This is a genomic window from Micromonospora sp. DT41, assembly GCF_049841715.1.
Taxonomy (GTDB): domain Bacteria; phylum Actinomycetota; class Actinomycetes; order Mycobacteriales; family Micromonosporaceae; genus Micromonospora; species Micromonospora profundi.
The window spans coordinates 1-57671 of sequence record NZ_JBNCKU010000004.1; the positions used below are offsets into that span (position 1 = coordinate 1).

Annotated in this window: 48 protein-coding genes (1 of these 48 running past the window's edge); 33 read left to right on the forward strand and 15 right to left on the reverse strand. The window is 71.0% G+C overall.

Translation table 11 applies throughout. The annotated features are described in order from the left end of the window. The 4 genes from ACLQ23_RS08580 to ACLQ23_RS08595 form a co-directional block, all read left to right on the forward strand. Positions 1 to 353: FG-GAP-like repeat-containing protein (locus ACLQ23_RS08580; protein ID WP_425880505.1), on the forward strand; the 353-nt coding region annotated here is incomplete at its 5' end. 90 nt (positions 354 to 443) lie between these two features. After that, positions 444 to 1628 carry a zinc-dependent alcohol dehydrogenase gene (locus ACLQ23_RS08585; protein ID WP_355595320.1) on the forward strand — a complete coding sequence of 395 codons (1185 nt, stop codon included), beginning with the start codon at positions 444 to 446 and terminating at the stop codon, positions 1626 to 1628. 177 nt (positions 1629 to 1805) lie between these two features. Next, entirely contained in the window at positions 1806 to 2807 is a 1002-nt protein-coding gene (locus ACLQ23_RS08590) for a serine hydrolase (protein ID WP_355595322.1), read from the forward strand. 98 nt (positions 2808 to 2905) lie between these two features. Then, complete coding sequence (locus ACLQ23_RS08595; RefSeq protein WP_355633166.1) at positions 2906 to 4039, forward strand: MBL fold metallo-hydrolase; 1134 nt, start codon at positions 2906 to 2908, stop codon at positions 4037 to 4039. Positions 4040 to 4096: 57 nt separating this feature from the next. Here the strand turns inward: ACLQ23_RS08595 and ACLQ23_RS08600 are convergent, their stop codons facing one another. Next, the gene (locus ACLQ23_RS08600; RefSeq protein ID WP_355595326.1) at positions 4097 to 5608 is read right to left on the reverse strand and encodes a deoxyguanosinetriphosphate triphosphohydrolase family protein; all 1512 of its coding nucleotides are present in this window, start codon (positions 5606 to 5608) and stop codon (positions 4097 to 4099) included. Positions 5609 to 5751: 143 nt separating this feature from the next. Here ACLQ23_RS08600 and ACLQ23_RS08605 point away from each other — a divergent pair, with 143 nt between their 5' ends. The 7 genes from ACLQ23_RS08605 to ACLQ23_RS08635 all read left to right on the forward strand — a co-directional run bounded on the left by ACLQ23_RS08605 (position 5752) and on the right by ACLQ23_RS08635 (position 15171). After that, positions 5752 to 8256 (forward strand): Tex family protein, encoded by a 2505-nt coding sequence (locus ACLQ23_RS08605; RefSeq protein ID WP_355595328.1) that lies wholly within the window; start codon positions 5752 to 5754, stop codon positions 8254 to 8256. Between the two features lie 352 nt (positions 8257 to 8608). After that, positions 8609 to 9493, forward strand: a complete 885-nt coding sequence (locus ACLQ23_RS08610; protein ID WP_355632558.1) for an aminoglycoside phosphotransferase family protein — start codon at positions 8609 to 8611, stop codon at positions 9491 to 9493. Between the two features lie 22 nt (positions 9494 to 9515). Further along, the gene (locus tag ACLQ23_RS08615) at positions 9516 to 9986 is read left to right on the forward strand and encodes a hypothetical protein (protein WP_355595330.1); all 471 of its coding nucleotides are present in this window, start codon (positions 9516 to 9518) and stop codon (positions 9984 to 9986) included. A gap of 285 nt (positions 9987 to 10271) precedes the next feature. Beyond that, positions 10272 to 11306, forward strand: a complete 1035-nt coding sequence (locus ACLQ23_RS08620; protein ID WP_355632538.1) for an MraY family glycosyltransferase — start codon at positions 10272 to 10274, stop codon at positions 11304 to 11306. Beyond that, complete coding sequence (locus tag ACLQ23_RS08625) at positions 11275 to 12393, forward strand: NAD-dependent epimerase/dehydratase family protein (RefSeq protein WP_355632541.1); 1119 nt, start codon at positions 11275 to 11277, stop codon at positions 12391 to 12393. Before ACLQ23_RS08620 ends, ACLQ23_RS08625 begins: the two co-directional genes overlap by 32 nt. A 191-nt stretch (positions 12394 to 12584) precedes the next feature. Continuing rightward, positions 12585 to 14456, forward strand: coding sequence for a polysaccharide biosynthesis protein (locus ACLQ23_RS08630; RefSeq protein ID WP_425880506.1), 1872 nt, complete (start codon positions 12585 to 12587; stop codon positions 14454 to 14456). A gap of 67 nt (positions 14457 to 14523) precedes the next feature. Next, positions 14524 to 15171 carry a NeuD/PglB/VioB family sugar acetyltransferase gene (locus ACLQ23_RS08635; protein ID WP_355632546.1) on the forward strand — a complete coding sequence of 216 codons (648 nt, stop codon included), beginning with the start codon at positions 14524 to 14526 and terminating at the stop codon, positions 15169 to 15171. A gap of 28 nt (positions 15172 to 15199) precedes the next feature. On the opposite strand, the gene wecB is transcribed toward ACLQ23_RS08635, so the two are convergent. Beyond that, positions 15200 to 16324, reverse strand: coding sequence for a non-hydrolyzing UDP-N-acetylglucosamine 2-epimerase (gene wecB, locus ACLQ23_RS08640; RefSeq protein ID WP_425880507.1), 1125 nt, complete (start codon positions 16322 to 16324; stop codon positions 15200 to 15202). Between the two features lie 287 nt (positions 16325 to 16611). Here wecB and ACLQ23_RS08645 point away from each other — a divergent pair, with 287 nt between their 5' ends. Genes ACLQ23_RS08645 through ACLQ23_RS08655 form a run of 3 tightly spaced genes read left to right on the forward strand, consistent with a single transcriptional unit; the run spans position 16612 to position 19873 of the window. After that, positions 16612 to 17646: a polysaccharide biosynthesis protein gene (locus ACLQ23_RS08645; protein WP_355632561.1), complete on the forward strand. Its 1035-nt coding sequence runs from the start codon at positions 16612 to 16614 to the stop codon at positions 17644 to 17646. Further along, positions 17643 to 18962, forward strand: coding sequence for a glycosyltransferase family 4 protein (locus tag ACLQ23_RS08650; protein ID WP_355632552.1), 1320 nt, complete (start codon positions 17643 to 17645; stop codon positions 18960 to 18962). The genes ACLQ23_RS08645 and ACLQ23_RS08650 overlap by 4 nt, the downstream gene beginning before the upstream one ends. Continuing rightward, positions 18959 to 19873 (forward strand): dTDP-4-dehydrorhamnose reductase family protein, encoded by a 915-nt coding sequence (locus tag ACLQ23_RS08655; RefSeq protein ID WP_355632555.1) that lies wholly within the window; start codon positions 18959 to 18961, stop codon positions 19871 to 19873. The genes ACLQ23_RS08650 and ACLQ23_RS08655 overlap by 4 nt, the downstream gene beginning before the upstream one ends. Positions 19874 to 19914: 41 nt before the next feature. On the opposite strand, the gene ACLQ23_RS08660 is transcribed toward ACLQ23_RS08655, so the two are convergent. Beyond that, positions 19915 to 21060: a glycosyltransferase gene (locus ACLQ23_RS08660; protein WP_425736051.1), complete on the reverse strand. Its 1146-nt coding sequence runs from the start codon at positions 21058 to 21060 to the stop codon at positions 19915 to 19917. Between the two features lie 290 nt (positions 21061 to 21350). Between ACLQ23_RS08660 and gmd the strand changes: the two genes are divergently transcribed. From gmd to ACLQ23_RS08675, 3 genes are read left to right on the forward strand one after another with little or no spacing between them, the layout of a single operon-like run. Further along, positions 21351 to 22364 (forward strand): GDP-mannose 4,6-dehydratase, encoded by a 1014-nt coding sequence (gene gmd, locus ACLQ23_RS08665; protein ID WP_167945084.1) that lies wholly within the window; start codon positions 21351 to 21353, stop codon positions 22362 to 22364. Continuing rightward, positions 22361 to 23563 carry a glycosyltransferase gene (locus ACLQ23_RS08670; RefSeq protein ID WP_355627930.1) on the forward strand — a complete coding sequence of 401 codons (1203 nt, stop codon included), beginning with the start codon at positions 22361 to 22363 and terminating at the stop codon, positions 23561 to 23563. The genes gmd and ACLQ23_RS08670 overlap by 4 nt, the downstream gene beginning before the upstream one ends. Continuing rightward, on the forward strand, positions 23485 to 24684 hold the full coding sequence (locus ACLQ23_RS08675) for a DegT/DnrJ/EryC1/StrS family aminotransferase (protein ID WP_355627933.1): 1200 nt from the start codon (positions 23485 to 23487) through the stop codon (positions 24682 to 24684). Before ACLQ23_RS08670 ends, ACLQ23_RS08675 begins: the two co-directional genes overlap by 79 nt. Positions 24685 to 24751: 67 nt before the next feature. Here ACLQ23_RS08675 and ACLQ23_RS08680 read toward each other — a convergent pair whose 3' ends face one another. Both ACLQ23_RS08680 and ACLQ23_RS08685 read right to left on the reverse strand, forming a co-directional pair. Beyond that, positions 24752 to 25855 (reverse strand): hypothetical protein, encoded by a 1104-nt coding sequence (locus ACLQ23_RS08680; RefSeq protein WP_355627935.1) that lies wholly within the window; start codon positions 25853 to 25855, stop codon positions 24752 to 24754. A 161-nt stretch (positions 25856 to 26016) separates the two neighbouring features. After that, entirely contained in the window at positions 26017 to 27360 is a 1344-nt protein-coding gene (locus ACLQ23_RS08685) for a hypothetical protein (RefSeq protein WP_355627938.1), read from the reverse strand. A 211-nt stretch (positions 27361 to 27571) separates the two neighbouring features. On the opposite strand from ACLQ23_RS08685, the gene ACLQ23_RS08690 reads away from it, so the two are divergent. Both ACLQ23_RS08690 and ACLQ23_RS08695 read left to right on the forward strand, forming a co-directional pair. Beyond that, a complete protein-coding gene (locus tag ACLQ23_RS08690) occupies positions 27572 to 30679 on the forward strand; it encodes a M14 family metallopeptidase (protein ID WP_167945089.1) in 3108 nt (1035 codons plus the stop codon). A gap of 92 nt (positions 30680 to 30771) precedes the next feature. Further along, positions 30772 to 31692 (forward strand): NAD(+)/NADH kinase, encoded by a 921-nt coding sequence (locus ACLQ23_RS08695; protein WP_053652697.1) that lies wholly within the window; start codon positions 30772 to 30774, stop codon positions 31690 to 31692. Between the two features lie 137 nt (positions 31693 to 31829). On the opposite strand, the gene pgm is transcribed toward ACLQ23_RS08695, so the two are convergent. Together pgm and glgC are read right to left on the reverse strand one after the other, a co-directional pair. After that, positions 31830 to 33473: a phosphoglucomutase (alpha-D-glucose-1,6-bisphosphate-dependent) gene (pgm, locus tag ACLQ23_RS08700; protein ID WP_053652698.1), complete on the reverse strand. Its 1644-nt coding sequence runs from the start codon at positions 33471 to 33473 to the stop codon at positions 31830 to 31832. A gap of 37 nt (positions 33474 to 33510) precedes the next feature. Continuing rightward, positions 33511 to 34743: a glucose-1-phosphate adenylyltransferase gene (gene glgC, locus ACLQ23_RS08705; protein WP_053652699.1), complete on the reverse strand. Its 1233-nt coding sequence runs from the start codon at positions 34741 to 34743 to the stop codon at positions 33511 to 33513. A 72-nt stretch (positions 34744 to 34815) separates the two neighbouring features. Between glgC and glgA the strand changes: the two genes are divergently transcribed. Next, entirely contained in the window at positions 34816 to 36024 is a 1209-nt protein-coding gene (gene glgA, locus ACLQ23_RS08710) for a glycogen synthase (RefSeq protein WP_053652700.1), read from the forward strand. A 13-nt stretch (positions 36025 to 36037) separates the two neighbouring features. Here glgA and ACLQ23_RS08715 read toward each other — a convergent pair whose 3' ends face one another. Next, positions 36038 to 36484, reverse strand: a complete 447-nt coding sequence (locus ACLQ23_RS08715) for a winged helix-turn-helix transcriptional regulator (protein WP_053652701.1) — start codon at positions 36482 to 36484, stop codon at positions 36038 to 36040. A gap of 140 nt (positions 36485 to 36624) precedes the next feature. Between ACLQ23_RS08715 and ACLQ23_RS08720 the strand changes: the two genes are divergently transcribed. The 6 genes from ACLQ23_RS08720 to ACLQ23_RS08745 all read left to right on the forward strand — a co-directional run bounded on the left by ACLQ23_RS08720 (position 36625) and on the right by ACLQ23_RS08745 (position 43674). After that, positions 36625 to 37533 carry an aldo/keto reductase family oxidoreductase gene (locus tag ACLQ23_RS08720; RefSeq protein WP_425880508.1) on the forward strand — a complete coding sequence of 303 codons (909 nt, stop codon included), beginning with the start codon at positions 36625 to 36627 and terminating at the stop codon, positions 37531 to 37533. 196 nt (positions 37534 to 37729) lie between these two features. Further along, positions 37730 to 38350: a TetR/AcrR family transcriptional regulator gene (locus tag ACLQ23_RS08725; RefSeq protein ID WP_355595380.1), complete on the forward strand. Its 621-nt coding sequence runs from the start codon at positions 37730 to 37732 to the stop codon at positions 38348 to 38350. Continuing rightward, on the forward strand, positions 38347 to 39594 hold the full coding sequence (locus tag ACLQ23_RS08730; RefSeq protein ID WP_355595382.1) for an NADH:flavin oxidoreductase: 1248 nt from the start codon (positions 38347 to 38349) through the stop codon (positions 39592 to 39594). Before ACLQ23_RS08725 ends, ACLQ23_RS08730 begins: the two co-directional genes overlap by 4 nt. After that, positions 39594 to 41297, forward strand: a complete 1704-nt coding sequence (locus tag ACLQ23_RS08735; protein WP_355595384.1) for a 3-ketosteroid-delta-1-dehydrogenase — start codon at positions 39594 to 39596, stop codon at positions 41295 to 41297. The genes ACLQ23_RS08730 and ACLQ23_RS08735 overlap by 1 nt, the downstream gene beginning before the upstream one ends. 103 nt (positions 41298 to 41400) lie before the next feature. Further along, a complete protein-coding gene (locus tag ACLQ23_RS08740) occupies positions 41401 to 42246 on the forward strand; it encodes an SDR family oxidoreductase (RefSeq protein WP_355595386.1) in 846 nt (281 codons plus the stop codon). A 177-nt stretch (positions 42247 to 42423) separates the two neighbouring features. Next, the gene (locus ACLQ23_RS08745; protein WP_355595388.1) at positions 42424 to 43674 is read left to right on the forward strand and encodes an HNH endonuclease signature motif containing protein; all 1251 of its coding nucleotides are present in this window, start codon (positions 42424 to 42426) and stop codon (positions 43672 to 43674) included. Positions 43675 to 43751: 77 nt separating this feature from the next. On the opposite strand, the gene ACLQ23_RS08750 is transcribed toward ACLQ23_RS08745, so the two are convergent. Further along, positions 43752 to 44087 (reverse strand): type II toxin-antitoxin system VapC family toxin, encoded by a 336-nt coding sequence (locus ACLQ23_RS08750; RefSeq protein ID WP_355595390.1) that lies wholly within the window; start codon positions 44085 to 44087, stop codon positions 43752 to 43754. Positions 44088 to 44134: 47 nt separating this feature from the next. Next, the gene (locus ACLQ23_RS08755) at positions 44135 to 44287 is read right to left on the reverse strand and encodes a hypothetical protein (protein ID WP_355595392.1); all 153 of its coding nucleotides are present in this window, start codon (positions 44285 to 44287) and stop codon (positions 44135 to 44137) included. A gap of 232 nt (positions 44288 to 44519) precedes the next feature. On the opposite strand from ACLQ23_RS08755, the gene ACLQ23_RS08760 reads away from it, so the two are divergent. Both ACLQ23_RS08760 and glgB read left to right on the forward strand, forming a co-directional pair. Further along, on the forward strand, positions 44520 to 46619 hold the full coding sequence (locus tag ACLQ23_RS08760; RefSeq protein WP_334550559.1) for an alpha-1,4-glucan--maltose-1-phosphate maltosyltransferase: 2100 nt from the start codon (positions 44520 to 44522) through the stop codon (positions 46617 to 46619). Beyond that, positions 46607 to 48709: a 1,4-alpha-glucan branching protein GlgB gene (gene glgB, locus ACLQ23_RS08765; RefSeq protein WP_425880509.1), complete on the forward strand. Its 2103-nt coding sequence runs from the start codon at positions 46607 to 46609 to the stop codon at positions 48707 to 48709. Before ACLQ23_RS08760 ends, glgB begins: the two co-directional genes overlap by 13 nt. Before the next feature lie 7 nt (positions 48710 to 48716). Here glgB and ACLQ23_RS08770 read toward each other — a convergent pair whose 3' ends face one another. Continuing rightward, positions 48717 to 49757, reverse strand: a complete 1041-nt coding sequence (locus ACLQ23_RS08770; RefSeq protein ID WP_167945096.1) for an App1 family protein — start codon at positions 49755 to 49757, stop codon at positions 48717 to 48719. A gap of 115 nt (positions 49758 to 49872) precedes the next feature. Between ACLQ23_RS08770 and ACLQ23_RS08775 the strand changes: the two genes are divergently transcribed. The 4 genes from ACLQ23_RS08775 to ACLQ23_RS08790 all read left to right on the forward strand — a co-directional run bounded on the left by ACLQ23_RS08775 (position 49873) and on the right by ACLQ23_RS08790 (position 54195). Then, positions 49873 to 51498 (forward strand): ArnT family glycosyltransferase, encoded by a 1626-nt coding sequence (locus tag ACLQ23_RS08775; RefSeq protein ID WP_425880510.1) that lies wholly within the window; start codon positions 49873 to 49875, stop codon positions 51496 to 51498. 64 nt (positions 51499 to 51562) lie between these two features. Further along, positions 51563 to 52360 (forward strand): peroxide stress protein YaaA, encoded by a 798-nt coding sequence (yaaA, locus tag ACLQ23_RS08780; protein WP_425880511.1) that lies wholly within the window; start codon positions 51563 to 51565, stop codon positions 52358 to 52360. Between the two features lie 103 nt (positions 52361 to 52463). Beyond that, entirely contained in the window at positions 52464 to 53156 is a 693-nt protein-coding gene (locus tag ACLQ23_RS08785) for a hypothetical protein (RefSeq protein ID WP_167945099.1), read from the forward strand. A gap of 82 nt (positions 53157 to 53238) precedes the next feature. Next, positions 53239 to 54195: a TAXI family TRAP transporter solute-binding subunit gene (locus ACLQ23_RS08790; RefSeq protein WP_053652711.1), complete on the forward strand. Its 957-nt coding sequence runs from the start codon at positions 53239 to 53241 to the stop codon at positions 54193 to 54195. Between the two features lie 4 nt (positions 54196 to 54199). Here the strand turns inward: ACLQ23_RS08790 and ACLQ23_RS08795 are convergent, their stop codons facing one another. The 3 genes from ACLQ23_RS08795 to ACLQ23_RS08805 all read right to left on the reverse strand — a co-directional run bounded on the left by ACLQ23_RS08795 (position 54200) and on the right by ACLQ23_RS08805 (position 56702). Next, positions 54200 to 55636, reverse strand: coding sequence for a sensor histidine kinase (locus ACLQ23_RS08795; RefSeq protein WP_306272162.1), 1437 nt, complete (start codon positions 55634 to 55636; stop codon positions 54200 to 54202). A gap of 9 nt (positions 55637 to 55645) precedes the next feature. Next, on the reverse strand, positions 55646 to 56302 hold the full coding sequence (locus tag ACLQ23_RS08800) for a response regulator transcription factor (protein WP_053652713.1): 657 nt from the start codon (positions 56300 to 56302) through the stop codon (positions 55646 to 55648). Between the two features lie 88 nt (positions 56303 to 56390). Further along, on the reverse strand, positions 56391 to 56702 hold the full coding sequence (locus ACLQ23_RS08805) for a hypothetical protein (RefSeq protein WP_167945101.1): 312 nt from the start codon (positions 56700 to 56702) through the stop codon (positions 56391 to 56393). A gap of 101 nt (positions 56703 to 56803) precedes the next feature. On the opposite strand from ACLQ23_RS08805, the gene ACLQ23_RS08810 reads away from it, so the two are divergent. After that, the gene (locus ACLQ23_RS08810; protein ID WP_425880512.1) at positions 56804 to 57142 is read left to right on the forward strand and encodes a DUF952 domain-containing protein; all 339 of its coding nucleotides are present in this window, start codon (positions 56804 to 56806) and stop codon (positions 57140 to 57142) included. Between the two features lie 53 nt (positions 57143 to 57195). On the opposite strand, the gene ACLQ23_RS08815 is transcribed toward ACLQ23_RS08810, so the two are convergent. Continuing rightward, positions 57196 to 57671: the 3' portion of a CDP-glycerol glycerophosphotransferase family protein gene (locus ACLQ23_RS08815; RefSeq protein WP_425880513.1), read on the reverse strand. The gene runs 1288 nt beyond the window's last position; only the last 476 of its 1764 coding nucleotides appear in the window; the start codon falls outside the window, past its right edge — the gene reads right to left on this strand; the stop codon is at positions 57196 to 57198.

Genomic DNA, 57671 nt, shown 5'->3' on the forward strand with positions numbered 1-57671 from the left:
AATGGCACGACCTCTTCGCCGTCGGCGGCGAACAACCCCGCGTCGGCGACATCAACGGCGACGGCAAAGACGACATCATCACCTTCACCTGCAACACCGACGCCGACGTCTACGCCGCCGTCTCCACCGGCACCACCTTCACCGGCACCACCATCAAATGGCACGACCACTTCTGCCTACCCGGCGAATTCCCCTACCTCGCCGACACCAACGGCGACGGCAAAGACGACCTCATCGTCTTCACCAAAGGAACCACCAACGACATCCACGTCGCCCTCTCCACCGGCACCACCTTCGCCCCCAGCACCAAATGGCACGACTACTTCGGCCTCAACGGCGAAACCACCCTCTGAACCGCGGCGGCCACCCGGCGACGTGCGGCCGGTTCAAACCTCCGAGCCCGGGTAGCAGAAAGGGCAGGGACCGAAGGAGGAAAGTTAGACATGAAGGCGTTGACCTGGCAGGGCAAGCGGGACGTACGAGTCGAAGAGGTGCCGGACCCCCGGATCGAGGAACCCACCGATGCGATCGTGAAGATCACGTCGACCGCGATCTGCGGCTCCGACCTGCACCTGTACGAGGTGCTGGGGCCGTACCTGAAGCCCGGTGACATCCTCGGCCACGAGCCGATGGGCATCGTCGAGGAGGTCGGGTCCGGAGTGACAGGGCTCAAGCCCGGCGACCGGGTGGTGATCCCGTTCAACATCTCCTGCGGCAGCTGCTGGATGTGTCAGCGTCAGCTCTACGCCCAGTGCGAGACCACCCAGGTCACAAGCGAGGGCAAGGGCGCCTCGCTGTTCGGGTACACCTCGCTCTACGGCTCGGTGCCCGGCGGCCAGGCCGAGTACCTGCGTGTCCCGCAGGCCCACTTCGGACCGATCAAGATCCCGCAGAGCGGGGCCGACGAGCGCTACCTCTACCTGTCCGACATCCTGCCCACCGCCTGGCAGGCCGTGAAGTACGCCGACACCCCGCCCGGCGGCACCCTTGCCGTCTTCGGGCTCGGGCCGGTCGGCCAGTTCTGCGCCCGGATCGGCCGTCACCTCGGCGCCGGCCGGGTCATCGGGCTGGACCTGGTGCCCGAGCGGCTGGAACTGGCCCGCCGGCACGGCATCGAGGTGCTCGACGTCAGCGAGATGTCCGACGTGCCCAGCGCGCTGATCGACCTTGTCGACGGGCGCGGGCCGGACGCCGTCATCGACGCCGTCGGCATGGAGGCACACGGTTCGCCCGCCGGCAAGCTGGCCCAGACCGCCGCCGGTCTCCTGCCGGACAAGCTGGCCCAGACCATGACCGACCGGGTCGGTGTGGACCGGCTCTCCGTCCTGCACGCCGCGCTCAAGGGGGTGCGCCGTGGCGGCACCGTCTCCCTCTCCGGCGTCTACGGTGGCGAGGCCGACCCGATGCCGCTGATGGAGATGTTCGACAGGGGCATCCAGCTGCGGATGGGGCAGTGCCACGTACGCCGGTGGACCGACGAGATCCTGCCGCTGCTCTCCGGGGACGACGATCCCCTGGGCGTGGAGGACCTGCGTACCCACCGTCTGCCGCTAAGCGACGCACCGCGGGCGTACGAGATGTTCCAGAAGAAGGAGGACGGTTGCATCAAGGTCGTTCTCGCTCCGTGAGCCATCAGCCTGACCTGCGGCGGCTCGCCCGGCACGTGTCCGGGCGGGTCTGGACGGTCGGTGCCGCGCCGCGCCGAGGGCTCGGCTGAGCGGGAATCCGGGGACACCGTGTATCGATCAACTCGCATAGTGTGGTGGGCCGGCAAGCATTCCGGCGCCGCACGACGGGAGAGAAGATTGACTATCCGGCTGAACCGCAGGACAGCGCTCGGGCTCGGCACCGTGGCCACCGCCGGCACAGTGCTCGGCACTGTGACACCTGCGAGCGCCGCCGAGGTCGCCCCGACCACCCCCGCGCGGGCCGCACGCCGGGTCGCCGCCAGCTACACCAAGTTCAGCACGCAGGCCGGCGGCAACTGGCAGGCGTACGTCAGCGTGGCCCGCCCGGACGGCCCGCCGGTGGTCGCCGTGACGGCCCAGGCCGACCAGCGGATCGAGGCGTACAGCGTCAACAAGATCGCGGTGGCCACTGCCGTGCTGGACAAGGTCGACCGGGGGCTGCTCGCCCTGGACCAGCGCGTGGAGGTGACCGCCGCCATCGTCGTACCCGGTGGTGACGGCATCTTCAGCCTGGACGGCGCGTACCCCAGCAGCGTGACCCTCGGCCACGTCCTGGCGAATCTGCTCACCGTCTCCGATGACACGGCGGTGCGGCTGTGCGGGTCGGTCTGCCCGGCCGCCGAACTCAACGCCATCCTTGTCGCCAAGGGCTTCCCGAACACACAGGTGGAGCCGGTCGCCAACCCGAACCGTTTCTTCCTGGGCACCAGCACCCCGCGCGAAACGCACGACCTGCTGCGCGCCCTGGTCGGGGGCAGCCTGCTCTCGCCGGCGTCGACGACGTTCCTGCTCGGGCTGCTGCGCTCGCCTGTGGCGTTCACCGACGGCATCCGGCGCACCATGTCCTCCGACGACCGGGCGCGCATCGCCACCAAGGCGGGCTGGTTCGCCGACGCGCGGCACGAGGCAGGGGTGATCTTCGACCGGTCCGGAGCAGCGGTGCTCACCTACGCGCTCTTCGCCGACGGGCAGGCCAACCCGGACGACTTCGGCGCCACCCACCCGGCCGTGCAGGCCCGCGCCTCGATGGGTCCCCGCTTCCTGGCCGCTGTGGACCGGCTCAGCGGCACTGGCACGGCGTACCGGACGACCGCCCGACGCCCCAGCAACGGCGGCTGACCTGGTGGCGGGCCGAACGTCGCACGGCGATCGGCCCGCCCCGGCGCGACCGGTCCCGGGTGACTACCGTGTAGTGCGGACACGGCGGAGGGACGGCGATGGCGCCAGCGGATCGTACGGACGGTGAACGGTCGCTCGGGCGACTGCTGCGAGGCACGGCAGGGCTGGCCGCGCTGGCAGGCCTGGCCTGGGTGGCCCGGGACGTGCCGGCGGCCCTCGGCGGCCGGCTCAGCGGCGCTCGCGCCGAACGGGCGGCCCGCTCGCCGCAGTTCCGCGACGGCACCTTCCACAACCGGGCCGGCACCCGCACGATGGTCGCCGACCCGGGCCGCAACCTGCTCCGCGAGCTGATCTTCGGCAAGCAGAAGCGGCGGCCCACAGCGCCAGTGCCGCTGCTGCGCCCGAGCGCGCAGCAGGCCACCGACGAACTCGCCGTCATCTGGTACGGCCACGCCTCAGCCCTCATCGAGATCGAGGGCCGACGGGTGCTGCTCGACCCCATGTGGAGCGACCGCTGCTCGCCGTCCGGGCTGGTCGGTCCACGGCGACTGCACGAACCCCCGGTACGCATGGACGAGCTCCCCCCGCTGGACGCCATCCTGATCTCCCACGACCACTACGACCACCTGGACATGGCCACCGTGCAGGCGCTGACGGCCGGGCAGTCGGCGCCGTTCCTGGTGCCGCTGGGCGTGGGCGCGCACCTTGACCGCTGGGGCGTACCCGCCGAGCGGATCATCGAGCTGGACTGGGCCGAGTCGCACCGGGTAGCTGGCCTGGAGATCACCGCCACCCCCGCGCAGCACTTCTCCGGGCGGGGCCTGCGCCGCGACGGCACGCTCTGGAGTTCCTGGGTGGTCGCCGGCTCCCGGCGCAAGGTCTTCTACACCGGTGACTCCGGCTACTTCGACGGGTACGCGGCGATCGGCGCGGAGTACGGGCCGTTCGACGCGACACTGATCCAGATCGGCGCGTACGACCAGGCGTGGCCGACGATCCACATGTTCCCGGAGGAGGCTGTCGACGCCCACCAGGATCTCCGGGGCGGGCTGCTCATTCCGGTGCACTGGGCGACGTTCAACCTGGCCCTGCACGACTGGTCCGAACCGGTGAACAGGCTGTGGGCGGAGGCGAAGGCACGCGACGTCCGGCTGGCGGTGCCCCGCCCGGGCGAGCGTGTGGTCGTCGCCGACCCGCCCGCCGTTGACGGCTGGTGGCAGGCGATCGCCTAGTGAAAGGAAGGGCCCCTTGTTAACGCCAGGCGTTAACAAGGGGCCCTTCCTTTCACTTCAGAGCACGAACGCGTCGGTCCAGAGGGCGCCGGACCGGCCGGACAGGGCGTCCAGCATGGCCACCGCCTGACCGTCGGTGAGCTGGGCCACGAAGTCCACGATCGCCCGGCCCCGGGCTCTGCCGATCCGGTCCGGGGTACGCGGGTGCAGCTCCGCCTCGGCAAGCTCGACGAGGTCGTGCAGCCGGCGGGGCAGCCGGGACTCCTCCTCCGGGTCGAGCAGCCACTCCCACAGCGCCTCGACAAGGGTGCCCAGCAGTCGGGCCTGGCCACGCTGGTGCAGGGCGAGATCCGGGCGGGCCAGCACGAACCGGTGGTGCACGAACTTGAGCACCTGCACCTCGTGCCACTGCGCGCTGCCGAGCAGCACGTAGCCGGAGCGCACCGACGGCTGGTCGGTCACCGTGATCGCCTCGACGAAGCGGGTCGACCAGCGGGCGGAGAACCGCGACACGTACTGCTCCGCCTCGATGGAGCCGTCGAACGGCATCGCCAGCAGCCCGTCGACAAGTTCCTCGCGAACATGCTCGACTGCGGCGGCGAACGCATCGTCGTCGGCGATCCAGGCGTCCTTGCGGTGCAGTTGCCGACGCAGTCGCTCGATCGCCGCGCCGGGCCTGCGGAACGCGCTGGCAAGCGCCGCGTCGGTGATCGCCCGGAGGTGTCCGCTCTCGCGCTGCCAGGCCATCAGCTCGGCCGAGACCGATCCCTGCTGGAGCACTCCGACGCGGTAGAAGTCCTCGACGTCGTGGATGGCGTACGCGATGTCGTCGGCGGTGTCCATCACGGACGCCTCCACGGTCTGCTGCCAGTCCGGGATGCGGCCGACGAACGGCTCCCGGGCCTGCCGCAGGTCGTCCAGCTCGGTCCGGTACGCGCCGAACTTCAACGAGCCGCTCTCCGGGTCGTTCGGCGGCGGGGTGGCACCGCGCGGCGGCGGGTCAAGCAGGCGGGGGTGCGGGTCGGGGTAGTCCAGCCGGGTCCACGGGTACTTCAGCAGGGCCGCGCGGACCGCTGCGGTCAGGTCCAGGCCGGTGGTGGCCGCGCCGCGGATCTCGGTGCTGGTGACGATCCGGTACGACTGGGCGTTGCCCTCGAAGCCGTCGGCGAGGCCGAGACGCTGGCGGGCCAGCCGGTCGAGCACCCGCTCCCCCAGGTGCCCGAACGGCGGGTGACCGAGGTCGTGGGCGAGCGCCGCTGCCTCCACCACGTCCGGGTCGCAGCCGCCGAGCCTGTCAAGCAGGTCACGCCACCTGTCGTCGGCGGTCAACCGCTCGGCGATCGACCGGGCCACCTGGGCGACCTTCAAGCTGTGGGTGAGCCGGTTGTGCACAAGCAGCCCGGAGCCGACCGGGCTGATCACCTGGGTGACTCCGCCGAGGCGGGCGAAGAAGGGCGAGGCGACGATCCGGTCCCGGTCGGCGCGGAACGGGTTCGCCGTAAGGTCGCCGAGAGCGCGGGCGCTGCCGCCGAAGAGCCGCCGGGTACGCGGCCCCGCAGGTGATTCCATGATCGCCACGCTAGCGCAGGCCCGGCCGGGACCGTCGACGGATCTGCCCGGCCGGGTGCGACGACAGCGCGCGGGAGCGCCCGGCAGAATGCAGGCGGTACCCGCTCTTTGAAGGCGGATCGAGTCGAAGGCGGATCGAGATCGTGACCCAGTCTGTTCATCAGCGGATCGCCGACGAGCTCGGCGTGGCCGAGCGTCAGGTGCGGGCGGCCGTGGAACTGCTCGACGGCGGCGCCACAGTGCCGTTCATCGCCCGCTACCGCAAGGAGGCCACCGGCCTGCTCGACGACAGCCAGCTGCGCACGCTTGAGGAGCGGCTGCGCTACCTGCGGGAGCTGGACGAGCGGCGGGCGGCCGTCCTGGAGTCGATCCGCGGCCAGGGCAAGCTGGACGAGGCCCTCGAAGCGCAGATCATGGCTGCGGATTCGAAGTCCCGGCTGGAGGACATCTACCTGCCGTACAAGCCGAAGCGGCGGACCCGAGCGCAGATCGCTCGCGAGGCCGGGCTGGCGCCGCTGGCCGAGTCGCTGCTTGCCGACCCCAGCCAGGACCCGAAGGCCACCGCCGCCGGGTTCGTCGACGCGGAGAAGGGCGTCGCGGACGCCGCCGCCGCGCTGGAGGGCGCGCGGGCGATCCTGATCGAGACGTTCGCCGAGGACGCCGACCTGATCGGCACGCTGCGCGAGCAGATGTGGTCGCGGGGCCGGCTGGTTTCCCGGGTACGCGACGGTCAGGAGACCACCGGCGCGAAATTCGCCGACTACTTCGACTTCGCCGAGCCGTACCCGAAGTTGCCCTCGCACCGGATCCTGGCCATGTTCCGGGGCGAGAAGGAGGGCGTGCTCGACCTGACGATGGAGCCGGAGGAGGCCGGCGAGGCGGACGCCGTACCGACCGGCCCGAGCCGGTACGAGGCGGCCATCGCCGGCCGGTTCGGCGTGTCCGACGCCGGCCGCCCCGCTGACCGGTGGCTGATCGACACGGTCCGCTGGGCCTGGCGTACCCGGATCCTCATCCACCTCGGTGCCGACCTGCGGATGCGGTTGTGGCAGGCCGCCGAGGAGGAGGCCGTGCGGGTGTTCGCCACCAACCTGCGTGACCTGCTGCTGGCCGCGCCGGCCGGCAGCCGTCCGACGATGGGGCTGGACCCGGGTCTGCGGACCGGCGTCAAGGTGGCGGTCGTGGACGCCACCGGCAAGGTGCTGGCCACCGACACGATCTATCCGCACGAACCGCGCCGGCAGTGGGACGCCTCGGTGGAGACCCTGGCCCGGCTGGCCGGGGCGCACGGCGTGGAGCTGATCGCGATCGGCAACGGCACCGCCTCGCGGGAGACCGACAAGCTGGCCGGCGAGCTGATCAAGCGGCACCCGCAGCTCAACCTGACGAAGGTGATGGTCTCCGAGGCTGGCGCGTCGGTCTACTCCGCCTCCGCGTACGCCTCGCAGGAGCTGCCCGGGATGGACGTGTCGCTGCGCGGCGCGGTGTCGATCGCCCGACGGCTCCAGGACCCGCTCGCCGAGCTGGTCAAGATCGACCCACGGTCGATCGGCGTCGGCCAGTACCAGCACGACCTGTCCGAGGTGAAGCTGTCCCGTTCGCTGGACGCGGTCGTGGAGGACTGCGTCAACGCGGTCGGTGTGGACGTCAACACCGCGTCCGCGCCGCTGCTGACCCGGGTCTCCGGGATCGGGGCCGGGCTGGCCGAGAACATCGTGCTGCACCGCGACGCCAACGGGCCGTTCCGGTCGCGTACCGACCTGAAGAAGGTCGCCCGGCTCGGGCCGAAGGCGTTCGAGCAGTGCGCGGGCTTCCTGCGCATCCCCGACGGCGACGACCCGCTGGACTCCTCCAGCGTGCACCCTGAGGCATACCCGGTGGTGCGCCGGATCCTCGCCAGCACCGGCCAGGATCTCCGTTCGGTGATCGGCAGGAGCACCATCCTGCGCGGGCTGCGGGCCACCGACTTCGTCGACGACAGGTTCGGCCTGCCCACCGTCACCGACATCCTCGCCGAGCTGGAGAAGCCGGGCCGCGACCCCCGCCCGGAGTTCCGCACCGCCACCTTCGTCGAGGGGGTGGAAAAGATCGGCGACCTGACGCCGGGCATGCTGCTGGAGGGTGTGGTCACCAACGTGGCCGCGTTCGGCGCGTTCGTCGACGTCGGCGTGCACCAGGACGGTCTCGTGCACGTGTCCGCGATGTCCCGCACCTTCGTGAAGGACCCCCGCGAGGTGGTGAAGTCCGGTGACGTGGTCCGGGTCAAGGTGCTCGACGTGGACGTACCCCGTAAGCGGATCTCGCTGACCCTGCGCCTGGAGGACGAGGCGGGCGCCGATGCCGGCCGCGGCGGCCGGACCAGCCAGGAAGGGCGCGGCGGCCCTGCGCAACGCGGACCCGGCGGACCGGGCGGACGCAGCGGGTCCGATGGTCAGGGCCGGCCTGGCGGACAGGGGCGGTCTGGTGGACAGGGCCGGTCTGGTGGACAGGGCGGGTCTGGTGGACAGGGCCGGTCTGGTGGACAGGGCCGGTCTGGTGGACAGGGCCGGTCTGGTGGTCAGGGCGGGCGCGGCGGGCAGCAGCGGCAGGGCGCGGCACCGGCCAACGACGCGATGGCCGAGGCCCTCCGCCGGGCTGGCCTGGCCTGACCCGAGCCCGGAGGGCACCCCGTCCCCGTCGCGCCGCACCGGCCCGTCGCACCGCACCGCACCGCGAGAGCACCGCGTCGCGTCGCACCTCGTCGCGCCGCCACGTCGCGCCGCACCGCACCACGACAGCACCGCACCGCACCAGCGGCGGGCCGCACGAGATCTTGGACAGTTTCCGTCAGGCGCTGACGGAAACTGTCCAAGATCTGCGGCGCCGCCACGTCTCGCGGCGGCGGGCGGCGAAACGGATCGCGGATCACGGGCGGCGGGCGGCGGCGGCGGCGGCGGCGGCGGCGGCGGTGAAAACGGATCGCGGGGCGGCGGGGTTTCGGGTGAGGATCGCGCGGTGAAGATGCACGCCGATCAGGTCGACGTGGGTGCGGACGTGGTCGCCGCGCTGGTGGCCGAGCAGTTTCCGCACTGGCAGGAACTGCCGGTGCGACCGCTCGCCTCGACCGGCACTGTCAATGCCCTGTTCCGGCTCGGCACGGAGATCGTGCTGCGGTTCCCGTTGCGACCCTCCGCCGATCCAGAATTGGGCGCCGAGCTGCGGCGGGAGCAGGAACACGCGCTGCTGCTCGCCGCGCACCTGCCTGTCGAGGTGCCGGAGCCGCTCGGCCTCGGCGCGCCGGGCGCTGGCTACCCGGGGCCGTGGACGGCGTACCGCTGGATCGCCGGCGACACCGCGGCGGCCGACCGGGTCGGCGGCTCGGACGCCTTCGCCGGTGACCTCGCCGACGTCGTGGTCGCCCTGCGGGGCATTGACACCGGCGGCCGGTCCTGGTCGGGAACCGGTCGCGGTGGGCCACTGACCGGCCAGGACGCCGACGTGCGTTCCTCCCTGGCCGTGAGCGACGGGCTCACCGACACCGTCGCGCTCACCGAGCTGTGGGCCCACTGCCGGGACACGCCCCGCGACGATCGCACCGACGTGTGGATCCACGCCGACCTGATGCCGGGCAACCTCCTGGTACGCGACGGACGACTGGTCGCGGTCATCGACCTGGGCGCGGTCGGCGTGGGTGACCCTGCGGTCGACCTGATGCCGGCGTGGAACCTGCTCGACGCCGGGGCGCGGGAGACCTACCGACGGGCGCTCGGCGTGGACGACGCGACGTGGGAACGCGGACGCGGCTGGGCGCTGGGACAGGCGATAAACGCCCTGCCCTACTACGTCGACACCAACCCGGTGATGGCCGACATCGCGCGGCGTACCCTGCGGGCCGTGCTCGACTGAGTAAGTCGCGTACCGTCGGCTCGTGGGCGAGGGCGACGACCGTGAGTGGCGGGAGCAGCGGCAGCGGGCCGTGCGGGCGCACGCCGACGCGGACGCGCGGCGGCGAGCCGCCGAGCAGTCCCAGGCCGCGGAGCTGGTGGCCTGGTTCGTGGCTGAGGCGACCCGGCGCGGGCTGCCCACCACCCGGCTGGTCGCCCGGGGCTACGACGGGCGCGGGCGCTACCGGACCGGGCTGACCGGCTGGTACGTCGACCAGGCCGGCACCCGGGCGGTGGACGTGACGGGCCGCTTCCACCTGCTTACCGTGTCGGGCGGTCTGCGGGCGTGGCTGTTCGGCGTCGACCCCCAGCCCAGTCCGGCGCCACTGGTCGTCGGGGCGGGTGGGCGCGACGGTGAGTCGATCCCGTTGCGGACACTGCTGCTCCGCCGGCTGGGCGACGACATGGACGGGCCGGATCCCGCCAGGTCGGATTCCGCCGCCGACATTCGCTAGCGCGCGGCGGCGAACACTTTTCGCGCCCCGGCCCGTGTCGGTTTTCCGACGCGGGCCGGATCGTTTCGTAGCCGGCAGGTCGTAAGCCCGGTCGCCCCGACCTCCGTGCGGGCAGTTTCCGCTGCGTGTCGCGCACCGATTACAGGTAAAGGTCGTTTGCCCCTAGTAGCGACCTCCTATGATTGATTTATCCCCCCATGGACAGTTAAACCTGAAGGTCCAATTAGTGAATCTAATACAGATTTCTCCCTATCGTCGGCGGCCGCATGCTGCCAGTAGGCCACGGTGAGCGTTCCGCTTGCCGGCGGAATCCTGCTCGCGCTCATCGTCGGCTCCCTGCTGCAACCATTGATCCTCCGGCTGCTGACCGCGGCCTCCGTCCTCGACATACCGTCCGATCGGTCCTCGCACGACACCCCGATCCCGCGCGGCGGTGGCGTAGGCGTCGCCGTGGCGGCCGGGCTCGCGATTCTCCTGAACGAGCACGCGCGGTCGATCGCCGTGCCGCTGCTGCTGTTCGCGGCCATCGGCCTTCTGGAGGACGTCCGAGGCGTCCCCGTCCGGATCCGGCTGCTCATGCAGTTGCTCGTTGGCGTGGCCACGAGCCTGGCGTTGGTGCCGGGCGGCCACCCGGCGTACCTCCAGCTGGCCCTTGTCATCGCCCTCGCGGCGTGGCTGACCGCCTACGTGAACGCCTTCAACTTCATGGACGGCATCAACGGGATCTCGGCCGTCCACGCGATCCTCGCCGGATTGGTGTACGCCGCCCTCGGCGTGCTGCGGGACCTTCCGCTGCTCACCGCCAGCGGCAGTCTGATCGCCGCCGCGTCCCTGACCTTCCTGCCGTGGAACGCCTGGGTCGCCCGTGTGTTCCTCGGTGACGTCGGGTCGTACGCCCTCGGTGGCGCGTTCGGCGCGCTCGCCGCGTACGCGATCGTGCGCGGCATCCCGCCGGAGGCAGCCGTGGCGCCGCTCGCCCTCTACCTCGCCGACACCGGCTGGACGCTGCTGCGCCGCATCCGCAACGGCGAAGCCTGGTACCGCCCCCACCGCAACCATGCCTACCAGCGGTTGACCGACGGCGGGTGGTCACATCAACGGGTCACCGCGCTGACCGCCGGCATCGGCGCAACCGTCGCCGCCTGCCTGGTGGCCGCGTCCTTCAGCGGGCCAGTTCTCCGCGCCGCGCTCGATGTCACCGCCGTCGCCATCCTCGCCGGCTATCTCGCCGCCCCCGCGTGGCTCGCAGCCCAGCGGTCCCGGCCCCCAACAGACGAAAGGCCGATCCATGCCAGAACTGTCAACTCCCCGAGTCGGTGACCTGGCCGGCCGCGGGCCCCAGCCGGTCAAGCGGATCGCGGTGCTCGGCAGCAGCGGCTTCGTCGGCCGAGCGGTCGTCACCGAGCTCCGCAGCCGGGGCATCGAGGTCCAGACGGTGCCCGCGCCGCGCCTGTCGTGGCCGCTCGCACAGGCCCTCCGCGTCGATTCGGTGCCCGCGGGTCGGGACGACGAGTCGGTCGCCGACCTCGCCCGACACCTCGACGGCGCGCAGGTCGTGATCAACACGGCCGGGTTGCCGAACGGGTCCGCGCCGGACAGCGCGGAACTGTACGGGGGCAACGCCCTGCTGCCCACCCTCGTCGCCCGAGCCAGCGCCCTGATCGGCGCCACGCGCATGGTGCACGTCAGCTCGGCGGCAGCGCAGGGGGCGCTGGCGCTTGACGAGACCGCACGGACGATGCCCTTCTCCCCGTACTCGCGCTCCAAGGCGATCGGCGAACGCATGCTGCTCCACGAGAACTGCATCGACACCGTCATCTACCGGTCGACCTGGGTCCACGACGTGGACCGGCCGAACACCCGGGCGCTCGTCCGGCTCGCCCAGTCGCGGTTGAGCTGCGTCGCCGGAGCTGGTGACGCGCCGACGCCACAGGTCCTCATCGAGGACGTCGTCGCCTCGATCGTCCATCTCGGCCTCGTGAACGGACCGGTGCCGCCCATCGTGCTGCAACCTCCCAACGGGATGACGACAGGGCTCCTGCTCCGCCTGCTCGGTGGCCGCGAGCCGCGGCACGTCCCCGCGCGGCTGGCGCGGTACGCGACGAGCGGCATCAACGCGTACGGGAAGACGAGCCTGCGGGCCAACGCGCACGCGCGGCGCGTGGACATGCTCCTGTTCGGCAAGCCGCAGGTGCCCGGCTGGCTGGCCGAGCAGGGGTTGGCGCCGCAGTTGCGCCCCGAGGCGTGGGAGCGGCTCAGGACGTCCGGCAGCCCACAGACGTCCGCTGCCGGCGTGGACAGCGTCGCGCGCCCGAGAGCAGGCGAAGCGCAGCGGCACGACATGAGCGGAGCACCGTCCGACCGATCCGGCCGAGCCGACACGCCTGAGACGTACCTGACGAAGTAGCTCTTTTCGCCGACGCCCGGTGTCGTGCCCAACGCGACACGCCTGCGGGCTTCCGGAGGGGCGGTTGAACTTGTCCCAAATCCGTTGAAAGCCGACATCCGTTCCGAACGGATGTGTAACAAGGACATAAGGCACGGAAGCTTCTTTTGCCGAACGGCGGAAGCAGTGGTTGGACGGACAGGAGCCAGGACATGCCGCAGGACACGGAGCACACGGAGCGGGCGAGCCAGCGGGCGCGGCGGGCCAGGGCACGTCGCCGCGCGCTCGGGTTCCTCGCCGCCGACACCACCGGCTGGGTCGGCGGTTTCATCGTGGCCGCCTGGTCCCGGTTCGAGTTCCAGCTCGACCCGAGCCAACTGGCTCGGGCGGCGGGGGTCGGCGCCCTCGCGGCGTTCCTGCACCTCGCGGTGGCGGCGGTACGCCGGATCTACTCCGGGCGGCACCCACTGGGCAGCCTCCAGGAGGTCCAAGGTGTCGCCAGCACCACCATCCTGACGGCCGCCGTCATACTGCTCGGCCTGCTGTCGTCCGACGGCCGACCGGTACCGGCGAGCACCCCGCTCGTCGGCGGCGCGCTCGCCCTGCTCTTCATGCTCGGTGCCCGATTCACGTACCGGCACCGGCGTGATCTCTCGATGCGGCCGGACGTACGGTCGTCGACACCGGTGCTGCTGTTCGGGATGGGCGACGCGGGGCAGGGTCTGCTGCGGGCCATGCTCAGTGACCCGCGCGGCCGGTACCTGCCAGTGGGCGCCCTCGACGACGACCCGGACAAGCGCGACCTGCGTATCCGGGGGGTCCGTGTGCTCGGCGGCCGAGACGACATCGCCGCCGCGCTCCGGCGCACCGGGGCGGGCACTGTCATCTTCGCGGTGGCGAACGCCGATGCCGCGTTGATCCGCCAGATCCGCGAAGCCACCCTCCAGGCTGGCGCGGTGTTCAAGGTGCTGCCCCCGGTACGGGAGCTTGTCGACCACCGGATCACCGTCACCGACGTCCGGGAGGTACAGGTCAGTGACCTGCTGGGCCGCCGTCAGGTGGTCGGTGACCTGCCGATGAGCGAAAACAGTCTCACCGGCCGGCGGATCCTGGTGACCGGCGCAGGTGGCTCGATCGGCTCGGAACTCTGCCGGCAGGTGATGAAGGCCGACCCGGGCGAGCTGATGATGCTGGATCGGGACGAGTCAGCTCTGCACAGCCTGCAGATGTCGCTGTTCGGGCGGGCGCTGCTCGACGGCCCGGAGCTGATCCTCGCAGATCTGCGCGACGACGAGGGGGTGCGACGGATCATCCGGGAACGCCGTCCGGACATCATCTTCCACGCTGCGGCGCTCAAGCACCTGCCTCTGCTGGAGCAGTACCCGGGCGAGGCGGTCAAGACCAACGTCTGGGGCACGCTCTCGGTGCTTGACGCCTGCCAGGACGTGGCGAAGTTCGTCAACATCTCCACCGACAAGGCCGCCAACCCGATCAGCGTCCTCGGCTACTCGAAGCGGATCACCGAGCGGCTGACCGCGCACGCCGCATCCCGGTTCCCGGGGACCCTCCTCAGCGTCCGGTTCGGCAACGTGTTGAGCAGCCGCGGCTCGGTGGTCACCGCCTTCCAGCGACAGATCGAGGACGGCAAGCCCTTGACCGTCACCCACCCCGACGTCACCCGCTATCTCATGACCATCCAGGAGGCCGTCCACCTGGTGCTCCAGGCCGCCGAGATCGGGCGCGACGGTGAGGCGCTGGTGCTGGACATGGGCGAGCCGGTCCGCATCGCCGACCTGGCACGGCAGATGGCCGAGCACGCCTCCAGCTCGGTGCCCATCGTCTACACGGGCCTGCGGCCCGGCGAGAAGCTGCACGAGGATCTGCTCGGCGCCGGCGAGATCGACGCCCGGCCGTTCCACCCGCTGGTGTCGCACGTGGCCGTTCCGGCGCTCGACCCGATGGAGGCCGGAAGCATCGACCCCTTCGACGATCCGGCAAAGGTCGTCGAGCAACTCGCCCTGCTCTGCGCTCAGCCGGTCATACCGATCATCCGCGACTCGGCGCAGGTGCCTCTGGTCCGCTGAGCAGGTCGCGGAGACAGCGGCGGCCGGCATCGGTGCCGTTCGAGGGCGCTGGCGAGGAAGGACGAACGTGACGACCGATGTGGTGATCGTCGGGACCGGCGGCATGGGTCGGGAGATCTTCGGCATCGTCCGGGCCATCAACGCCCGCGCTTCGGGCGCACCGGTGTGGCAGGTTCTCGGCTTCGTCGACGACTACCCGACGGAGTCGAGTGTCAAGCTGGTCCAGCGACTCGACGTACCCTTCCTCGGTCCGTCGCGGTGGCTGGCCGGGCAGTCGCCCGACACCCACGTCGCCCTGGGTGTCGGCGATCCGCGCCGGCGCCGGGAGACGGATCTCGCGCTCCAACCGTATCGGCTGCCCGCGGCCACGCTCGTGCATCCCGCTGCCGAGATCGGCCCGGACTGTGTCTTCGAGGAAGGGTTGATAGCCCTCGGTGGGGCACGGGTGACGACGAACGTGGTCGTCGGCCGGCACGTACACCTCAACCAGAACTGCACGGTCGGGCACGACTGCGTGCTGGGCGACCACGTCTCGGTCAACCCGCTGGCCGCGGTGTCCGGCTACTGCCGGATCGAGTCCGGCGTGATGATCGGTACGACAGCGGCGGTGCTCCAGGGACGCACTGTGGGCCGGGACGCGACAGTTGGTGCGGGAGCGGTCGTGACCCGCGACGTCGCGGCCGCGACGACGGTCAAGGGTGCGCCGGCCCGGTAGCCGGGCGTCGGATAAGCGGCGACCGGGGTCAGCGTCGGATGCCCGCCCAGTCGTGGTGCCGGCGCACGGTCGACAGGATGAAGTCGACGACCCGCCGCGACGTGTCGGCCACCAGGTAGTCGCTCGGGCAGGGAACCCCGCCGGCGGCGGTCTGGTCGACAACGACGCCTACCGATTCCACGACGGACTGCGGGTCGAGCCCCGTCATCACGATGCCGCCGACGTCCAGGGCCTCCGGGCGCTCGATCGATTCGCGCAGCGTCACCGCAGGGAATCCGAGGATCGTCGCCTCCTCGCTCACGGTGCCGCTGTCGGACAACGTACAGCGGGCGTGCCGTTGCAACGTGACGTAGTCGAAGAAGCCGAACGGCTCGTGGAAGGCGATCCCCTCCAGCACCGCGTCGTCCATCGCGAGGGCCTCCAGGCGCTTGCGGGTCCGGGGGTGGGTGGACACCAGCAGCGGCAGACCCCACCGGTCCCGTACGGCGCGCAGACAGTCCAGCAGCCGCCGCAGCCGATCGGGGTGGTCCACGTTCTCCTCGCGGTGGGCGCTCACCACAAAGTACTGGCCTGGTTCGATCTCAAGCTGCCGCAGCACCGTCGACCGTTCGATCTCGGACCGGTAGTGGTCCAACACCTCACGCATCGGCGACCCGGTGTGCAGGATCCGGCGCGGGTGCAGGCCCTCGGCGAGCAGGTTGCGCCGCGCGTGCTCCGAGTAGACGAGGTTGAAGTCGGCCACGTGGTCGACGAGCTTGCGGTTGGTCTCCTCGGGCACGTTGAGGTCGAAGCAACGGTTGCCCGCCTCCATGTGGTAGACCGGCACCCGCATCCGACGGGCCATCAGGGCGGCGATGGCGCTGTTGGTGTCGCCCAGCACCAGGAGGGCGTCCGGTCGCAGCTCGGTGATCGCCTGTTCGGTGCCGACGAGGACAGCGCCCAGGACGTGGCCCAGCGAATGGGTGTCGACCTGAAGGAAACGGTCGGGTTGGCGGACCTTCATCTCGTCGAAGAACACGTCGGACAACGCCGGATCCCAGTTCTGTCCGGTGTGCACGAGGACGTGATCCATTGTCTGGTCGAGCCGCTCGATGACCCGCGACAACCTGATGATCTCGGGCCGCGTTCCCACGACCGTCATGACCTGTGTCATTCGGCACCCTTTCGGCGTTGATCCCGGCTGGGCCGGCGCGTCGTCGTTCGCCGTTGTCGACGGGCGACGCCACAGGGGCCCTCTCTGGCGGAGCAACGACTCGACACCCGCACCGTAACGCGGTATGAACCAAGTTTTCTTTTCGCAGGTTCCGTGAATCAAAAACCGATTATTGGCGTTTCAGCAGTGACGTGCCACTTAGATCGCTATCGTCACTCTCTGATCCCGTCCCCTACCTTTCGCCGTGAACGGCGGATCAGACAGGAGGAGATGTGTCGTCCTCACTTATGGACCGACGCGTTTTGATCACCGGTGGGACCGGGTCGTTCGGTCAGACGATGGTTTCCCGGCTGCTTGACGCTGGTGCTACCGAGGTACGCATTCTGAGCCGGGACGAGGCCAAACAGGAGGCCATGCGGATCCGTCTGCTCGACGACCGCGTGCGGTTCTACGTGGGCGACGTCCGCGACGTCGACAGCGTCAACAAGGCGACGCGGGGTGTCGAGTACGTCTTCCACGCCGCAGCGCTCAAGCAGGTTCCCTCTTGCGAGTTCTTCCCGCTGGAGGCAGTACGCACCAACGTCCTCGGCAGCGCCAACGTGGTCGACGCCTGCGAACGCAACGGGGTCGACGCCCTGGTCATGCTCAGCACCGACAAGGCGGTCTACCCGGTCAACGCGATGGGCATGACCAAGGCCCTCATGGAGAAGGTTGCGCAGGCGCACGTCCGCAACAACCCCCGGGCCAACACCAGGGTCTGCTCGGTCCGCTACGGCAACGTCATGTGCTCACGGGGCTCGGTCATCCCGCTGTTCATCCACCAGATCAAGAACAGCCTGCCGCTGACCGTGACAGAGCCGACGATGACCCGGTTCCTGATGTCCCTGATGGATTCGGTGGACCTCGTCGAGCACGCCTTCCAGCACGGCCAGCCCGGTGACGTGTTCATCCGGAAAGCCGACGGCTGCACCATCGGCGATCTGGCCACGGCGCTGTGCAACCTGTTCGAGGTGCCGGCCAAGTTCGACGTGCTGGGGCTACGACACGGCGAGAAGATGTCGGAGACCCTGGCGAGCCACGAGGAACTGGCCCGCGCGGAGGACTTCGGTGAGTTCCTGCGCGTACCGGTCGACAGCCGCGATCTGAACTACTCCCTGTACTTCGAAGAGGGCGACACCACCAGCGACCACCGCGTCGACTACACCTCGGACAACACCACCCAACTGTCGGTGCCGGAGATCATGGCACTGCTACTCACCCTGCCCGAGGTGCAGCAACACCTCGACCCCGTACGGTCCCTGTCGTCGGCGGGCCGCGGATGAGCCCGGACACGGGCCTCCCCCGCACCGGGGGCGGCAGGTCGGGGCAGAGCGCCCTCCGGGTCGCCTTCGTCACCCAGTGGTTCGCCCCCGAGCCGACCACCACTCCGGTCTGGATCGCCAGATCGCTCAGTGAGCAGGATCTGCGGGTCGAGGTGCTGACCGGGGTGCCCAACTATCCCACCGGGAACGTCCACGACGGCTACTCCAGTTGGCGGCGTACCCGGGAGGTCCACCAGGGCGTCCCCGTGCGACGCGTGCCGCTGTACCCGAGTCATGACCAGTCCGCCGTGCGTCGTGTCGCCAACTACGCCAGCTACGCGGCGTCCGCCGCGACCCTTGGCGCCTCGGTTCTGCGGTCCGCCGACGTGGCTGTCATCTACTCGACGCCGGCGACCGCCGCCGCCGCCGGCATCTACGCGCGCTTCCGCTGGGGGCTGCCGTACGTCCTGATGGTGATGGACGTCTGGCCAGACTCGGTCTTCGCCACCGGCTTCCTCACCGGTGGGGCAAAGCGCCGTATCGCGGAACCCGCCCTGACCTGGTACACCGAGCAGACGTACCGGTGGGCCAGCCACATCACCGCCACGTCGCCGGGGATGCGCGACGCGCTGGTCTCGCGCGGCGTACCCGAGGACAAGCTCTCCGTCGTCTACAGCTGGACCGACGAGAAGGTCATGCGGCCCAGCGAGCCCGACCGGCAGCTGCGGTCCAGCCTGGGCCTGTCCGACGAGTTCGTGCTGATGTACGGCGGCAACCACGGCGCGGCCCAGAACCTGGACGTCGCGGTCCGGGCGATGGGCGAGCTGCGCGATCTGCCGATCCACCTGGTGCTGGTGGGCGACGGCATCGAGAAGGCCGGGCTGCGCTCGCTCGCCTCCGACCTCAATCTCCGGTCGGTGCACTTCCTCGACCCGGTGGAGCCGGAGCGGATGCCGGCCATCATGGCCGCCGCGGACATGCAGTTGGTCGCGCTCGCCGACGAGGAACTCTTCCGCTTCACGCTGCCCAGCAAGGTCCAGTCGATCCTCGCCTGCGCCCAACCGATCGTCACGTGCGCACCGGGGGACGCGGCCCGGGTGGTGCACGAGGCGGGTGCCGGTTTCAGCTCCCCGGCGGGCGACCCACACCAGTTGGCGAAGACCATCCGGCAGGCCGCCGAGGTGCCACGCGGCGAGCTGCGGTCGATGGGCCGGGCCGGCTACGCGTACTACCGGTCCCACCTCAGCGAGGAGATCAACGCGCGGACGCTGGCCGGCATCATCCGGGCCTCCTCCGGCCGGCGTCGCCGCGGCCGCGGCACAGGGGGTACGCCATGACGCAGCGCGTGCTGATCCTCGGGGCGACCGGGATGCTCGGCCACACCCTGCTGCGCTCGCTGAGCGAGGCCGCCGAGTTGGACGTCTACGGTTGTGCGCGCAGCACGTCCGTGACTCCGGCCCTGTTCCCCGGTCACCTGAGGCAGCAGATCACGCCGGGGATCGACGTCACCGATCCGGGTGCGCTCCGCCGGATCCTGGGCGAGTTGAGCCCGGACGTGGTGGTCAACTGCGTGGGCGTCATCAAGCAGCGCCCGGACGTCGAGGACGCCCCCAACACCATCGCGGTGAACGCGCTCTTTCCGCACGTTCTCGCTCGGGAGTGCGCGGCGCAGGGCATTCGGCTCGTCCAGGTGAGCACCGACTGCGTCTTCTCCGGCAGGCACGGCGACTATCGGGAACAGGACATTCCCGACCCGTACGACCTCTACGGTCGCGCGAAACTCCTCGGCGAGACCGTCCAGGCGCCGGCGCTGACACTGCGTACCTCGATCATCGGTCACGAACTAGGCACCGCCCGGTCTCTGGTGGACTGGTTCCTCACCCAGTGCGGGACCGTCAACGGCTACACCCAGGCCATCTACAGCGGGGTGACGACCGTCGAGTTCGCCGCGATGCTGCGTACGGTGGTGCTGCCCCGCCCGGATCTCACAGGCCTCTACCACGTGGCCTCGGCGCCGATCTCGAAGTACGAGCTGCTGAAGATCGTTGCCGAGGTGTACGGGTGGCCGGGGCGGATCGAGCCGTCGGATCAGGTCCGGTGCGACAGGTCGCTGTCAGCGGACGCGTTTCGGCAGCGGACCGGCTACCAGCCACCGGAGTGGCGGGACATGATCGTGCAGATGCACCGCCGCGCGGTCCAGTGGCGTCTTCCGGCGGCCCTCGGCACCGCCCAGCCGGCACGTTCCTGAGCGGTGCCGGGCCGCCGGCCCGGCACCGCTCACGGTCGGCTTCACCGTCCGGCGTACGCCCGGGGCCTTGTCAGCGCCTCCCGCGCACGGTCGAGGACGCTGGGCCGCCCGACCTGCTGGCGCCAGTCGCGGTATGCGGCGGAAGCCGCCATCCGGGCAGCATGACGCTGCTCGGGCGACGCGGCCACGAACTCCTCGATGCAGTCCCGCAGGGCCTCTGCGGTGAGGTCGGGCAGCACCATTCCACCGCCGGAACGCAGGACCGGTGTCCAGGGGGTCCGGTCGGAGCAGATCACCGGGCAGCCCACGGCGAGGCTCTCGGCGATCACGTGTCCGAAGTTCTCCCCACGAGTGGGCAGGACGAAGGCGTCGTGGCCGGCGAAGACGTCGCACACCTGGTCCGGCTGCACCGCTCCCCGGTAGGTCGCCCGGATGTTTCCCGGCAACGACTCCAGCAGGGACAGACAGGTCCGCCAGTACGCCTGGTCCTCGGTCGGACCGAAGATGTCGAATTCCACAGGGCCCTTGACCTCAGACAGCGCGGTGAGGACGAGGTCCAGGTTCTTCATGGGTGAGATGCGGCCGAGAAAGACGAGCCGGGCCGGGCCGGACGACCGCGCGGGCGGCAGGTCGACCGGCTCGGGGCCCCCCGCTCCGACCACTACCGGAATACGGGCCGACGGTACGACCCGACGGATGTCGGCCGCCTCCAGAGCGGTGGTGGCGTGCCAGTAGACCCGCTGGCCGTTCAGCATCCACCGCCAGCCGACGAGGAAGATCCGCTTCCTCGTCGAGTTGATGGAGAGGGCGCCCACGCCACATTCACCGCGCGGAGCGATCAGCACGCGTTCGACCCGCAGGGCACCCGTCTTCGCCGCCACGATGGGCACGATCGAGAAGAGCGACCAGAGGCTGTTGACGTACAGCAGGTCGAACCGAGTGGCCCGGAGCTCGCGGTACAACCGCCGCCAGTGCCGGAGCCGTCGGGCGCCGAGGTAGAACACCCGGTGCCGGCCACGCTGGACCCATCGGCCGGACAGGCCGGGAAACGACTCGGGAGCCCCGAGGTCGTGGTCCCGGGTCACGAGTGTCCCCTCGATCGCGGGACTCGCGGCGTCCATCAGCGACGAGACGGATCGTATCGGCCCACCCGCGAGGTAGCCGGGCTCGAAGTAATCGGCAGTCACCAACACCCGGTACGGATCCGGCGCGTCAACTGGCGACGTTGCAAACCGGTCCGCGTCGTACGCCATGGCGATCTCCCGGCTCTCGGCTGAACCCGGCGGGAGCGCCCGGGCCGGAAAGGTCAACGAATGAGACCGAGCCGGGGTGACGATTTGCGAAAGCGATGAGGACCACCACTGGCCGAATATGTGAAACCACGGGAAAAGAACCACGCATCCGGTATAAGGAATTGACGCAGTCCTCCGGTTTTCTTCGAACGCCACCGGAGGTATCGGCACCTCGAGAGGGACGCATGTCGCGAGTAGCGCTCATTTCAGGGATCACCGGGCAGGACGGCAGTTATCTGTCTGAGCTTCTGCTCAACAAGGGCTACACGGTGCACGGAATAAAAAGGCGGTCATCCAGTTTCAACACAGAGCGAATCGATCGGATCGACGTGCACCCGCGGCAGAACGACGCGCGGCTCTTCCTGCACTACAGCGACCTGTCGGACCCGGCTTCCCTGACCACGCTCATCCGCGACATCCGGCCCGACGAGATCTACAACCTGGGCGCGCAGAGCCACGTCCGGGTGTCCTTCGACATTCCGGGTTACACCGCCGATGTCACCGGGCTCGGCGCCATGCGGATGCTGGAAGCGGCTCGCGCGGCCAACATCGGCTGCCGGTTCTACCAGGCGTCCTCCTCGGAGATGTTCGGCTCCACCCCGCCGCCGCAGCGGGAGGACACGCCGTTTCACCCCCGCAGCCCGTACGCCTGCGCCAAGGTCTACGCCTACTGGTCGGCGGTGAACTACCGGGAATCCTGGGACATGTACTGCGCCAACGGAATCCTCTTCAACCACGAGTCGCCACGCCGGGGCGAGAACTTCGTGACCCGCAAGATCACCCGGGCGGTGGCCAGGATCGAGGCCGGCATCCAGGACACGCTCTACCTGGGCAATCTCGAAGCGGTCCGGGACTGGGGCTACGCGCCGGAGTACGTCGAAGCGATGTGGCTCGCTCTACAGCAGGACAAGCCCGACGACTACGTGGTCGCCACCGGCGAAGGGCACACCGTCCGCGAGTTCGTCGAGGCCGCGTTCGCCCACGTCGGGCTCGACTGGGAAAAGCACGTGGCAACCGACCCGGTGTACTACCGTCCGGCGGAGGTCGACGCCCTCATCGGCGACTACAGCAAGGCCCGCCGGACGCTCGGCTGGGCACCCAAGACGCTCTTCCCGGACCTGGTCCGGGTGATGGTGGACGCCGACCGGCAGTTGCTCGAGGACGAGCGAATGGGCCGCCTGGTGCGGGTGGACCGATGAAGGTGACGATCGAGGCGACTCCGATCCGCCCCGCGCACGCGGCCGGAGTCGAGGCGTTCACCTACGGGCTGCTGGACGGGCTCGTGACCGCCACCTCCCACGATCTGCACGTGAACGTCCTGCGCGGAACGCTCGACGCCTGGCGGGAACGAGTGCCCCACGACCGGCTCTCCTGGACTGAGGTCGGGATGCCGCTGCGGTCGGACAACCGCTACGGGCGGATTCTGCGCGGCTGGACACCGGACCGGGTTCGCGAATCGGTAGCCCTGCGGCGAACGGTGAACGCGCTGCGGCAACGGGCCCGCCCCGCCCGCGACGACTCCGACGTCGTGTTGTTTCCGTTCCACTGTGCTCCGGCGCGGGCCCGCTCGTCGGTGGTGGTGGTGCACGACCTGCGCCACCTGCACGCCGAGTTCAGCTCGCCAGGATTCGGAGAGGTGGTGCGGGAGAACGTCGCCCACGCCTCCGCAGTGGTCGTGTCGTGGCCCCACCCGTACCGCGAGGTCCTGACGCTCTTCCCGGAGGCGGCGGACCGGGTCGCCCTCATACCGCCGCCCACGTTCCAGCCGGCACCCGACAGGTTGCTGTCCGACCCGGAACCGGGCCTGCTGCTCTATCCGTCATCGACAGCCACCCACAAGAACCACGCCACGCTGCTGGAGGCGATGGCGCTGCTACCCGAATGCCGGCTCGTCTGCCCCGGCCCGCTTGTCGAGCCCGAGGCCACCCGGCTGCTGGCCCGCGCCGCCCGTCCCGACCTGCGGGGCCGGGTGACCTTCCCGGGGTTCGTGACGCTCGACGAGCTCAACAAGCTCTACGCCCGCGCCGAGGCCGTGGTGGTGCCGTCCCTGTGGGAGGCCGCGAGCGGCGCGATCCTCGAGGCGTTCAGCTGGGGCCTTCCGGTGGCGTGCGCGGACGCGGACCCGCTGCGGGCCCAATTGGAGTTCACCGGCGCCGACGCGGCCGTGTTCAGCGCGAAGGACCCGGTGGCCCTCGCCGACGCCGTCCGGCGGTTGCGGGCCAATCGGGAGCATTACGCGACGGCGTCCCGCAGGGCGAACGGCCGCCTGGCCGGTCGTACCTGGGCGGACACTGCGAGCGACTACGCTGCCGTCCTGGAATGGGTCGCCGCCGGACGACCGGGCCCGATACCCCGCTCCCCTTTCGCCACCGCGCTGGCCAACGGAGAGACGCGGTGAGTACGGCGGGCCGATATCCGGTGGCACGACCGTGCCTGTCGGAGCTTGAGGAGAGCTACTTGCTCGACGCGCTCCGCAGTGGCTGGATCTCCTCGCAGGGCCCGTACCTCAACCGGTTCGAGCACCAGTTCGCCGAGCGTTGCGGTGCCAGCTCCACGGTGGCGGTCGGCAACGGCACGGTGGCCCTGCACCTCGTTCTCGCGGCGGCCGGCATCGGCCCGGGCGACGAGGTAATCGTTCCCGCTCTCACCTACGTCGCCACAGCCAACGCCGTTGTCTACTGCGGGGCCCGGCCGGTGTTCGTCGACGTCTTGGCCGACACCTGGTGCATCGATCCGGACCAGGTACGGGCGGCCATCGGTCCCCGCACACGGGCCGTCCTCGCCGTCGACCTCTACGGTCATCCGGCCGACTATTCCGCCCTGCGGACGATGTGCGACAAGCATGGGTTGCTGTTGGTGAGCGACGCAGCCGAGTCGTTCGGGGCGACCCTGGACGGGCTGCCCACCGGGTCCCTGGCAGACGCCACCACCTTCTCGTTCTTCGGCAACAAGGTCATCACCTCCGGCGAGGGTGGGTGCGTGACGACGTCGGACCGAGCGCTCGCGGACCGTATGCGCCTGCTGCGTAACCAGGGGATGGATCCGCAGCGCCGGTACTGGTTCCCGGTCGTCGGCTACAACTACCGCCTGACGAACCTGGCCGCCGCGGTGCTCTGCGCGCAACTCGAACGCGCCGACGAGATCATCCAGCGGCGTGACCGGGTGATCGCGTCGTACGAGCAGCAGTTGGCGGATCTGCCTCTGCTGCGACCACAGCCGGTCGCCGCGAACGTCCAGCGCGCCCCGTGGATGGCGTCCTTCCTGGTCGGTGAGAGCGGCGCGAAGCCGCTGCGGGACGAACTGGCCCATGCACTGGACCGCCTCGGCGTCGAGACCCGCCCGTTCTTCGTCCCGATCCCGGACCTACCTCCGTATGGGGAGGACGGAGTGAGTTGCCCGGTGACCGACGACCTGAGCCGGCGGGGCATCAATTTGCCGACGTACGCCGACCTGGACGACGGCGACGTCAAGGTGATCTGTGAACGCCTCCGGGCCGCTGTCGAGACGATCGCATCGTGAGCACTGCGGACGCGCCACAGCCCTGGACGGGCGACTGAGGCATGCGGCCCGCCTGGCCGGCAACGGATCAGGCGGGCTGCGGCACCAGCCGCCGCCGGGCGTCGTGGCGTCGCAGCAGCACCTGGTAGCTGCGCCACCAGAGCGCCCCGCTGAGCAGCGCCATGACCACCAACGCGGCGGCCGCTCCGAGGGCGCCGAACAGCACCGCGCCGGCGACCACCACAGGCACCCGCAGCACGCCCAGCACGGCGCCGGCAAGCAACGCTCGGCCACCGGCCCCCTCGATCCGTACCCCGGCGAAGCCGATCACGGCAGGCACCGCCAGCAAGCTCTCGACCACGAGCAGGGGCAGCAGCATCTGCGCGATCTCCCAGTTGCCGCCCAGCACCGCGAGGCCGACCCGATCGGGTAGCACCGCCACGGCCAGCGCGAGTGGTGCGGCGGCCCCGGTCACCAGCACTGTGAGCCGGATGGCCGCGCGCATCCGGGCCGCAGCCGGGGCGGCGTGGCTCCGCCGCAGGTGGGGAAGCACGAGCGCCGAGGCTGTGGACACGACGAGATTCACAGGCCCGAGCACGGTTCGACCGGCGCTCAGCGCGCCGACCACTGCCGTTCCCGCCGTGGCTGCCACCGCCGTGAGAGCGAGTTGCGCCGAGCCGGTGGTGACAAGGAACTGAGCGCCGAAGCTCGCCGCGACACGCGTCTCGGCCCGGTCCGTCCGCCAGCGCGGGAACGTCCGGAAGCCCTGGCGCCATGCGGTGACGAGCCCGACCAGCGCGCCACCGCCCGCCCAACCGGCGAACACGACCGCCGGCTGCACAAGGTGGAGCAGGCCGGGCACGGCGACGGCGACCACAAGCGCGGCCCAGCCAATCTCCTGGAGACAGGCGATCCGTGGTGACCCGATCCCGAGACTGACCGCCTTGGCGTAGTCGTAGAGCGCCAACCCTGGCAGGGCGGCTCCGACGATCGTCAGATAGGCCGAGCCGGTCGCGAGGCCGGCGGCGACGACCGCCACCGCCGCCACGGTGCTCACCGTGGTGACCCGTGCGGACGCGGAGGCGGCGACATCCGCCTGCCCTGCGGCGGCAAGGACCGAGTCGGTGACCATCGCCCGCGTAAGCCCGGACACCAGGATGTAGAACGAGAAGGCGACAGCGAAATGCCCCACGCCGCCAACCGACTCGAGCCGAGTGATCGTGATAGCGAGGAGGAAGTTCCCCGCGCTGGACACCCCGCCGACGAGCAGAGCGGGTGCCGCTCGGCTCCTGACGAGACGGGTGAGCGCGGAGCCCCATCGGTGCGCGCGACTCCGCGGATGAGCGCCGGCCATCACCGGATGGCTCGGACCGGGAACTCGTACTCCCGAGGGCCGGCGAGGCGTCGAGCGTCGACGGTCGGCGGCCGGCGTCGGGTCGTCACCAGGATGTAGAACACCGGCAGCACCGACACCGTGTGCTGGACCAGGCTGATCATCGAGTCCGGGTACGTACTCGACCACAGCAGCGGGTTCGTCAGGATGAGGCACAGGATGCTGAGCCGGAAGGGGCCTGGTGCGCCCCGCCAGCGCAGCAGGAACCCGACCACCGCGGCCCAGACGCCGTGGAAGACGACCACCCCCGTCGGGCCTTCAAAGAGGTAGATGTTCCCGATCGACAGGAACGTGTACGCCGACGTGGGGCCGCCACCCAGGTACTGGTTGATTGCCTGGCCGGTGGAGAGGGCCGGCCGGTCCGGGTCGACGACTCGGGGCAGAACGCCGTACCTGAGGTAATCCGCGAGGCCGGGCCGGGACAGGTCGACCGGGACGCTGATGTCCGCGAGAGGTGCCAGTTGCAGATCCAGGCGCGCCCGGTCCCCCGCTGTCACCTGGTCCGACACGGCGACCCCGTGATCGGTACGGATCGCGTTACGGATTTCGAACATGGCCGGCCAGACGAGGAACAGCAGTGCGGCTGTGACCACGAGATATCGGACCCGGATCACTCCGCAGATGACGCCGGCGGCAGCGACGAACGAGATGAAGCCCATCAGGGGCGCCGAGAGGGCGGTCATCGCGGCCAGGACGACCTCGGCCGCCGTGAGCAGAGCGAGCCATCCGTAAAGCTTCCGGATGGAGATATGGCCACCGAGGTGGCTGGCGATCAACAACGCACAGGCGAACGCGTTCCAGCCGGACACCAGCGCCGTGATCGGGGCGAGGCTGGAGTCGGGCAAATCGCCGGACACCTGCGCGACGATCGTTCCCCTGCCGACGTACGCCCCCAGCAGGCTGGCCAGCGCGCTGACCACCGCGACCACACGGGCGACGCCGTAGATCCTCGGATACTGCGCGTTGGCGCGCTCAAGGCCACGTCGCCACTGGTGGTCGGGCCGACCGAAGATCAGGGCGGCTGTCTCCACAAGCACGCTGCCGAGCAGCGCGAGCCCCACCAGGCGCAGAATGAACCCGAGCTCCGGGTTCTGGTACAGCACGGCGGTGGGAATGATGAGGAGCAGGAACGGCGCGAGGACGACGAGGCTGACCGGGTAGCACCGGAAGATCCGCGGCAGGAGCCGCCCCGGCCGACGGCTGCCGGACACCGCGCGGTGCCGGGCGCCTCGATGTGCCGCGGCCTCGACGAGGGAGCCTGCCAGAGGTGTACGGCTGACCAGAGGTCCCACACGGGCCGTCATCGTGCAGGGACCTCCGCCTCGCTGTCGTCTACCTAGTGAGCAACGACATGCCCGACGCCGGGACACGCCTCGATGGCACCTACGGCGCCCATCCGTCACCGCGAAAGGCCGTGCCGACACGGCCAGCCAGCGCGCTCCCATCGACCGATTGACATTGATCAGTTCGCACCGGAAGGCTCGCGCCTACAGGTCCTTCACCCAAGGAGGCGCGATGAGACCGAGACGACTGGCTATCGCCGGCGTGGTCACCCTGCTCGGCGCACTGGCGTTGGCCCCACCGGCGAGCGCGCGGCCACCGTCCGACCCGGGCGCCCGCGACGGCCTGGAGGTGTACGTCGGCACTGTCGACGCGAAGCAACGCGACCAGCTACGCGCGGCGGGGGTGGACCTCGGCCACGACGCGAAGACGGACTCGGCCGGTCGCACCACTGTCGAGACGGTCCTCAGCCGACGGCAGGCGAAGCGGCTGACCGACAAGGGTGTCCCGCTGTCGGTGAAGAAGGTCCGCGGCAGGGAGGCCTCGCAGGCGCTGCGGGAGCAGGCCGCCGCCGGCTGGACGTCGTTTCGCCCCTACGGGGAGCCCGGCGGCATCCGGGACGAGCTGAACGCGACAGCCGCCCGTCACCCGAAGCTCACGAAGGTGGAGACGATCGGCCGCACCCATCAGGGTCAGCCGATCCTCGCAATGAAGGTCACAAAGAACGCGCGGACCGTCCCGGACGGCAAGCGACCGGCGGTGCTCTACGCCGGCGCCCAGCACGCCCGGGAGTGGATCACGCCGGAAATGACCCGCCGGCTGATGCACCACGTGCTGGATCGCTACGGCACCGACCGGGAGATCACCCGTCTGCTGGACACCACCGAGTTGTGGTTCCTGCCGGTGGCCAACCCGGACGGCTACGACTTCACGTTCACCCCCGGCAACCGGCTGTGGCGCAAGAACCTGCGTGACAACAACGGCGACGGGCAGATCACCTCCGGTGACGGTGTCGACCTGAACCGCAACTTCGCCTACAAGTGGGGGTACGACAACGAGGGCTCGTCGCCGGAGCCGAGCAGCGAGACGTACCGCGGCCCCAAGCCGAACTCGGAGCCGGAGACCGTAGCCCTGGACAGGCTCTTCCGTCGGGTCGGCTTCGAGTTCTTCGTCAACTACCACTCGGCGGCCCAACTGCTGCTCTACGGCGTCGGTTGGCAGGTGAGCACCCCCACCCCGGACGACGTGATCTACGAGGCGATGGCCGGCGACGACGCGAACCCGGCCGTACCGGGCTACGACCCGGACATCTCCGCCGAGCTGTACACCACGAACGGTGACACCGACAGCCACGCCACAGTCAAGTACGGCACGTTGGGCTTCACCCCGGAGATGTCGACATGTGAGGCAGCCGCGGCCGTCGACCCGGACGACCAGTGGCGCCCGGAGGACTGCGTCAGCGGCTTCATCTTCCCCGACGACGAGAAGCTGATCGCCGGTGAGGTGAGCAAGAACCTGCCGTTCGCGCTGTCGGTGGCGCGCTCCGCGGCGGACCCGGACGACCCGGTGTCGGTAGTGGGCCGCACCACCCCGGACTTCGTGGTGGACGCGTTCAACACCTCGTACGGGCGCACTCAGCAGGTCGCCGCGATCACCCGCCGGGCGCTGAAGAACGTACGGATGCACTACGTCGTCAACGGCGGCCGGCCGAAGACCACGGCGGTCCGCGAGTGGCGTGGTGGTGAGCGGTACGGCGACACCCACGACGCCTACTACGCCGAGCTGCGCGGCACTGTCACCGGGGCGAAGCCGGGCGACCGGGTGGAGGTCTGGTTCACCGGGGTCAAGCAGCGGGCCGGAGTGGTGTCCAGCGAACACTTCACCTACCGGGTGCACGGCGACATCGGCGGCGACGTGCTGGTCCTCGCAATGGAGGACGTCACGGGGCTCAGCCCGACGCAGACGGGCACCACGGCGAAGTACGCCGACGAGATCGCGGCGTCCCTGACCGCCGCCGGGCGCAGCAGTGACGTGTACGACTTCGACGCGCAGGGGCGGACGGCGCCGCATCCGCTCGGCGTGCTGTCGCACTACAAGACGGTGGTCTGGGAGACCGGCGACGACGTGATCCCGCGCTCCGCCGGTCAGGTGCCCGGCACGGCGGCCAAGGCCGCGCTGGACACTGAGCTGGCCGTCCGGGACTACCTCAACGAGGGCGGCAAGCTGCTGGTCAGCGGGCAGTACGCGCTGTACGCGCAGGGCGCCAACGGGTCGTACGTGTACCGCCCGGACGCGCCGCCGGAGTGCACCGACGCCGAGGACCCCACGTGCCTGCCACTGTTGAACGACTTCCAGCAGTATTGGCTGGGCGCGCACACCTACGTCAGCGACGGCGGCACGTCGCCGGAGGGTGACCCGTACCCGGTCGCCGGCAACAGTGCGGCGTTCACCGGGTTCACCGGGCAGCTCAACGCTCCCGGGTCGGCGCAGAACCAGGCGCACACCGCCTCGTTCCTGACCACGTCGAGTTTCCTGCCGCCGGACCAGTTCCCCCAGTTCGCCAGCTCCGCGCCGGTGGGCTGGACCAGGCCGGGCGGCGCGCCGTTCGACCCGCGTACCGGTGAGTGGTACCTGCACAGCGGCCAGTCCGACGAGTCGTACAAGCGGCTCTCCCGCACTGTCGACCTGACCGGGGCGACGAGCGGCGAGCTGCGCTTCTTCACGTCGTACGAGATCGAGCAGAACTGGGACTTCCTCATCGTCGAGGCGCATGAGGTGGGCAGTGACGGCTGGACGACCCTGCCGGACGCCAACGGCAAGACCAGCACGGCCACCGGGGAGAGCTGCGCCTCGGGTTGGGTGGAGCAGCTGCACCCGTTCCTCGCCCACTACCAGGGCGCGGACTGCTCCTCGACAGGCAGCACGGGCAGCTGGAACGCGGCGACCGGTTCCTCGGGCGGCTGGAAGGAGTTCGTCGTCGACCTGTCCGCGTACGCCGGCAAGCAGGTCGAGGTGTCGATCTCGTACGTCTCGGACTGGGCCACCCAGGGCCTCGGCGTCTTCGTGGACGACGCTCGGGTGATCGTCGACGGTTCCACGGTCGCGGAGACGTCGTTCGAGTCCGCTGACCTGGGAGGCTGGACGGTGGCCGGTGCACCGGCAGGCTCCGCGGGCAACCCCAACGACTGGTCGCGCAGCCAGCAGGCGTTCGAGGAGGGCTCGGTGGTGGTCACCGCCGACACCGTCTACCTGGGCTTCGGGCTGGAAGGACTGTCGCCCGCGGCCCGCGACGACCTGGTCGCCCGCTCGCTGACCCACCTGACCGGCCGACCCCGCCGCTGACGGCGTCGAGGTGCGCCGACGGTCCCCGGACCGTCGGCGCACCTTCGACGGTACGCCGGGCGCGTCCCCCGCCGATGTGGTGAGCTGGACGAATGTCAGGGCTGGGACTGGTGCTGCACCCCACCCGGGATGTCACCGAGGTGGTCGAGATCATCGAACGGTGGGCGACGCGCCACAACAAGTCGCTGATGGTGCGCGCGCAGGACAGGCACCGCGTGCCGACCAGCGTCGAGCCGGTGCCGGAGTGCGAGGTGGCCACCCGCGCCGACGCGTTGATCAGCATCGGCGGCGACGGCACCATGCTCGGGGCGTTGCGCTCGGCCGTCCTCGACCCGAAGCCGGTGCTCGGCGTACACCTGGGTCGGCTCGGTTTTCTCGTCGAGGTGGAGCCGCCGGCGCTGCCCGAGGCGTTGAGCCGGCTGCTGTCCAAGGACTTCACCATCGAGTCGCACGCCTGCCTGGCCTGCGACGTGTGCGGCGACGACGTGGTGGCGTTCAACGACATCGCGCTGGTCCGCCAGCCCGGGTCGGGTTTCGTCACCGCCACCCTCGCCGTCGATGGCCAGCAGTACGGCTACTACCGCGCCGACGCCGTTGTGGTGAGCACGCCGACCGGTTCGACGGCGTACAGCTATGCCGCCGGCGGTCCGCTGATCTCTCCGGCGACGGACGCGGTGGTGATCACGCCGTCGGCGCCGATGGCCGGCATCTCCCGGTCGGTGGTGCTGTCGCCGGACGAGAAGGTCCGCCTCGAACTGGAGCCCCACTCGTCGGCGGTCGTGGTGGAGATGGACGGTCTGGTGTTCCGCGACGCGGCGACCGAGGGGGCCGTCGACATCAGCTACCGCCGCAACGCCGGTCTGGTGGTGCGCTTCGACCGGCAGCGCTACCAGGAACGCAACCAGCTGAAGATGACCCTGCTCGACCTGCCGTTCCTGCCCGAGCAGCTCCGCGAGCTGCTGCCCGACGGAGCCCAGCGAAGCCACGACCGGGAGATGCCCCCACGCCGCTGAACCTCACCCACCACCACACCCCGCCGCGTCCCCCACCTCTGGTTTCGGCCGTCGATCATGGGGTTAGCGGGCGCGACACACCGAGCGCCACCCGCCAACTTCATGATCAACGAAGTCTATAGGGGGCAAGAGCAGGGTCAGGTGTTGGTCAGGGCTTGGTCTACCAGGGACTTGGCTTCCTCTTGAATGCGCTTGAGGTGGTCGGGGCCCTGGAAGGACTCGGCGTAGATCTTGTAGACGTCCTCGGTGCCGGAGGGTCGGGCGGCGAACCAGCCGGACTCGGTGCTGACCTTGAGACCGCCGATCGGGGCGCCGTTGCCGGGCGCGGTGGTCAACGTCGCGGTGATCGGCTCACCGGCCAACTCGGTGGCGGTGACCTGGTCCGGGGAGAGCTTGGCGAGCACTGCCTTCTGCTCGCGGGTGGCAGGGGCGTCGATGCGGGCGTACGCGGGTGCGCCGAACCGGTCGGCCAACTCCGCCCAGTGCTCGCTCGGGCTGCGCCCGCTGACGGCCAGGATCTCGGCGGCGAGCAGGCAGAGCAGCAGGCCGTCCTTGTCGGTGGTCCAGGTGGAGCCGTCCCGGCGCAGGAACGACGCGCCGGCGCTCTCCTCGCCGCCGAAGCCGACAGCGCCGTCGAGCAGCCCCGGCACGAACCACTTGAAGCCGACCGGCACCTCCAGCAGCGGCCGGCCCAGGTCGGCGGCGACCCGGTCGATCATCGACGAGGAGACCAGCGTCTTGCCCACGGCGGCGGCCGGACCCCAGTCGGCGCGGGTACGGAACAGGTGGTCGATCGCCACCGCGAGGAAGTGGTTGGGGTTCATCAGGCCGGCGTCGGGGGTGACGATGCCGTGCCGGTCGGCGTCGGCGTCGTTGCCGGTGGAGATCTGGTAGTCGGCGCGTGCGGCGATCAGCGACGCCATCGCGTTCGGCGAGGAGCAGTCCATCCGGATCTTGCCGTCGCCGTCGAGGGTCATGAACCGCCAGGTCGGGTCGACCGTCGGGTTGATCACGGTCAGGTCCAGCCGGTGCCGCTCGGCGATCTCACCCCAGTACGCGACGCTCGCCCCGCCCAGGGGGTCGGCGCCGATTCGCACACCGGCGTCGCGGATCGCGTCCACGTCGATCACGGCCGGCAGGTCGTCGACGTAGTTGGCGAGGAAGTCGTACTCCCCTGTGGTGTCGGCGGCCCGGGCCCGCGCGTAGGTGATCCGGCGGACCTCCTTGAGCCCGGCGGAGAGGATCGCGTTGGCGCGGTCCTGGATCCACCGGGTGACGTCGGTGTCGGCGGGCCCGCCGTTTGTGGGGTTGTACTTGAAGCCGCCGTCGTCTGGCGGGTTGTGCGACGGCGTGATCACGATGCCGTCGGCGAGGCCGCTGGTGCGGCCCCGGTTGTGGGTGAGGATCGCGTGCGACAGCGCCGGCGTCGGGGTGTAACCGTCGCGGCTGTCCACCAGCACGGTCACACCGTTGGCGGCGAGCACCTCCAGCGCGTCCACAGCGGCCGGCGCGGAGAGCGCGTGGGTGTCCCGGGCGAGGAACAGCGGCCCGTCGAGGCCCTGCTCCCGGCGGTAGTCGCAGAGCGCCTGGGTGACCGCGAGGATGTGGTCGGAGTTGAACGCGTTGCGCAGGCTGGAACCCCGGTGGCCGGAGGTGCCGAAGGAGACCTGCTGCGCCGGGTCCGCCGGGTCGGGGTGCTCGGCGTAGTAGGCGGTCACCAGGCGCGGCACGTCGACCAGGTCGGCGGGCTGGGCGGGCTGGCCGGCACGGGGATGGGTCACTGCGGGATCCTCCTGGAGCAGGTACGGGTACGGGTGGTCACGGCTCGATCTTCTGGCCCTTGCCGATCACCACGACGCCGTTGTCGGAGACGGTGTAGCGCTGCCGGTCCTTCTCCAGGTCGACGCCGATCTCGGCGCCCTCCGGGACGAACACGTTCTTGTCCAGGATGGCCCGCCGGACCACCGCGTGGCGGCCGATCTCCACACCCTCCATCAACACCGAACCCTCGACGTGCGCCCAGGAGTGCACCCGCACCTTCGGCGACACGATCGAGTTCTCCACCAGCGAGCCGGAGATCACCACGCCCGGGGAGACCATCGAGCCGACCGCCCGACCGACCCGCTCACCCCACTGGTGGACGAACTTGGCCGGCGGCCACGGCAGCTGCTCGGTGTAGATCGGCCAGTCGAAGTTGTACATGTTGAACACCGGGTGCACGTTGATCAGATCCATGTGCGCGTCGTAGAACGAGTCGAGCGTCCCGACGTCACGCCAGTAGCCGCGGTCCCGGTCGGTGCTGCCCGGCACCTCGTTGTCACGGAAGTCGTAGACGTTCGCCTCGCCCCGCTCGACGAGCATCGGGATGATGCTGCCGCCCATGTCGTGCTTGCTGGTCTTGTCCTCCGCGTCGCGTTCGACCGCCTCGCACAGCGCCCGGGTGGTGAAGACGTAGTTGCCCATCGAGGCGTAGATCTCGTTCGGCGCGTCCGGCAGGCCGACCGCGTCGGTGGGCTTCTCGCGGAACGCCCGGATGCGCCGGCCGTCCTCGCCGACCTCGATGACGCCGAACTGGTCGGCCATCGACAGCGGCTGACGGATGCCGGCGACGGTGACCGCGGCGCCGGAGGCGATGTGGTCCTCCACCATCTGCCGCGGGTCCATCCGGTAGATGTGGTCGGCGCCGAAGACGATCACATAGTCGGGCTGCTCGTCGTGGATGAGGTTGAAGCTCTGGTAGATGGCGTCGGCCGAGCCGGCGAACCACCAGGGGCCGCGACGCTGCTGCGCCGGCACCGGGGTGACGTAGTTGCCGAGCAACGTCGACATCCGCCACGTCTTGGTGATGTGCCGGTCGAGGGAGTGGGACTTGTACTGGGTCAGCACGACGATCTTGAGATAGCCGGCGTTGGCCAGGTTGGAGAGGACGAAGTCGACCATGCGGTACATCCCGCCGAACGGGACGGCCGGCTTGGCCCGGTCGGCGGTGAGTGGCATCAGGCGCTTGCCCTCACCACCCGCCAGGACGATCGCGAGCACCTTGGCAGCCATGCCCCGACGCTATCCATCCGCGTCGGACTTCACCACTCGTACGGGGAGTCTTCTGCACTAGGGTGCGAGGTCATGACGGAACCCACCCCGCTGCGCGTCGACCTGCTGACCCGTGAGTATCCGCCGGAGGTCTACGGCGGCGCCGGTGTGCACGTCGAGTACCTGGCCCGGGAGCTGCGCCACCTCGCCGACGTGCGGGTGCACTGCTTCGGCCTGCCGCGCACCGAGCCGGGCGTCACCGCGTACTCCGATCCGCCTGGTTTGACCGGCGCGAACGCCGCGTTGCGCACGCTCGGTGTGGACCTGGAGATGGCCGCCGGCGCGGCCGGCGCCGACGTGGTGCACAGCCACACCTGGTACGCGAACATGGCCGGGCACACCGCGAAGCTGCTGCACGGGGTGCCGCACGTGCTGACCGCGCACAGCCTGGAGCCGCTGCGGCCGTGGAAGGCCGAGCAGCTCGGCGGCGGATACGCGCTGTCGTCCTGGGCCGAGCGCACGGCCATGGAGGCCGCCGACGCGATCATCGCGGTGAGCGCCGGCATGCGACGCGACGTGCTGACCGCCTACCCGCAGGTCGACCCGGACCGGGTACGGGTGGTCTACAACGGCATCGACACCCTCCAGTACGCCCCGGACGCCGGCATCGACGTGCTGGAACGGCTCGGCGTCGATCCGGCCCGACCGAGCGTGGTGTACGTGGGAAGGATCACGCGGCAGAAGGGGCTGCCCTACCTGCTGCGCGCCGCCCGGGAGTTGCCCGCGGACACTCAGCTCGTGCTGCTCGCCGGCGCACCGGACACCGCGGAGATCGCCGCCGAGGTGCAGGATCTGGTCACCGAACTGCGGGCCAACCGGTCCGGCGTGGTCTGGGTGGCCGAGATGCTGCCCAAGCCGGAGGTGATCCAGGTGCTCACCCACGCGACGGTCTTCGTCTGCCCCTCGGTGTACGAGCCGATGGGCATCGTCAACCTGGAGGCGATGGCCTGCGAGACGGCTGTGGTGGCGACCGCCACCGGCGGCATCCCGGAGGTGGTGGCCGACGGTGAGACGGGTCTGCTCGTGCCGATCGAGCAGGCCACCGACGGGTCAGGTACCCCGTTGGACCCGGACCGTTTCGTGGCCGACCTGGCGGCGGCGATCAACACGTTGCTCACCGACCCGGCGCGCACCCAGCGGTTCGGCCTGGCCGGCCGTCAGCGCGCTGTGGAGCACTTCTCCTGGGACGCCATCGCCCGGCAGACCCTCGACGTGTACCGCTCGGTCGGCGCGGCGGGCTGACCCGCCCCGGTCATCAGGCTGAGGAACGGCCGTCGTACGTCGCTCGGTTGCGGAGCACCTCGTCCATGTGCGTCTGGGCCCAGCCCTTGAGGCCCCGCATCATGTGGTGCAGCGAGAGGCCGAGGTCGGTCAGCTCGTAGGTGACAGTGACGGGCACGGTCGGCGTCGCCGTGCGCGTGATCAGTCCGTCGCGTTCCAGGGAGCGCAGCGTCTGGGTGAGCATCTTCTGGCTGATGCCGGCCAGGAGGCGCGACAGCTCGGAGTAGCGCAGCGGGCGGGGTTCACCGGTGCAGTCGGCGCCGAACCGGTGGGAGCCGTCGCTGCCCAGCGCGGCCAGGATCAACGTGACCCACTTGTCGGAGATCCGGTCGAGCAGTTTGCGGCTGGGACACTCGGCCAGGAAGACGTCGTACGCCTCCTTGGTCTGTGCTCTCTGCTGGGCCGCCGTCGTCGTCGCCATCCGCGCCGCTCCCCCACCTGTCGGTGTGTTACGCACTTCAAAGTGCCTACTTCCTGTCAGGAAGTTACCCGACCAGAGTGAAGCAGGCACCTGCGCGGCACCGATCGCGCCGCACTCCACCTGGAATCCGAGGTCTGCACATGCGCTCCACGTCCCATCCCGACGACGCCCGTTCCCTTCCCGGCGGCGGCGCTTCCCTTCCCGGCGGCAGCTGGATGCTTGGCGACCTGACCGTCACCCGCTTCGGCTACGGCGCCATGCAGCTTGCCGGCCCCTGGGTCATGGGGCCGCCCGCCGACCACGACGGCGCGCTCGCCGTCCTGCGCGAGGTCGTCGAACTCGGCATCACCCACATCGACACCAGCGACGCCTACGGGCCATACATCACCAACAGGCTGATCCGGGAGGCTCTGCACCCGTACCCCGAATCGCTGCACATCGTCACAAAGGTCGGCGCCACCCGCGACCAGCAGGGCGGTTGGCCCCCCGCCCGCAAGCCCGACGACCTGCGCCGGGCGGTCCACGAGAACCTGGAGAACCTCGGTGTCGAGGTGCTCGACCTGGTCAACCTGCGGCTGGGCAACGCCGAGGGCCCGCAACCCGGCTCCCTGGCCGAACCGTTCGAGACGCTCGTCGACCTCCAGCGGCAGGGCCTGATCCGGCACCTCGGTGTGAGCACCGCGACGGCGCAGCAGGTCGCCGAGGCGCAGGCGATCGCACCGATCGTGTGCGTGCAGAACATGTACAACCTGGCCTTCCGCCAGGACGACGAGCTGATCGACACGCTCGCCGAACAGGGCGTCGCCTACGTGCCCTACTTCCCGCTCGGCGGCTTCAGCCCGCTCCAGTCCGCGGCCCTGTCGGCCGTGGCCGCCAGGTTGGCCACCACGCCGATGTCGGTCGCCCTGGCCTGGCTGCTGCGGCGCTCGCCGAACATCCTGCTCATTGCGGGTACGTCGTCAGTGGCGCACCTGCGCGAAAACGTCGCCGGTGCGGGGCTGTCGCTCTCCGACGACGACCTCGCCGAACTGGACAAGATCGGCAGTTGACGACGCGTCCGCCGCGCGGGGCGCACGGCCGCCTTCGTGCGAGGTGCCCGGCGCCTCGTGCGGCGGTCTCGTTCACTGACCCGGGCGCGCTGCGGTGGTCAGGCCTGGCGCGCTTCCAGATCCTGCCGCGCCACAGGCTGAGGGTGGCCGGAGCCGATTATTGGCGGTTCTTGCCAAAAAAGCTTAAACTCGCCGCATGGCCACCCCTGCCCCTGACGCACCCCGCCGGCGCGGCCGACCCACCGTGCTCGATCCCGAGGCGGTCGGCGCGGCGGCCCTGCGCCTGTGGGCGGAACGCGGCTACGGCGCCACCGGCTGGGACGACATCTCCGCGGCCACCGGGATCAGCGCCCGTACTCTGATGCGGCACTTCCCGTCGAAGGCCGCCCTCGCCTGGGTGGGTGTTCCCGCGGCCACCCGACGGCTGGCCGACGCGTTGCGCGCGCTGCCCCTCGACGCCCCGCTGTCGGACGCCCTGCGCGCCGCCGTGGTCGCCTCCGTCTCCGACGAGGCTCCCGTGCTCAGCGCGGGCGGCTACTGGATGCGGATCGTCGCGGAGGAGCCCGAGCTGTCCACGGACGCCGTACGTGCCTACGCGCCCTGGACCGAAACCCTCGCCCGGGAGATCGCCCGGCGCCGGCCCGGCGCGCCCGAGTCGGTCTACCACGCCGCGGCCACCGCCTACCGGGAGGCGGCCCAGGCCGCGCTGTACGACTGGGCCCGCAACCGCCCCGGCGACTCCCCGGCCCACGCCGTCGACAGCGTGCTGCGCTGGCTCGACATCCGCATCACCACCCCCCAGGAGGACACCCCGTGACCGCCAGGCCCCCGGCCCCCGACCCGCTCGCCCCCGCCACCCTCGGCCCGGTGAGCATGCGGAACCGCATCATCAAGTCCGCCACGTTCGAGGGGGCGACGCCAGACGCCCTGGTCACCGACCGTCTGGTCGAGTACCACACCGCCGTGGGCCGGGGCGGCGTCGGCATGTCGACGGTCGCCTACCTCGCGGTCGCGCCCGAGGGGCGCACCGAGCGCGGCCAGATCTACTGGCGGCCGGAGGCGTTGCCGGGGCTGCGCCGGCTGACCGAGGCGGTGCACGCCACCGGCGCCAAGGTCAGCGCGCAGATCGGGCACGCCGGTCCGGTGGCCAACTCCCGCTCGAACGGACTGCCATCCCTCGCGCCGTCTCTACGGTTCAACCCCCTGGCGATGGGCTTCGACCGCGCCGCGACCCACGACGACCTCCGCCGCATCGTGGCCGCCCACGGCCAGGCCGCCGCGGCGGCGCGCGAGGTGGGCTTCGACGCCGTCGAGGTGCACCTGGGCCACACCTACCTCGCCGGGTCCTTCCTGTCGCCGAAGATCAACCGACGCAAGGACGAGTTCGGCGGCACCCTGGCCAATCGTTCGGACTTCTCGCGCCGGATCCTGGCCGCCGTCAAGGAGGCCGTGGGCGACGACGTGGCAGTCATCGCCAAGATGAACATGACCGACGGTGTACGCGGCGGCTTCGACCTCGACGAATCGATCCCGTTCGCGCAGATGCTGGAGGCCGACGGGCACCTGGACGCCCTCGAACTCACCGGCGGCTCCTCGCTGCTCAACCCGATGTTCCTGTTCCGGGGCGACATCCCGCTGGCCGCGATGGCCGCTCCCCAACCGCCGGTGCTGCGGCTCGGCATGCGGATGTTCGGCCGGTTGCTGTTCCACGACTATCCCTACCAGCCGCTCTACTTCCGCGATCTCGCGCTCCAGTTCCGCCGCGAGTTGTCCATGCCGCTGATCCTGCTCGGCGGCGTCACCGACCTCGACGGGATGCGGACCGCCATGGACGACGGCTTCGAGTACGTCGCGATGGCCCGCGCCCTGCTGCGCGAACCCGACCTGATCAACAAGATTCAGCGGGACGCCACCACCCGGTCGCAGTGCACGCACTGCAATCTCTGCGCCGCCAGCATCTTCACCGGCACCCACTGCCCCCTGGACGCCGAGGGCACCGCGGCGCTCGTCGCCGCCGGCACCCGGCCCGTCGCTGTCACTGTCGGACGGGAGGGACTCTGATGCCCGTACCCCGGCAGCCCCGGTCGACCACCGTCGACCTCGTCGTGATCGGCTCCGGCACCGGCCTGGCCGCCGCGCTCAGCGCCCACGAGGCCGGCCTGTCCGTCGTGGTCGTGGAGAAGTCGCGGTGGGTGGGCGGCTCGACGGCCCGCTCGGGCGGCGCGTTCTGGATTCCCGCCAACCCGGTGCTGGCCGCCGGGCGTTCCGGCGACACGATCGAGCGCGGCGCCGAGTACCTGGCGGCCGTGGTGGGAGGCACCGCGCCCGAGGAGCGCTGGCGCAGCTTCCTCGACCACGGCACCGCCACTGTCGAGATGCTCGCGCGGACCACCCCGATGCGGTTCTTCTGGGCGCGCGGCTACGCCGACTACCACCCGGAGTTGCCCGGCGGCGCAGCCGTCGGGCGGAGCTGCGAGTGCCGCCCGCTCGACCTGAAGATCCTGGGCGCCGACCGCGCACGCCTGCGCCCCGCCGTCCTCTCCGCACCCGTGCCCATGCCGGTCACCGGCGCGGACTACAAGTGGCTCAACCTCATGGCGAAGACACCCGGCCGCGCACTCCCCCGCATCGCGACCCGCATCGCGCAGGGCATCGGCGGCCTGGCGCTGGGCCGCGAGTACGCAGCCGGTGGACAGGCCATCGCCGCCGGCCTGTTCGCCGGTGTCCGCCGCGCCGGCATCCCGGTGTGGACCGAGACGTCGATGGAGCGTCTCGTGATCGAGGAGGATCAGGTCGTCGGCGTCGAGGTGCGCCACGGAGATGCGACATCCGTGGTACGCGCGGGACGAGGCGTCGTGATCGCCACCGGCGGCTTCGACCACGACCTGCCGCTGCGGCACGCCCACCACCACCCCGACCTGCGGGACTGGAGCCTCGGCGCGGACAGCAACACCGGCGACGGGATGCGCGCCGCGCAGGAGGCCGGCGCCACCACCGACCTGATGGAGCAGGCCTGGTGGTTCCCCGCCGTCGCGCCGGTCGGCGACGCCGCGCCACAGGTGCTCCTCGCCGAACGGTCCCTGCCCGGCTCGCTGATGGTCGACGACACCGGCCGCCGCTTCGTCAACGAGTCCCGCGACTACATGACCTTCGGCCAGACGGTGCTCGACCTCGCCCGCGAGCGCGGTTCGCTGCCGACCATGTGGCTGCTCTTCGACCAGCGGTATCGCAACAGCTACGTCTTCGCCGGCGCGCATTTCCCCCGGGCCCCGCTGCCCCGGTCCTGGTACGAGGCGGGCGTCGCGCACCGGGCCGGCAACCCGACGGACCTCGCGCGCGCCATCGGCGTGGACGCCGACACGCTGCGCGCCACCCTCGCCCGGTTCAACCAGCTCGCCGCCGCTGGCGTCGACGACGACTTCCGGCGGGGCGCCAGCGCGTACGACCGCTACTACGGCGACCCGACCGTGACGCCCAACCCGAACCTGCGGCCCCTGTCCGGCACCCTGTACGCCGTCCAGGTCGTGCTGTCCGACCTGGGCACTTGCGGCGGGGTACAGACCGACGGCTTCGGCCGGGCGCTGTCCGGCGCGGGAGATCCCGTCCCCGGCCTGTACGTCATCGGCAACGCCGCCGCCAACGCCTTCGGCCGCACCTACCCCGGGGCGGGGGCCACCATCGGCCAGGGGCTCGTCTACGGCTACATCGCGGGGCGGCACGCCGCAGGCAGGCTCCCCGCCGCGACTGCGCTGCCGATCAGCTAGCTATCGGCGCAATCGCCAGTCAAGGCGACCGCCGCGTGTCACCATCCGGCGAGACGGGGCGGCCGGGTCCGATCGGCCGCCCCCGAAGGGAAGAGGAACCGACATGGGTACGTACGCGGTGACCGGTGCCGCCTCGGGGATGGGCCGGGCAGCCGCCGAGCGGTTGCGTAGCGACGGGCACACCGTCGTGGGCGTGGACCTGCGGGACGTTGAGGTCATCGCCGACCTCTCCACCCCGACGGGGCGCGCGCAGGCGGCGGCCGAGGTATTGGAGCGCGCCGGGGGCCGGCTCGACGGGGCGGTCTGCGCCGCCGGGCTCGGCGGCATTCCCGGGCGGGACCGGATCGTGCAGCAGGTGAACTTCTTCGGCGTGGTGGAGCTGCTGGAGGCGTGGCGGCCCGCGCTGGCTTCCGTCGGCAACAGCAAGGTCGTGGTGTTCGGCTCGAACTCCGTCACGCTCACCCCGATGGTGCCGGAGCGCGCCGTGCGCGCCCTGCTCGCCCGCGACGCGGGCAAGGCGCTGCGCGTGGTGGGGCGGTTCGGCAAGCGCTCGGCGCCGTTCGCGTACGCCAGCTCCAAGCTGGCGGTCACGCGGTGGGCGCGGCGCAACGCGGTCTCGCCGCAGTGGGCGGGCGCTGGCATCCGGGTCAACGTCCTGGCTCCCGGCATCATCGCCACCCCGCTGCTTGACGAACAGATCGCCCGGGGCGAGAAGGAGGCGGTCGAAGGGCTGCCCGTACCGATCGGCGGGCGTGGCAAGCCGGCGGACGTCGGCGAATGGGTGGCGTTCCTGCTGTCGCCGGCCGCCGACTTCCTCTGCGGCTCGGTGATCTTCCTGGACGGCGGCTCGGACGCCTACTTCCGTACCGACGACTGGCCCGTTTCCACCGGCCCGGCCGGTGTGCTGCGCTACCTGCGGCGCGCCAAGGCGTGGCGCGCCCAGCACTGAGCAGCACGCACCCGTCGGGCGGGGAATTCACACGTGCGCCGGATGCCCACCAAGCTGCCGGTCTGACGGTAGAGAGCGATTCCCCGCACCGACGTGATCCGGTGGCCCGGTGACCTGCGCGCCGGCAGCGCACTTGCCGCGCCGGAAAGTGTCGTACACGTGTTCTAGTCTTTGTTGGTGATCGATGCGTTGGCGCAGGCAGAGGCCGCTGTGGCGGTCTGCCTCGACCGCGCCACCTGGGCCGTCGACGAGCGGGGCCTCGTCGCCGCCCTGGACGCCGCCCACCGCCTGGAGCAACGCCTCGCCGCGGTCAAGCTGACCCTCGTACGCGAGCTGGACGGTCGAGGCACGGCCACCACGCAGGGTGCGTCCTCGACGGCGGTGTGGCTGCGCGACCGCCTGCGCCTCGGTGTCGGCGCCGCGCGCCGTCTGGTCGAGCTCGCCGCCGCGCTCGACGCCGCGCCGACCGGTGTGCGGGACGCGCTGGCCGGCGGGGCGGTCACCGTGGAGCAGGTCCGGGTCATCGCCGACACTGTCGAGACAGTGCACAGCGCTGCCGGCGCGGAGGCCGCCGACAAGGCCGTCGGTGTCCTCGTCGACTGGGCCGCGCAGTTCGACGCCGCCCTGCTGCGTAGGCTCGGCACCCGGATCCTCGACCACGTCGCCCCGGAGATCGCCGACCAGGCCGCCGAGGCGGCGCTGCGGGCACAGGAGTCGCGGGAGGCCCGCGACAGGCATGTGACAGTGAGCGAGCAACCCGACGGGCGGCTGCGCCTGTCCGGCGTCCTCAACACCGAGGCCGCCGCCCTGTTGCGCGCCGCCATCGACCCGCTGACCACGCCCTCCGGGCCGGACGACACCCGCTCCGCCGGGCAGCGCCGCCACGACGCGCTCGCCGACGTGTGCCGGCTCGCCCTGCGCACCGGAGACCTGCCCGAGAACGGCGGCGACGTCGCCCAGATCGTCGTCACCACCAGCTACGACGAGCTGACACGGCTGCTGGGCGCCGGCGCTCTCGACATCGGCCAGCAGCTCACCCCCGAGGCCGTACGTCGGCTCGCCTGCGACGCCGCGATCCTGCCCGCCGTCCTCGGCGGCACCGGCCAACCACTCGACGTCGGTCGGCAACGCCGCCTCATCACCGGCCCGCTCCGTCGGGCACTCGTGTTGCGCGACGGCGGCTGCACCTTCCCCGGCTGCGACCGTCCGCCCCGCTGGTGCGACGGCCACCACATCCGGCACTGGGCCGACGGCGGCGACACCAGCCTGGCCAACGCGGTGCTGCTCTGCGGTCACCACCACCGCCACATCCATGCGGGCGACTGGGTTGTGCGTCTGGGCGGCGACGGCCACCCCGAGTTCATCCCACCTGCCTGGCTCGACCCCGACCAACTCCCCCGCCGCAACCACTACCACCGGCGCACATAGAGAAGGACCCGGGAGGCGATCAGTCGCCCGGCGTGATCAACGTCAGGGTCGGGAAGTACGTGCGGTATCGCGACCCGTCACGGGTCAGCAGGTTGTATCGGGCAGACGGCCGCATGCGCGCCGATGTAGAAGTCGGCCAACGGCGACCGCTTCGCGCCGTCCAGCCTCCGATATCGCGCGTACGCCTTGCCGGCGAGGAAGCCCGCGGGGTACGGAAGCTCTTCGCGAAGGAAGTCCGCGGCGGGCAGCGCCTCGTCCAAATCCTCGATGCGGTCGAAACGGACCGACACCTCGGCGTACACGATCGGGTTGATCACCAGGTTGCCGGCATCCCGGGCCTCGGCGAGAGCGTTGCCGGACCACTCCGCCCACTTGGGGTCGTCGGATGTCCAGCAGCACGTTGGTGTCGTCAAGCGTCGTCGTCGCATCCGGCGAGCGGGACGGCAGGGCACGGAACCGGTCACTCGCCACGCAACAACGCCATCAACTCCTCGGTGGACATGTGCTCGGTGTCCTTGGCGCTCCCCCTGCCCCGCATGTGACGGACGAGCCGCTGCCCCCGGGTATCCGCACCGTGAACGCGGACGATGCGCAGAGCACCGCCCTCGTCCACCACATCGACCTCGTCGCCCTCATGAAGGTTGTACTGAGCTCGCAGCGCCGGCAGGGATGATGACCTGACCCTTGCTGTTCAACCGCATACCCATCCCCCTATCACGTGTCACACACCATGCGCGACATGTCGGAGCATGCATCATGCTTCACGCCTTCTATCGGCCGCGTCAGGTTGCCAACGTCCGATGCTTGGCCGCGCGCGAGCCGATCTCGCACAGTAGGTTGGCGGGGTGACTGGACGGTTCCCGATCGAAGACGTCTCCCCCGTCGTCTCGTGCGGGCGGTACCCGGCGAAGGCGGTGGTCGACGAACCGGTTCCGGTGTCGGCACGCGCCTACCGGGAGGGGCACGACGCGCTGGGCTGCAACGTGGTGTGGGCCGGCCCGAACGGCGAAACCCGGCCGTTCACCCGGATGCGCCCCGGCGAGCCCGGCCAGGACCGCTGGCACGCCACCATCACGCCGGACGCCGTGGGCGAGTGGACGTTCTCCGTCGAGGCGTTCCAGGACCCGTATTTGACCTGGCAGAACGCGGTGACCAAGAAGATCGCCGCCGGGCAGGGACCGGCCGAGTTGGCCAACGACCTGGCCGAGGGCACGCGGGTGCTCGCCGCCGCCCGGGACCTCGTGCCGGCGAGCGACCGGCCCAGGCTCGCCGACGCGCTCACCGCGCTCGCCGACACCGACCTGCCGCTGCCGCAGCGGGTCGGCCCGGCGCTGAGCCTGGCCGACCTGCTCTGGGAGCACCCGGTGCGGGAGCTGGTGACGGCCGGTGAGGCGTACACCATCTGGGTTGACCGCAAGCGGGCGCTCTACTCGGCCTGGTACGAGTTCTTCCCCCGCTCCGAAGGGGCGGCGGGCGGCCGGTCGGGCACCTTCGCCACCGCGACCGACCGGCTGCCGGGTGTGGCCGCGATGGGCTTCGACGTGCTCTACCTGCCGCCGATCCACCCGATCGGCCGCATCAACCGCAAGGGCCGCAACAACGCGCTCACTGCCGGGCCCGACGACGTGGGCTCGCCGTGGGCCATCGGCGCCGCCGAGGGCGGCCACGACGCCATCCACCCCGACCTGGGTACGCCCGCGGACTTCCGCGCCTTCATCGAGGCGGCGGCGGCGCAGGGCCTGGAAGTCGCCATGGACCTGGCGTTGCAGTGCGCGCCGGACCACCCGTGGGTCACCGAGCACCCGGAGTGGTTCACCACCCGGGCCGACGGCAGCATCGCGTACGCGGAGAATCCGCCCAAGAAGTACCAGGACATCTACCCGGTCAACTTCGACAACGACCCCGAGGGCATCCGGGCCGAGGTGCTGCGGGTCGTGCTGCACTGGGTGGGCGAGGGCATCCGGATCTTCCGGGTGGACAACCCGCACACCAAGCCGTTCGACTTCTGGCACTGGCTGATCGCCGAGGTCAAGACCGTCGACCCGGACGTGCTCTTCCTGGCCGAGGCGTTCACCCGGCCCGCGATCATGCACGGGCTGGGCAAGATCGGCTTTACGCAGTCGTACACCTATTTCACCTGGCGCACGACGGCCGCGCAGATGCGGGAGTACTGCGAGGAACTGGTCGCGTCGGCCGACTACATGCGGCCGAACTTCTGGCCGAACACCCCGGACATCCTGCACGAGTCGTTGCAGCACGGCGGCCCGCCGATGTTCAAGATCCGGGCGGTGCTTGCCGCGCTGCTGTCCCCCTCCTGGGGTCTGTACGCGGGCTACGAGCTTTTCGAGCACGTGGCCCGACCGGGCGCCGAGGAGTACCTGGACAACGAGAAGTACGAGCTGCGGCCCCGCGACTGGGCCGCCGCAGAGGCGCAGGGCCGCTCGCTGGCACCGTTCCTGACCACCCTCAATCGGGTACGCCGGAACAACCCGGCCCTGCACCAGCTGCGCAACCTGCGGTTCCACGAGATCGACAACCCGGCGCTGCTCTGCTGGTCCAAGCACGACCCGGCGACCGGCAACACGGTGATCGTGGTCTGCTCGTTCGACTCGCGCGAGGTGCAGTGGGGCAACACGACACTGGACATGCCGGCGCTCGGCTTCGACTGGCACGAGCGGTTCACAGTGCACGACGAGTTGACCGGCACCAGCTACAACTGGGGTCAGCGCAACGCCGTGCGACTCGACCCGTACCTGCAACCGGCGCACGTGCTGACAGTGCGTCGCCCCACCCCGCCGACCACGCCGGAACCGGCGGGCGCCGAGCCGGCGGACCTCACCGTCGCCGAGGTGCCCGACGAGCTCTCCGGCGGCACCGCACCGACGACCCCGGCACCAGCCGCCCCGACCGACGCCGCCCCGAAGGACGCCCGATGGACCAGCTGATCACCGGCGCGACGCACGACCCGCACGCACTGCTCGGCGCGCACCCGACCGACTCCTCGACGACGGTCCGGACGATGCGCCGGGGTGCCGGCGACGTGGTGCTGCTCGTCGGCGACGAGCGCTACCCGATGAAGCGGGTGCACGACGTCGGCGTCTTCGAGGCGCAGGTCGACGGCACAGTGCTCGACTACCGGGTGGAGGTCGACGGGGCCGTCCACGACGACCCGTACCGCTACCCGCCGACCCTCGGCGAACTGGACCTGCACCTCATCGGCGAGGGACGGCACGAGCGGCTGTGGGACGCGCTCGGCGCGCGGGTCTTCGACGAGGGCGTGGCGTTCAGCGTGTGGGCACCCAACGCCCGGGGCGTGCGGGTGGTGGGCGACTTCACCGGCTGGGCGCCCGACGACGGGTGGCCGATGCGCTCGCTCGGGTCCAGCGGCGTGTGGGAGCTGTTCGTGCCCAATGCCCGCGTCGGCGCCCGCTACAAGTTCCGGGTCCTCGGCGCCGACGGGCAGTGGCGCGACAAGGCCGACCCCATGGCGGCGTACGCGGAGGTGCCGCCGGCCACCGCGTCGGTGGTGTACCACTCGACGTACCGGTGGAACGACGCGGACTGGCTGGCCCGACGCGCCGAGCGGCAGCCGCACCAGGAGCCGATGAGCGTCTACGAGGTGCACCTCGGCTCGTGGCGGCCCGGCCTGGGCTACCGCGAGTTGGCCGAGCAGCTCACCGCGTACGTCACCGAACTGGGCTTCACGCACGTGGAGTTCCTGCCCGTCATGGAGCACCCGTTCGGCGGTTCCTGGGGCTACCAGGTGACCGGCTACTACGCGCCCACGTCCCGCTTCGGCGACCCGGACGAGTTCCGTCACCTCGTCGACGAGCTGCACGCCGCAGGCATCGGCGTACTTTTGGACTGGGTTCCCGCCCACTTCCCCAAGGACGAGTGGGCGCTGGCCCGCTTCGACGGCACCCCGCTCTACGAGCACCCCGACCCGCGGCGCGGAGAGCACCCCGACTGGGGCACGTACGTCTTCGACTTCGGCCGCCGCGAGGTGCGCAACTTCCTGGTCGCCAACGCGCTCTACTGGTGCGACCAGTTCCACATCGACGGGCTGCGGGTGGACGCGGTCGCCTCGATGCTCTACCTGGACTACTCCCGCAACCACGGCGAGTGGGAGCCCAACAAGTACGGCGGTCGGGAAAATCTGGAGGCCATCGCGTTCCTGCAGGAGGTGAACGCGACGGTCTACAAGCACCACGCCGGCGTCGTCATGATCGCCGAGGAGTCCACGGCCTGGCCGGGAGTCACCCAGCCCACGGCCGAGGGCGGGCTGGGCTTCGGGTTCAAGTGGAACATGGGCTGGATGCACGACACCTTGCTCTACACCTCGAAGGACCCGATCTACCGCCAGCACCACCACCATCAGCTCACGTTCTCCCTGGCGTACGCCTGGAGCGAGAACTACGTGCTGCCGATCAGCCACGACGAGGTGGTGCACGGCAAGGGCTCGCTCGCCGGCAAGATGCCCGGCGACACCTGGCAGCGGCTGGCAAACGTGCGCGTGCTGCTGGCGTACATGTGGGCGCACCCCGGCAAGCAGTTGCTCTTCATGGGCTCCGAGCTGGCCGACGACAGGGAGTGGAGCGAGGAACGCGGCCTCGACTGGTATCTGCTGCACGACCCCGCCCGCGCGGGCGTGCAGCGGCTCGTCGGCGACCTGAACCGGGTCTACCGGGACACGCCGGCGCTCTGGGCACAGGACACCGAACCGGCCGGGTTCCGCTGGATCGCCGGTGACGACGTCGCCAACAACACCGTGTCGTTCATCCGGATCGCCCCGGACGGCTCGACGCTGGTGTGCGTGGCGAACTTCTCCGCCCAGCCGCTGCACGACTACCGGATCGGGTTGCCGGCCGGCGGGACGTGGATCGAGGTGCTCAACACCGACGCCCACCACTACGGCGGGTCGGGCGTGGGCAACCTGGGCGCGGTGCACGCCGAAGACGTGCCGTGGCACGGAATGGTGGCGTCGGCGGCCCTCCAGGTGCCCCCGCTGGGTGCCGTGTGGCTCCGCAGGAACTGACCCGACGTCAGACCAGGCCGGCGTCGCGGAGCAACTGCCACAGCCCCGCGCCGTCCGGCGCGGACAGCCACTTCTGCCCCACCGGCCCCGCCGACGAGGCGCCGGCCGGGGCCGGCAGGCTACCGGCAAGCACCGCCTGGGTCGGGGAGAGCCTGCGGATCGCCACCCCGGCGACGTTCTCCGGGTGGGCGGCGGCGAACTCGCGGTAGATCTCCTGGTCGTGCTGGCCGTCGTCGCCGACAAGCAGCCACTTCACGTCGGGGAACTCCTTGGCCAGCCGGGCCAGGGTGCTGCGCTTGTGTTCCATGCCGCTGCGGAACCAGCGGTCGGCGGTCGGACCCCAGTCGGTGAGCAGCAGCGGCCCGGCCGGGTAGAGGTGCCGGGAGAGGAACCGGGTCAGCGTCGGCGCGACGTTCCACGCGCCGGTGGACAGGTAGAACACCGGGGCGCCGGGGTGGGCGGTGACAAGCCGCTCGTAGAGGACCGCCATGCCGGGCACGGCGTTGCGGGCGTGCTCGTCGAGGACGAAGGTGTTCCACGCGGCGAGCAGCGGCCGGGGCAGCGCGGTCACCATCACCGTGTCGTCGATGTCGGACAGGATGCCGAACGTGACGTCCGGGTCGAGGATCCGCACCGGCGCGTCGACCGGCTCGGCGTCGGGCACGCTGAGCCGCACCGAACCCCAGCCGGGCGGCAGATCGGCCTCGACGAGCGTGTCGACGAAGCCGCTGCGGTCGGCCTGCGCCTCACACCGCACCCCGCCGGCCTCGATCTGCACCGTGACGTGCTTGGCGGGCAGGGTCGTGAAGCTGCGCCAGCCGCGGACCTTGTCCAGGCGACCCCGCTGACGGGTGTCCGGACGGCCCAGCAGCACCCGGCACATCACGCGTACCCAACCGGGGCGGCCGTAGCCGGCGTACGCGACGATGTTCATGCGCCAGCCGGTGCGCCGCAACCGGCGCTCCACGAGCTGGTGCACGGCGTCCTCGATCCGCGCGGCCCGGTGCAGGTTCGGCACGGCCAACTGGCCGGCGGGAGTGGGTGGCACCCGCCAACCCTGCCACACGTCGGCAGCAGCGGCCACGCGAGCGGGCCCGGCTGCGGCGATCCACCTCGGCGACCCCGGCGGACGTGAAACACTCCGTCGGAGCGACGACGGGGGCGTGGTCGTGTCACATCCAGAGCTGCACCGTGGGCGGTGGCGTCCGCGACTCGACCGGCCGGCGCTCGTCGCGCTGCTGTTCGGGCTGATCGGCGTCGGGTACCGGCTGGTCCTCACGCTGTACACAGTGCCGTCGTCGAACAGTGACGAGGCGACCTTCGGGCTGGCCGCCCTGCACATCGGGCAGGGTCGGGAGCGCCCGGTCTTCCTCTACGGCCAGCACTACATGGGCATGCTGGAGTCGTATCTCGCCGCGCCGCTGCTCGCGGTGACCGGGCCGAGCTGGCCGGTGCTGCGGCTGCCGATGCTCGCCCTGTACGCGGTGTTCCTCTACCTGATCTACCGGCTCACCCGACGCATCTGCTCACCGTGGTTCGCCGTCCTCGTCGTGGGCCTGCTGGCGCTCGGGGCGGAACGGGTGGTGCGCGACCAGCTCACAGTCGTCGGCGGGCGGCCGGAGGTGAAGCCGGCGGTGCTGCTGATGCTGCTGATCACCGTGGGGCTGGCCGCCGGGACGGTACGCCACCGCCGGCTGGCCGTCGCCCTGTTCGGCCTGTTCGTCGGGCTGTCCGCCTGGTCGGACTGGCTGATCCTGCCGTACCTGGCGGTGGCCGGGCTGGCGCTGGTCTGGGCGCTGCGGCGGGACCTGCTCGGCCGGTCCGGTCTGCTGCTGGTGGCGGGCTTCGCCGTCGGCGTGGCACCGATGCTCTGGGACAACCTGCGGGCCGGTCCGGGCGAGGACTCCCTGTCGGTGTTCCGGCAGGTCAGCACCAAGGCCGGCCCGATGCCGCAGTGGTCGGAACGGATCCGGGGTGGCCTGTTGGAGGGGGTGCCGCTGGCGCACGGGCTCTGCCCGGTGGACGGTTGCGGCCGCTGGCAGCAGTGGTTCGGGCTGCTCTACCCGGTGCTGCTGGTGGCCGCCGCCGTGCTCGCGGTGCTCGCGTACCGCCGGGCCACGAACACGCCACGCGGCGCGCGGGTCGGGCCGGTGGTGCACCTCGCGCTGGTCGCCGGCGCGGCGTTGACACTGCTGTCGTACGTACGCAGCCCTCTCGCGGCGACAAGCCCGTTGGACAACGCCCGCTACCTGTCGGTGCTGCAACTGTCGCTGCCGGCGGTGCTCTGGCCCCTCTGGCTGGCGGCGGTCGCCGCCTGGCGGGGCACTGTGGGCGCGCTCGGCCGGCTCACCGGCGCGCTGGCCACCGCCGCACTGGTCGCGCTGACGGTGACCACGCTCGTGGTCACAGTGCTCTTCGCGACCACCGGCGTCGCCGCGCCCAGGACCGAGGAGCGCCAGGCCCGGGAGTTGGCCGCCGCGTTGCGCGCCCACGGCCCCCACGAGGTGTACGGGGACTACTGGACCTGCAACCGGCTGGTGTTCAACACCGACGAGACGGTGGTGTGCGCTGTGCTCGACGGCGACCTGTCCCCCGGGCAGAACCGCTACCGGCCGTACTGGCGACAGGTCGGGCGGTCCGAGCGGCCGGGCTATGTGGTGGAGGCCGACTCGCCGATGGACCGGAGGCTGCGCGGGTTGCTCGCCGACCGGGCCGACACCGCGCTGGTGCGGGAGGTCGGTGGCTATCGCGTGTACCACCCTGACACCCCGGTACGGCCCTGGCGGTAACGACGGGTCGTACGCTGGCCGGGCCGGCGCGTGGGGCGCCGTACCGCCCGTCGAGGAGACCCCGATGCTCATCCTGCTGCCACCCTCGGAGGGGAAGGCCGACGCCGGCACCGGACGACGGTGGAACCCGGACAAGCTCTCGCTGCCCGAGCTGAACCCGGCCCGCGAGCGCGTTCTCGACGCGCTGGTGACGCTCAGCGACGGGCCGGACGAGGAGGCGGCCCGGGCCGCGCTCGGCCTCAGCGAGGGCCAGCGCGGCGAGCTGCGCCGCAACGCCCGACTGCGGGTGGCCGCCACCGCGCCGGCCGCGCAGATCTACACAGGTGTGCTCTACGAGGCGCTGGACCTGGCGTCGCTGCCGGCGGAGGCGCAGCGGGCGGCACGCCGGTCGATCCTCGTCAGCTCCGGGCTGTGGGGCGCGGTACGTCTCGCCGACCGGATCCCGCCGTACCGCTGCCCCATCGGAGCACGCCTGCCCGGCATCGGGGCGCTGTCGGCGTACTGGCGTGGGGAGCTGGCGCCGGTCCTGGCCGGCGCGGCAGGCAGAGGCCCGGTGCTGGACCTGCGCTCCGGCGCGTACGCGGCGACCTGGACGCCCCGCGGCGACCTGGCCGAGCGGACGGTCACCGTGCGGGTGTTGCACGAGCGCGACGTCGACGGTGTTCCGGTGCGCTCGGTGGTGAGCCACTTCAACAAGGCCACAAAGGGTCGGCTGGTCCGTGATCTGCTGCTTGCCGGGGCACGGCCACGAACCGCCGCAGGGCTTGTCGAGGTGCTGCGCGAGCTGAAGTACACAGTCGAGGAGGAAGCACCCACCGCGGGCCGAATGCGGCAGGTGGACCTCGTTGTCACCGTCCTGTAGGGGCGGCTGCCGCAAATTTTCCTCAAGGCTGGGCGGCAACGGTTCCGCAACGGCCCTGCAGACGCCACGGTAGGGGAACCCAGACTCCGACGAGGGAGCCCCGTTGGCCCGCGATCCCGCTCTGCTCGAACGGCCCCGCCCACCGGTGACAACACCACCTCCGCTGGACTGGCTGACCCTGGGCGACGCGTTCGAGGCCGCCTGCCTGCTGCGCTGCGCGGCACCGCCCACCACCACCCGGCCGGCTGCCGCGCTCCCCTCGCACTCACCGTATGTGGAATTCAACAGGGAGGACGCCGCCCAGCGGATGCGGCAACTGCTCGGCCGCCTCGACATCCCCGTCACCCAGGAGGTGGCCGTCGGCGGTCTGCGCCGCCGCTACGAACTGCACCGCCTCGAGGTGTCCCCGGCGCACCGGGGCTCGTACACCCGGCTCATGAACGCCGGCTGGTGGCAGGGCCGACGGGAGCTGCTGGGCGGTCCCCTGCCGGGCGCCTCGCCGGCCCGTCGGCTGTGGGTGTCCCGGCTCGCGGCGGCGGCGTGGCGGTCGGCGCTGCTGGCCGGCGGGCGCCACGTGCGGCGGCACATCCTCGGCGTACGGATCACCGACCGGGAGTTGGCCGCCGTGCTGGTCCGAGGCGCGGCCGTGTTGGACGTGCCGGCAGTGCTCCGCGCGGGTACCGGTTGCTGCCTGGTGAGCGTGGCCGACGGCCCGGACCGGGAGCGCATCCTGCGGAGTGCGTCGATGGAGGCGGCTCGCGGCACGGTGTCGGAGGTGACACTCCGCGCCGGCTGAACCGGGCAACGCCGCGTCGCCGTGCTGACCGGCCGCCGGGACGAGCTTGCGCACCGCCGCTCGACGGCGCACAGTGCACCGCGTGAGTCGTACCTCGTCGGGCCGGGTCGGTCACCGCCGCGCGGGAACGGCCGCGCTGTTGCTGATCGCGGCCTTCCTTCCCGCAGGCTGCCGGGAGGCCCGCGCCGAACCCGTGGCCATCCGCATCGCCACCGGCAGCCCCACCGCCGTCTACCACGCGTTCGGACAGTCCCTGGCGACCATCCTCAACCGGGAACTGCCCGGGGTACGGGCCACCGTGGTGGTCACCGCCGCCTCGGCGGAGAACGTCCGCCTGGTCGGCTCCGGTGCGGCCGAACTGGGCTTCACGCAGGCGGACGTGCTGCCCACCAACCCGGCGGACGTCCCGTTGGTGGACGCGGTCGCCCGGGTGTACGACGACCAGTTGCACCTGGTCACTACCGACGGCGGGCCGGTCCGCACGCTCCAGGACCTGCGCGGCCGGCGGGTCTCCGTGGGCGCACCCGGCTCCGGTACCGAGATCACCGCCATGCGACTGCTGGAGGTGGCCGCGCTCGGCGGCCCCGACGGAGTCCACAGGGAGCGTCTCGGGCTGGACGACTCGGTGGCCGCGCTGCGCTCCGGACGCATCGACGCGTTCTTCTTCTCCGGCGGTCTGCCGGTGCGGGGCATCGATGACCTGGCTGGGCAGAGAGCCACCCGGATCGTGGACCTCGGTGAGTGGACCGAGCTGCTGCGCGTCCGCTACGGGCAGGTCTACGTCTCCCGGGACATCCCCCGCTCCGTGTACGGCGTGATGTCCGTGACCACGGTGGCCAACCCGAACTATCTGATCGTCCGGGCCGACCTGCCGGAACGCCTGGTGCGGGAGGTGACCCGGCTGCTTATGGAACGCCGGACCGAGCTGGCCGCCGCGCATCCGGCGGCGGGGCGGATGAGCCCCCGCTCGGCGATCGCCACCGCCCCGCTGTCGCTGCACCCCGGTGCCGCCGCCTGGTACCGGGCGGCGAAACCCTGATTCGCTACCGCGCCGAGGTGGGCCGCAGGTCGACCGCCAGGTCCTCCTCGTCCACAGCGTCCGCAGGCGGTACGGGTGCGGGCGCTGGAAACCACAGGCCGGCAACGAGCCCCTGCGGCTTTCCCGACCGCATGGTGAGCCGACCGTCGGACGCGTCCACAAGCACGGCGACGATGGTCAGGCCGAGCCCGGCGCCGTCGACGTTCTGCGCGTCCGGCGCCCGCCAGAACCGCTCGGTGGCCTGACCGAGCTGACTCTCGGTCATCCCCGGGCCGGTGTCGCGCACCTCCAGGGCCACCCCCTCGTCCTGGTAGGCCACCGCCACCGTCACCACCCCGCCGGCCCCGCTGAACTTCACCGCGTTGTCGATCAGGGCGTCCAACGCCTGGTCGACGGCGGTCGGCACGGTCAGGGCGTACGCCGGAGCGTCCGTCACGGCGAGCCGCAGCGTGACCGACTCACGCCGGGCCAGCGGCGTCCACGCGGCCACCCGGGACGCGGCCACCGCGGCGGCGTCCACCGTGACCCGCTCGTTCTCCTCGCGTTCGGCCCGGGCCAGAGTGAGCAGGGCGTCGAGCACCAGCGCCAGCCGGTCGGTCTCCTCCAACGCCAACCGGTGCTCGGAGCGCCCGTCGGGGTCGGTGAGGCTGGGCCCGAGCTCCTCCACCCGCAGCCGCAGCGCGGTGAGAGGATTACGCAGCTGGTGGCTGGCGTGCGCGACGAACGCGCGCTGCCGGTCCATCACGTCGGACACCACGTCGGCCATGTGGTTGAAGCTCGTCGCGAGCCGGCGCAGCTCCGGAGGGCCGAGCCGGTGCTGCACCCGGGCACGCCGGTCACCCTCGGCGATCTCGTGGGTGACCGCGTCCAGCTCGGTGACCGGGCGCAGCACCCACCCGGCCAGCCCGAACGCCGTGAGGACACACGCCAACACCACGAGCAGGCCTGCCACGGCGAGCAGCAGCCACCAGGTGACGACGGCCCGTCGGATCTCGTCGGCCGGCGTCACGATCACCACCGCGCCGAGCACCTCGCCGCCGTCGTTGATCGGCACCGCCACCACCACCGGGCCGGTCGACCAGGGCCACACCAGATCGGGGTCGCTGACCTGCTGGCCGGACAGCGCGGTGTCCAGGACCGTTGAGGTATCGGCGGCCTGCCAGAGCGCCGAGCCGACCACGATGTCCCGGTCCCGGTCGACGACGGCCGCGCCGATCCCGTACAACTCGTCGTAGCTGCGCAGCTCCGCAGCGATCGGGCCGGGCACGCCGCCGCGCAGCGCCGGCCCGGCCAGCGAGGCGAACCGGGTGGCGTCGGCGAGCCGGTCGGCGCGGACCCGCTCGGTCTCCCGACTGGCCAGGGTGATGGCCAGCGGGCTCTCCAACGCGACGAGGACGAGCACCATCAACAGGAGGTAGCTGATCACCAGTCGACGGCGCACGGCAGCCCCTCACGCATCGCGCAACCGGTAGCCGACTCCGCGTACCGTCTCGACCAGGCGCGGGTCGCCCAGCTTGCCGCGCAACGACCCGACGTGCACCTCGACGGTGTGCCGGTCGGCCCAGGTGGTGCCCCAGGCGTCGAGCAGGATCCGGTCGCGGGGCACCGCCACCCCCGGCTGGCGGGCCAGCGACAGCAGCACGTCGAACTCCTTGCGGGTCAACGTGACAGCACGCCCCTCCACGGTCACCGCGCGGGCAGCCACGTCGATGCGTACCGTCCCCGCCTCGATGAGGTGCCGCTCGGGGGCGGCGTTCGCGGCCCGTCGCAGCACCGCCTCGATCCGCGCCTGCAACTCGACCATCGAGAACGGCTTGACCACGTAGTCGTCGGCGCCCAGGCGCAGGCCGAGCACCCGGTCGCGTTCCTCGCCCCGCGCTGTCACCGCGATGATGCCGAGCTGGTTGCTGCGCCGCCGCAACTCCCGGCACAGGTCGGTGCCATCTCCGTCGGGCAGGGTCAGGTCGAGCAGCACCAGGTCGCACGGGGCGGCGGAGAGCGCTGCGGCGACGGTGGCGGCGTGCTCGACCTCGTAGCCGCGGCGGGTGAGGGCGGAGGAGAGCGCTGCGGCCACCCGACGGTCGTCCTCCACCAGCAGGATCCGCACCCGTGCCCTCCATCCCTCGCAGCGCCGTCCTGCGAATGGTCGCAGAAGGGCATTGCGAGCGGGAGGGCCGCCTCCCGGCCGCCCGCGATCAGAGACCGAAGACGTCGTCGGCGACAGCGTCCCGGACGCCGTCGGCGAAGCCCCGGAACCCCGGATCGTCGTGGCGGGCCGGCACGCTCGTGACCTCGACTCCGCTGGCCTGGGTGACCGCGTCGACAAGAGGTGGGTAGTCGATCTCGGCGTCGTTGAAGGCGTCGTCGTCCGCCTCGGCCAGGTTGATCACATGCTGCACGTCGTCGGACGGGGTGTCCGGATCCTCGGCCCACTCACCGCCGGCCCGGTAGCACTCGTCGTACAGCGCACGCTGGGTGTCGGTCCAGTCGTCGTCGTAGCTCGCCATCGTCCATCCCTCCACGGCCGCTCCACCTGAGCATGCCGGGCCGCGACCGGCGTCGGCGGCGGTACGGCCGAAACGCGTACCGGCCGACGTAGGCTGCGGAGATGATCTACAAGCTGTTGCCGACAGTCGAGTGGGACGATGCCCGGACCTCCGGCAGCTTCACCGGTTCGGCCGTGGACCGGCAGGACGGCTTCATCCACCTGTCCGCCGCCGACCAGGTGGTGGAGACAGCCCGGCGGCACTTCACCGGCGCCACCGGGCTCACACTGCTCAGCGTCGACGAGCAGCCGCTGGGCGACGCGCTGCGCTGGGAGCCGTCGCGGGGCGGGCAACTGTTCCCACACGTGTACGGCCCGCTGCCGGTGACGGCGGTGGTGGCGGCGCAGGCGTTGCCGGCGGACACTCCGGTCGCCGACGCGGTGGCCGCGCTGCTCGGCTGACACGACAGCGCCCGGTCCGACGTGTGTCGGGCCGGGCGCGGGTCGCCGTAGGGTCAGCGGCAGAGGCGGGCGATCTCCTCCTGGAACCGGTCCATCGGGTTCGCCTCGGCGGGGCCGAGCAGGTAGGTCTTCAGCTCCCGGCGCGCCTCGGTCATCGGGTCGTCGCCGGCCCGGGTCACCGTCACGATCTTCTCCAGCTCACCGCAGTCCTTGGAGAGCAGGTACGCGGCCCGAGCCGTCGGGTACTGCCTGCGGAATTCGTCCTCCGGCAGGCCGGCCGGGTTTGCCACCACGTACGGCCGCTGGCTCTGCACGAAGTCGGACACCACGCTCGACACGTCGCTGATCAGCAGGTCGGTCTGATTGAAGCAGTCGAACAGCGCCGGCGTCCGACCGGTCACCACCAGGTGCGCGGTGCCGTCCAGAGAGGACGCATCCGGGTTGCCGCCGGCGGCGCGGATGGCCGCCACCACGCGCTCGTGCACGGCCCGGGCCGCCTTGGAGCGCGACCCGGTGAGCGGGTGCGGCT

Excerpts from the sequence above, each read along its gene's own strand:
- ACLQ23_RS08600 (WP_355595326.1), bottom strand. The coding sequence starts at position 5,608 with ATGGAATCACCTGCGGGGCCGCGTACCCGGCGGCTCTTCGGCGGCAGC.
- ACLQ23_RS08690 (WP_167945089.1), top strand. The coding sequence starts at position 27,572 with ATGAGACCGAGACGACTGGCTATCGCCGGCGTGGTCACCCTGCTCGGC.
- ACLQ23_RS08725 (WP_355595380.1), top strand. The coding sequence starts at position 37,730 with ATGGCCACCCCTGCCCCTGACGCACCCCGCCGGCGCGGCCGACCCACC.
- wecB (WP_425880507.1), bottom strand. The coding sequence starts at position 16,324 with ATGACACAGGTCATGACGGTCGTGGGAACGCGGCCCGAGATCATCAGG.
- ACLQ23_RS08595 (WP_355633166.1), top strand. The coding sequence starts at position 2,906 with ATGGCGCCAGCGGATCGTACGGACGGTGAACGGTCGCTCGGGCGACTG.
- ACLQ23_RS08585 (WP_355595320.1), top strand. The coding sequence starts at position 444 with ATGAAGGCGTTGACCTGGCAGGGCAAGCGGGACGTACGAGTCGAAGAG.
- ACLQ23_RS08625 (WP_355632541.1), top strand. The coding sequence starts at position 11,275 with ATGCCAGAACTGTCAACTCCCCGAGTCGGTGACCTGGCCGGCCGCGGG.
- ACLQ23_RS08670 (WP_355627930.1), top strand. The coding sequence starts at position 22,361 with ATGAAGGTGACGATCGAGGCGACTCCGATCCGCCCCGCGCACGCGGCC.
- ACLQ23_RS08740 (WP_355595386.1), top strand. The coding sequence starts at position 41,401 with ATGGGTACGTACGCGGTGACCGGTGCCGCCTCGGGGATGGGCCGGGCA.
- glgC (WP_053652699.1), bottom strand. The coding sequence starts at position 34,743 with ATGGCTGCCAAGGTGCTCGCGATCGTCCTGGCGGGTGGTGAGGGCAAG.
- ACLQ23_RS08655 (WP_355632555.1), top strand. The coding sequence starts at position 18,959 with ATGACGCAGCGCGTGCTGATCCTCGGGGCGACCGGGATGCTCGGCCAC.
- yaaA (WP_425880511.1), top strand. The coding sequence starts at position 51,563 with ATGCTCATCCTGCTGCCACCCTCGGAGGGGAAGGCCGACGCCGGCACC.
- ACLQ23_RS08675 (WP_355627933.1), top strand. The coding sequence starts at position 23,485 with ATGGGTCGCCGCCGGACGACCGGGCCCGATACCCCGCTCCCCTTTCGC.
- ACLQ23_RS08645 (WP_355632561.1), top strand. The coding sequence starts at position 16,612 with ATGGACCGACGCGTTTTGATCACCGGTGGGACCGGGTCGTTCGGTCAG.
- ACLQ23_RS08720 (WP_425880508.1), top strand. The coding sequence starts at position 36,625 with ATGCGCTCCACGTCCCATCCCGACGACGCCCGTTCCCTTCCCGGCGGC.
- gmd (WP_167945084.1), top strand. The coding sequence starts at position 21,351 with ATGTCGCGAGTAGCGCTCATTTCAGGGATCACCGGGCAGGACGGCAGT.
- ACLQ23_RS08735 (WP_355595384.1), top strand. The coding sequence starts at position 39,594 with ATGCCCGTACCCCGGCAGCCCCGGTCGACCACCGTCGACCTCGTCGTG.
- ACLQ23_RS08810 (WP_425880512.1), top strand. The coding sequence starts at position 56,804 with ATGATCTACAAGCTGTTGCCGACAGTCGAGTGGGACGATGCCCGGACC.
- glgB (WP_425880509.1), top strand. The coding sequence starts at position 46,607 with ATGGACCAGCTGATCACCGGCGCGACGCACGACCCGCACGCACTGCTC.
- ACLQ23_RS08685 (WP_355627938.1), bottom strand. The coding sequence starts at position 27,360 with ATGACGGCCCGTGTGGGACCTCTGGTCAGCCGTACACCTCTGGCAGGC.
- ACLQ23_RS08630 (WP_425880506.1), top strand. The coding sequence starts at position 12,585 with ATGCCGCAGGACACGGAGCACACGGAGCGGGCGAGCCAGCGGGCGCGG.
- ACLQ23_RS08715 (WP_053652701.1), bottom strand. The coding sequence starts at position 36,484 with ATGGCGACGACGACGGCGGCCCAGCAGAGAGCACAGACCAAGGAGGCG.
- ACLQ23_RS08650 (WP_355632552.1), top strand. The coding sequence starts at position 17,643 with ATGAGCCCGGACACGGGCCTCCCCCGCACCGGGGGCGGCAGGTCGGGG.
- ACLQ23_RS08610 (WP_355632558.1), top strand. The coding sequence starts at position 8,609 with ATGCACGCCGATCAGGTCGACGTGGGTGCGGACGTGGTCGCCGCGCTG.
- glgA (WP_053652700.1), top strand. The coding sequence starts at position 34,816 with ATGACGGAACCCACCCCGCTGCGCGTCGACCTGCTGACCCGTGAGTAT.
- ACLQ23_RS08695 (WP_053652697.1), top strand. The coding sequence starts at position 30,772 with ATGTCAGGGCTGGGACTGGTGCTGCACCCCACCCGGGATGTCACCGAG.
- ACLQ23_RS08805 (WP_167945101.1), bottom strand. The coding sequence starts at position 56,702 with ATGGCGAGCTACGACGACGACTGGACCGACACCCAGCGTGCGCTGTAC.